General features: G+C 31.1%; 50 protein-coding genes, 2 tRNA genes and 4 other annotated features (2 of these 56 cut by a window edge). Of the genes, 45 read left to right on the plus strand and 7 right to left on the minus strand.

What is annotated here, in order from left to right:
- The 3 genes in view from E4100_RS05300 to sdaAB are tightly spaced (at most 4 nt apart) and all read right to left on the minus strand, a layout consistent with a single transcriptional unit that may run on beyond the window.
- Positions 1–4,118 carry the 5' portion of a cytidyltransferase gene (locus E4100_RS05300; protein WP_135271003.1) on the minus strand. Its footprint begins 589 nt before the window's first position, so 4,118 of the gene's 4,707 nt are visible here — the first part of the coding sequence; it begins with the start codon at positions 4,116–4,118; its stop codon lies off the left edge, out of view.
- Positions 4,102–4,983 carry an L-serine ammonia-lyase, iron-sulfur-dependent, subunit alpha gene (gene sdaAA, locus E4100_RS05305; protein WP_135271004.1) on the minus strand — a complete coding sequence of 294 codons (882 nt, stop codon included), beginning with the start codon at positions 4,981–4,983 and terminating at the stop codon, positions 4,102–4,104. Before sdaAA ends, E4100_RS05300 begins: the two co-directional genes overlap by 17 nt.
- 4 nt (positions 4,984–4,987) lie before the next feature.
- Complete coding sequence (gene sdaAB, locus E4100_RS05310) at positions 4,988–5,656, minus strand: L-serine ammonia-lyase, iron-sulfur-dependent subunit beta (protein ID WP_135271005.1); 669 nt, start codon at positions 5,654–5,656, stop codon at positions 4,988–4,990.
- Between the two features lie 105 nt (positions 5,657–5,761).
- Between sdaAB and E4100_RS05315 the strand changes: the two genes are divergently transcribed.
- From E4100_RS05315 to pdxS, 10 genes are all read left to right on the plus strand, one after another.
- Positions 5,762–6,694: a 1-phosphofructokinase family hexose kinase gene (locus E4100_RS05315; RefSeq protein WP_135271006.1), complete on the plus strand. Its 933-nt coding sequence runs from the start codon at positions 5,762–5,764 to the stop codon at positions 6,692–6,694.
- Between the two features lies 1 nt (position 6,695).
- Positions 6,696–7,766, plus strand: a complete 1,071-nt coding sequence (locus E4100_RS05320; protein ID WP_135271007.1) for a metallophosphoesterase family protein — start codon at positions 6,696–6,698, stop codon at positions 7,764–7,766.
- A gap of 1 nt (position 7,767) precedes the next feature.
- Positions 7,768–10,128: an ATP-binding protein gene (locus E4100_RS05325; RefSeq protein ID WP_167792084.1), complete on the plus strand. Its 2,361-nt coding sequence runs from the start codon at positions 7,768–7,770 to the stop codon at positions 10,126–10,128.
- Positions 10,129–10,140: 12 nt separating this feature from the next.
- On the plus strand, positions 10,141–10,848 hold the full coding sequence (locus E4100_RS05330; protein WP_135271009.1) for a metallophosphoesterase: 708 nt from the start codon (positions 10,141–10,143) through the stop codon (positions 10,846–10,848).
- Entirely contained in the window at positions 10,832–11,587 is a 756-nt protein-coding gene (gene nagB / locus E4100_RS05335) for a glucosamine-6-phosphate deaminase (RefSeq protein ID WP_135271010.1), read from the plus strand. Before E4100_RS05330 ends, nagB begins: the two co-directional genes overlap by 17 nt.
- Complete coding sequence (locus tag E4100_RS05340) at positions 11,572–12,114, plus strand: class IV adenylate cyclase (protein ID WP_135271011.1); 543 nt, start codon at positions 11,572–11,574, stop codon at positions 12,112–12,114. The genes nagB and E4100_RS05340 overlap by 16 nt, the downstream gene beginning before the upstream one ends.
- Positions 12,115–12,368: 254 nt before the next feature.
- Positions 12,369–12,902: an NADH-quinone oxidoreductase subunit NuoE gene (nuoE, locus tag E4100_RS05345; RefSeq protein ID WP_209315289.1), complete on the plus strand. Its 534-nt coding sequence runs from the start codon at positions 12,369–12,371 to the stop codon at positions 12,900–12,902.
- A complete protein-coding gene (gene nuoF, locus E4100_RS05350; RefSeq protein WP_135271013.1) occupies positions 12,902–14,644 on the plus strand; it encodes an NADH-quinone oxidoreductase subunit NuoF in 1,743 nt (580 codons plus the stop codon). Before nuoE ends, nuoF begins: the two co-directional genes overlap by 1 nt.
- A 17-nt stretch (positions 14,645–14,661) precedes the next feature.
- Positions 14,662–18,225: a molybdopterin-dependent oxidoreductase gene (locus tag E4100_RS05355; RefSeq protein ID WP_135271014.1), complete on the plus strand. Its 3,564-nt coding sequence runs from the start codon at positions 14,662–14,664 to the stop codon at positions 18,223–18,225.
- Positions 18,226–18,416: 191 nt separating this feature from the next.
- Positions 18,417–19,277, plus strand: a complete 861-nt coding sequence (gene pdxS / locus E4100_RS05360) for a pyridoxal 5'-phosphate synthase lyase subunit PdxS (protein WP_135271015.1) — start codon at positions 18,417–18,419, stop codon at positions 19,275–19,277.
- A 45-nt stretch (positions 19,278–19,322) separates the two neighbouring features.
- Here pdxS and rpsD read toward each other — a convergent pair whose 3' ends face one another.
- The gene (rpsD, locus tag E4100_RS05365) at positions 19,323–19,922 is read right to left on the minus strand and encodes a 30S ribosomal protein S4 (protein WP_135271016.1); all 600 of its coding nucleotides are present in this window, start codon (positions 19,920–19,922) and stop codon (positions 19,323–19,325) included.
- Positions 19,923–20,015: 93 nt separating this feature from the next.
- Positions 20,016–20,513, minus strand: coding sequence for an inorganic diphosphatase (locus E4100_RS05370; RefSeq protein WP_135271017.1), 498 nt, complete (start codon positions 20,511–20,513; stop codon positions 20,016–20,018).
- Between the two features lie 132 nt (positions 20,514–20,645).
- On the opposite strand from E4100_RS05370, the gene E4100_RS05375 reads away from it, so the two are divergent.
- The 9 genes from E4100_RS05375 to E4100_RS05415 all read left to right on the plus strand — a co-directional run bounded on the left by E4100_RS05375 (position 20,646) and on the right by E4100_RS05415 (position 29,658).
- Entirely contained in the window at positions 20,646–21,443 is a 798-nt protein-coding gene (locus E4100_RS05375) for a M55 family metallopeptidase (protein WP_135271018.1), read from the plus strand.
- Between the two features lie 10 nt (positions 21,444–21,453).
- Positions 21,454–22,803, plus strand: a complete 1,350-nt coding sequence (locus tag E4100_RS05380) for an MATE family efflux transporter (protein ID WP_135271019.1) — start codon at positions 21,454–21,456, stop codon at positions 22,801–22,803.
- 9 nt (positions 22,804–22,812) lie between these two features.
- A complete protein-coding gene (locus tag E4100_RS05385) occupies positions 22,813–24,111 on the plus strand; it encodes an amidohydrolase (RefSeq protein WP_135271020.1) in 1,299 nt (432 codons plus the stop codon).
- Between the two features lie 49 nt (positions 24,112–24,160).
- Positions 24,161–24,388, plus strand: a binding site (T-box leader).
- Positions 24,389–24,450: 62 nt separating this feature from the next.
- Complete coding sequence (gene cysK / locus E4100_RS05390) at positions 24,451–25,365, plus strand: cysteine synthase A (RefSeq protein ID WP_135271021.1); 915 nt, start codon at positions 24,451–24,453, stop codon at positions 25,363–25,365.
- A 5-nt stretch (positions 25,366–25,370) separates the two neighbouring features.
- Entirely contained in the window at positions 25,371–25,913 is a 543-nt protein-coding gene (gene epsC, locus E4100_RS05395; protein WP_135271022.1) for a serine O-acetyltransferase EpsC, read from the plus strand.
- 95 nt (positions 25,914–26,008) lie between these two features.
- Complete coding sequence (locus E4100_RS05400) at positions 26,009–26,857, plus strand: 2-oxoacid:ferredoxin oxidoreductase subunit beta (RefSeq protein WP_135271023.1); 849 nt, start codon at positions 26,009–26,011, stop codon at positions 26,855–26,857.
- Positions 26,858–26,867: 10 nt separating this feature from the next.
- A complete protein-coding gene (locus E4100_RS05405; RefSeq protein WP_135271024.1) occupies positions 26,868–28,547 on the plus strand; it encodes a 2-oxoacid:acceptor oxidoreductase subunit alpha in 1,680 nt (559 codons plus the stop codon).
- A gap of 14 nt (positions 28,548–28,561) precedes the next feature.
- On the plus strand, positions 28,562–29,185 hold the full coding sequence (locus E4100_RS05410) for a GntR family transcriptional regulator (protein ID WP_135271025.1): 624 nt from the start codon (positions 28,562–28,564) through the stop codon (positions 29,183–29,185).
- Positions 29,186–29,229: 44 nt separating this feature from the next.
- The gene (locus E4100_RS05415; RefSeq protein WP_135271026.1) at positions 29,230–29,658 is read left to right on the plus strand and encodes a universal stress protein; all 429 of its coding nucleotides are present in this window, start codon (positions 29,230–29,232) and stop codon (positions 29,656–29,658) included.
- Positions 29,659–29,677: 19 nt separating this feature from the next.
- Here E4100_RS05415 and E4100_RS05420 read toward each other — a convergent pair whose 3' ends face one another.
- Complete coding sequence (locus E4100_RS05420; protein WP_135271027.1) at positions 29,678–30,868, minus strand: coenzyme F420-0:L-glutamate ligase; 1,191 nt, start codon at positions 30,866–30,868, stop codon at positions 29,678–29,680.
- Positions 30,869–30,974: 106 nt separating this feature from the next.
- Between E4100_RS05420 and E4100_RS05425 the strand changes: the two genes are divergently transcribed.
- The 7 genes from E4100_RS05425 to E4100_RS05455 all read left to right on the plus strand — a co-directional run bounded on the left by E4100_RS05425 (position 30,975) and on the right by E4100_RS05455 (position 40,579).
- Positions 30,975–31,880 (plus strand): LysR family transcriptional regulator, encoded by a 906-nt coding sequence (locus E4100_RS05425; protein ID WP_135271028.1) that lies wholly within the window; start codon positions 30,975–30,977, stop codon positions 31,878–31,880.
- Positions 31,881–31,900: 20 nt separating this feature from the next.
- Entirely contained in the window at positions 31,901–34,384 is a 2,484-nt protein-coding gene (locus E4100_RS05430) for a sensor domain-containing protein (RefSeq protein ID WP_135271029.1), read from the plus strand.
- Complete coding sequence (locus E4100_RS05435) at positions 34,368–34,625, plus strand: putative signal transducing protein (RefSeq protein WP_135271030.1); 258 nt, start codon at positions 34,368–34,370, stop codon at positions 34,623–34,625. The genes E4100_RS05430 and E4100_RS05435 overlap by 17 nt, the downstream gene beginning before the upstream one ends.
- A 120-nt stretch (positions 34,626–34,745) precedes the next feature.
- Positions 34,746–35,741 carry a tryptophan--tRNA ligase gene (trpS, locus tag E4100_RS05440; protein ID WP_135271031.1) on the plus strand — a complete coding sequence of 332 codons (996 nt, stop codon included), beginning with the start codon at positions 34,746–34,748 and terminating at the stop codon, positions 35,739–35,741.
- A gap of 65 nt (positions 35,742–35,806) precedes the next feature.
- The gene (gene pgsA, locus E4100_RS05445; RefSeq protein WP_135271032.1) at positions 35,807–36,334 is read left to right on the plus strand and encodes a CDP-diacylglycerol--glycerol-3-phosphate 3-phosphatidyltransferase; all 528 of its coding nucleotides are present in this window, start codon (positions 35,807–35,809) and stop codon (positions 36,332–36,334) included.
- A gap of 39 nt (positions 36,335–36,373) precedes the next feature.
- Positions 36,374–36,579: a binding site (T-box leader), on the plus strand.
- Between the two features lie 41 nt (positions 36,580–36,620).
- Positions 36,621–39,284: a valine--tRNA ligase gene (locus E4100_RS05450; RefSeq protein WP_135271033.1), complete on the plus strand. Its 2,664-nt coding sequence runs from the start codon at positions 36,621–36,623 to the stop codon at positions 39,282–39,284.
- On the plus strand, positions 39,281–40,579 hold the full coding sequence (locus E4100_RS05455) for a bifunctional folylpolyglutamate synthase/dihydrofolate synthase (RefSeq protein WP_135271034.1): 1,299 nt from the start codon (positions 39,281–39,283) through the stop codon (positions 40,577–40,579). The genes E4100_RS05450 and E4100_RS05455 overlap by 4 nt, the downstream gene beginning before the upstream one ends.
- A 31-nt stretch (positions 40,580–40,610) precedes the next feature.
- Here E4100_RS05455 and E4100_RS05460 read toward each other — a convergent pair whose 3' ends face one another.
- Complete coding sequence (locus E4100_RS05460) at positions 40,611–41,135, minus strand: DUF4364 family protein (RefSeq protein WP_135271035.1); 525 nt, start codon at positions 41,133–41,135, stop codon at positions 40,611–40,613.
- Between the two features lie 82 nt (positions 41,136–41,217).
- On the opposite strand from E4100_RS05460, the gene E4100_RS09305 reads away from it, so the two are divergent.
- The 19 genes from E4100_RS09305 to pheT all read left to right on the plus strand — a co-directional run.
- Positions 41,218–41,376 carry a hypothetical protein gene (locus tag E4100_RS09305; protein WP_167792085.1) on the plus strand — a complete coding sequence of 53 codons (159 nt, stop codon included), beginning with the start codon at positions 41,218–41,220 and terminating at the stop codon, positions 41,374–41,376.
- Positions 41,366–41,887 (plus strand): hypoxanthine phosphoribosyltransferase, encoded by a 522-nt coding sequence (gene hpt / locus E4100_RS05465; protein ID WP_135271061.1) that lies wholly within the window; start codon positions 41,366–41,368, stop codon positions 41,885–41,887. The genes E4100_RS09305 and hpt overlap by 11 nt, the downstream gene beginning before the upstream one ends.
- A gap of 17 nt (positions 41,888–41,904) precedes the next feature.
- Positions 41,905–42,855 (plus strand): CPBP family intramembrane glutamic endopeptidase, encoded by a 951-nt coding sequence (locus E4100_RS05470; protein WP_135271036.1) that lies wholly within the window; start codon positions 41,905–41,907, stop codon positions 42,853–42,855.
- A gap of 19 nt (positions 42,856–42,874) precedes the next feature.
- The gene (locus E4100_RS05475; protein ID WP_167792086.1) at positions 42,875–43,618 is read left to right on the plus strand and encodes a class I SAM-dependent DNA methyltransferase; all 744 of its coding nucleotides are present in this window, start codon (positions 42,875–42,877) and stop codon (positions 43,616–43,618) included.
- A gap of 17 nt (positions 43,619–43,635) precedes the next feature.
- Positions 43,636–44,520, plus strand: a complete 885-nt coding sequence (gene hslO, locus E4100_RS05480) for an Hsp33 family molecular chaperone HslO (RefSeq protein WP_135271038.1) — start codon at positions 43,636–43,638, stop codon at positions 44,518–44,520.
- A gap of 58 nt (positions 44,521–44,578) precedes the next feature.
- Positions 44,579–44,653 (plus strand) — tRNA-Gly (locus E4100_RS05485).
- A gap of 3 nt (positions 44,654–44,656) precedes the next feature.
- Positions 44,657–44,731: transfer RNA gene (locus E4100_RS05490), tRNA-Cys, on the plus strand.
- A gap of 64 nt (positions 44,732–44,795) precedes the next feature.
- A complete protein-coding gene (locus E4100_RS05495) occupies positions 44,796–45,539 on the plus strand; it encodes a DUF6873 family GME fold protein (RefSeq protein WP_135271039.1) in 744 nt (247 codons plus the stop codon).
- Between the two features lie 13 nt (positions 45,540–45,552).
- Complete coding sequence (gene hisS / locus E4100_RS05500) at positions 45,553–46,872, plus strand: histidine--tRNA ligase (RefSeq protein WP_135271040.1); 1,320 nt, start codon at positions 45,553–45,555, stop codon at positions 46,870–46,872.
- Between the two features lie 55 nt (positions 46,873–46,927).
- Positions 46,928–47,113: a binding site (T-box leader), on the plus strand.
- A 41-nt stretch (positions 47,114–47,154) separates the two neighbouring features.
- Positions 47,155–49,059, plus strand: coding sequence for a threonine--tRNA ligase (gene thrS, locus E4100_RS05505; RefSeq protein WP_135271041.1), 1,905 nt, complete (start codon positions 47,155–47,157; stop codon positions 49,057–49,059).
- 18 nt (positions 49,060–49,077) lie between these two features.
- The gene (pepV, locus tag E4100_RS05510) at positions 49,078–50,475 is read left to right on the plus strand and encodes a dipeptidase PepV (RefSeq protein ID WP_135271042.1); all 1,398 of its coding nucleotides are present in this window, start codon (positions 49,078–49,080) and stop codon (positions 50,473–50,475) included.
- 56 nt (positions 50,476–50,531) lie between these two features.
- Positions 50,532–50,666, plus strand: a sequence feature (ribosomal protein L20 leader region).
- A complete protein-coding gene (gene infC / locus E4100_RS05515; protein ID WP_135271043.1) occupies positions 50,643–51,185 on the plus strand; it encodes a translation initiation factor IF-3 in 543 nt (180 codons plus the stop codon). (Overlaps the previous feature by 24 nt.)
- Positions 51,186–51,203: 18 nt before the next feature.
- Entirely contained in the window at positions 51,204–51,398 is a 195-nt protein-coding gene (gene rpmI / locus E4100_RS05520; RefSeq protein WP_135271044.1) for a 50S ribosomal protein L35, read from the plus strand.
- 26 nt (positions 51,399–51,424) lie between these two features.
- Positions 51,425–51,775, plus strand: coding sequence for a 50S ribosomal protein L20 (rplT, locus tag E4100_RS05525; protein WP_135271045.1), 351 nt, complete (start codon positions 51,425–51,427; stop codon positions 51,773–51,775).
- A gap of 61 nt (positions 51,776–51,836) precedes the next feature.
- Positions 51,837–53,183: a TrkH family potassium uptake protein gene (locus E4100_RS05530; RefSeq protein WP_135271046.1), complete on the plus strand. Its 1,347-nt coding sequence runs from the start codon at positions 51,837–51,839 to the stop codon at positions 53,181–53,183.
- 12 nt (positions 53,184–53,195) lie between these two features.
- Positions 53,196–53,852: a potassium channel family protein gene (locus tag E4100_RS05535; RefSeq protein WP_135271047.1), complete on the plus strand. Its 657-nt coding sequence runs from the start codon at positions 53,196–53,198 to the stop codon at positions 53,850–53,852.
- Positions 53,845–54,639, plus strand: coding sequence for a TrmH family RNA methyltransferase (locus tag E4100_RS05540; RefSeq protein ID WP_135271048.1), 795 nt, complete (start codon positions 53,845–53,847; stop codon positions 54,637–54,639). Before E4100_RS05535 ends, E4100_RS05540 begins: the two co-directional genes overlap by 8 nt.
- A gap of 65 nt (positions 54,640–54,704) precedes the next feature.
- A complete protein-coding gene (pheS, locus tag E4100_RS05545; RefSeq protein WP_135271049.1) occupies positions 54,705–55,727 on the plus strand; it encodes a phenylalanine--tRNA ligase subunit alpha in 1,023 nt (340 codons plus the stop codon).
- 19 nt (positions 55,728–55,746) lie between these two features.
- A protein-coding gene (gene pheT / locus E4100_RS05550; protein WP_135271050.1) for a phenylalanine--tRNA ligase subunit beta crosses the window boundary here: on the plus strand, positions 55,747–57,671 show its 5' portion. It continues 469 nt past the right edge of the window; the window shows 1,925 of its 2,394 coding nt (coding positions 1–1,925); it begins with the start codon at positions 55,747–55,749; its stop codon lies off the right edge, out of view.

Here is a 57,671-nt window from a genome sequence, read left to right on the forward strand (position 1 = left end):
ATAACTTTACACTGTTCTTTTAGAGATAAATAGTTAGGGAAATTCCTTATAGTAAAATTTTCTACATCCTTTGAAAACTGTTTTTCGGTGTGAAGAGTTTTAGTTACAGTATTAGGCAGAAGCGTCTTATTTAGTATAATTCCAAAGGGCACACACATTTTTTCGCCAAGTTTAGTTTTATTAGCGTCAATTACTGAAACTCCATTTGTATCACAAACTTTTTGAATTAGTTTTGAGTATATCATATCTTTTGAAAATGCAATCACTAAATTGCCTGGATATAGGTCTGCTATAGCCTTTTTCAATCTATTTCTCGTTAAGTTAATTGTATTTGAAATCCTAGACTCGGTGTTATATGGAGATTTTAGCATATTTTCTAAGTCTAAATTAAGGCTGATAGGGTTATTCATATCTACAAAATACATAGGATTATCATCAATTTTAAAATTGGTTTTTAGAAATCCTTGTAATTCAATATACTTTTGGGCTAAATCATCATTCCCATTTATTATATTATTATAATAGATACAATTATTGTAATCCCTATTAATAGCTATTGACAATGATTCGTTTAAAACCATATCTAAGTAACTTTCGTTATTATCTTTTGAAAAAAGGCAGGAAATCACAGCAGTTCTTCCATTTGAATTTTCTCTGATATATTCTGTTATATTTTGATCTTTAAATTCCTCAAATAATCTCGAATGCCTTACCCAGTAGAATATAGAAAAAGCTAGTGGCAAAGAGGTGTTTGATTCTTTTAAAACGACAATTCTATAGCTAAGCTTATCTCTGATTTTTAGAAGATTTTCCTTATTTATATATGATCCAAAGCTATTAATCAGATATTCTACAAGTTCATCATTTAGATTTCTATAAATACTCACATTAATTTTTTTTGTTTCTATTAATGACTTATACAAAGGTTCTCTTTTGTACAATTTAAAATTTCTTATATATTCTGCTGCTATTGGATCTATAAGTTTTGATATATCTCGATTTTGGTCAATATACTCCCTGATTTTTGTCGAACTAATATCTTCATATTGGGTTGGAAGTGACAATTCAATTACTTTACCTTTTATCTTATTTATAGCATCTGCCAATTCAGCCTCTTCAAAATTAGGCAATGCTGAAGTTCTACGATCGAAAATCAAATGTGAAAAATTCAGTATTTCTTTATTCATTTTATAGGCTGAAGCATTGAGTATTACATCTGTTCCAACAGCTAAATAAATTTCTTTATTAATAAAAACTTCCTTTAATAGTTTTAGATCTCTTTCATTGCTTAGATTTATTGGAATATCTGAAGGAAAGAGGTAAATGCCATCTTCATTAGATACTGTCATGTTAATAATATTTCTCCTGTATTGATGTGCTTCTGTTCTCTTAGACCACGAGAATTCATCTACAGCAAGGAATACTTCAAAACCCAGTTTTCGAATTTCTTTTGCAATTTGTCTATGGCTTAGACTAAAGGGATCAAAAGCACCAGGGAAAAATGCAATTTTATCAAAAGATTCAATCGACAAATCTAATTTTTCATATTCACATTCTAATATATATTTGTAAATTTTATTAAAGGAGGCAGCATTGCTGTAAAAAACATAATTATTTTCTATTTTATCATCCATAAGTGTCAGCAACTTTTTTGAGTATTTAGTAAATAGTAATCTTTTTTCTTGTAACGGCATATTTTTAGAACTGAATATATTATTAGATATGACTGTTAATGATTCTGTTTTTAGTTCGTCTTTATATGAAGATAGTGGAATAAGTAACAGACTGAACAACCGATTTAGTCTTCTACTATTGATTTCAATATCTTCAAAAAACAAATTTTTATAATTATAGTAGTTCTCTATTGCAATACCTATAGTTTTAAATAACAATATACAAGTTTGAGGTTCAGAAGTCTTTACCTTATCTTCCAAATCATCAATTATTTCATCAAGTTCTTTAGGAGGTAAAAACAAAACGAGCCTACCTAAATAGTTTGGAATAAATTTAGTGAATTGATAGTTATCCATTTCCAATGCTCTTAATAGTTCAATAGTTACATCGTTTCTTTGTTCTAATGACAGCATAGGAAAGATTGACAAAAGAGTATGACCACTATAATTTCTGACCTTTTCTATTGCGCTGACTTTCAATAGATTACAAAAATGAATTGCAGCGTGCATACCAGTTTCAACAGGATTTTTTTTGACTTGATCATATAAGATGTCTATATTTATTTTCTTATAAATCCACCCCGTTGCAGTTTTCAAATTTTCCAAAAAAATCTCAGATATATCAGAGTTATCAGTTTCAAAACTATTTTTCAACGATTGTTTAATCTCGGGTGATAACTTCAGCTTTTCTGATAATATAAATTTTAGATAATTTTCAGCATTAGAATTTGATTTGCTAGAATTATTTATTAAATAATGGCGTAGAAACTCATTGTAACTTTCATTATATACAGTATCGATAATTTCTATACATTTATCAAGAGTGCTTATTCTTATCGTTTCATAAGGGGAATTTAAATTCCCATGTAGATATTTTATAAATATATCATATCTATTTTGGTCTAATGAATTGATTGGGATGTAGCTAATTGTCTGAGTCAAATAGAATTGTGAAAGAACAGGAAGATTTTGGCTAGATGAATAGAATCTACTTAAAGAATCAAAATAGATCTGATAATAATCCATTTTACATTCTAAAAAAATCGATTTCACAATAGTTTTTAGATTGTAAAGCCATTCATTTTGAGATTCGACGATTTTATAATCTGGGAATAGCAAATCATCTAATAAAGAGCTGAAAATTTGTTCGCTTTTCTTATAATTAATTTTAATTGCTATATCTTTGGGTAACTCTTTTCTGTATTCCTCATCAAAATTTGCTACAATCTTACCAATTATTTCTGAGGATTCTTTTCTTATATCTTCTTCTTTATGCAATAATAAGTCTTTTAAAAGGCGCAATGATATTTCTTTTTGCCTTTGTGTCAAATAAGTAGAATACTCTCTTAAAATTTGGAGGTATATTCTAAGACGTCTCCAATCTTCTTCACCACGAGCTGTTTCTAGTATTTCAAGAAAATTTTCTTCATTTATGAGATTAGACATCAAATGAATGTTGTTTTCTATTGATTTATATTTGTATGTCTTGGATATTTTATTGCCATCTAAAAGACAAATATACTGATCCTTTTTCTGACCTAATTGTCCTGACAAAGTGGTGTCAACAGCCATGAATTTTAAATAGTCTTCAAAATCTTTTAGTTTTGCAAATACTTTTTCATATCTTTTCTTTTTTTGTTCAGTTAAATCATCTAGTTTATTAAGAACTACTTCAAATGATTCATCCAATGTCAATATTTTCATATTAAAGGCATTGTTCTCTTTGACATTTTTTACTCTAAAATCAGAGTAAATCAATACAAGAGATTCTAAAGGCAGAGTTTCCAACTCTAAATCCCAAGTTGAGTGATTTGAAGCAATATGACCTATTTTTTCCATGCCATTTTTCTCAAACCAATATTGAGTGTAATAATAATGAAGATAAGGCACTCTTTCTTGCTCATGTAGACTCACGCCATATTTTCCTATATCATGGCCTAAAGATGAAGCTAAAACAACGTTTAAATCTATGGGTAGACCCAATTCTTTAAGTTGTAAAGCTATGTGCATTGCAACATTTTTTACTCCCATTACGTGTTCTAAAGTATTTCTTTTGTATAAAAACATATCTAACTGCATTATTTCAAACATATATGAAGACAAAAAAGTTTTTTTAAATTTATCATAATCACTTGATTTTTCATAATCATAGTTGAGAAACTCATTCCCATTTATGTAAGATAAAAATCCAAGTGTTATTTCATAAACTTCAATCATAGTAAAATCTATAGCATTAGATTTTTTGTGTGGAAATGATTTAAATACAGCATAATCAAATAATTCATATGCCCAATCCCTCATCGAATTATCTTTTATTCTTTTAAGGTAAGGAAGAATTTTATTTAAGAATAAAGCAATATTAAATTCGTTATTGTGTTTTAAATCAATAAGTTCTTTTATTATACTGTCTGGGTAAATTGAATTTAAATTATTTGGCAGTTCCATTGTAAAATCTCCTCGCTATTTCTTTTGCAGTAGGCGTTATAGAGATACCTCCTAAAGCAGTTTCTCTTAAGGTATCAGGTAAGGATTTGCCTACTTTATACATAGCCTCCAATACTTCGTCAAAAGGTATTAGGCTTTGAACTCCAGCTAATGCTAAATCAGCTGATATAAATGCATTTACAACACCAGATGCATTTCTTAGGAAACAAGGGTATTCAACTAATCCAGCAACAGGATCACATATCAAACCCATGACGTTTATGAGTGCAAAGCTAGCAGCATTGAAAGAATCTACTGGACTTCCACCAGCCATTTCAACAATTGCAGCTGCAGCCATTGAGGCAGCGACACCACATTCTGCTTGGCAACCACCTTCAGCACCTGATACAGTTGCATTTTTTGTGGCTAATTCTCCAATAACCGCTGCTGTAAAGAGAGCAAAAATAACATCTTCATCACTTGAACCCAATTTCTCTTTAGCATTCAATATGCTTGATGGCAATATTCCAGATGCCCCTGCTGTAGGTGCTGCACATATGACACCCATTGAAGCATTCACTTCAGAAGTAGAAACTGCCATAGCCATTGATCTATTTATAAGATTACCACTTAAAGACTTATTGTTTTTTAGATAATTATTTATTTTTAGAGCATTTCCACCTGTAATCCTTGATTGTGATATTATAGGAGTTTCTAATCCCAATGTAGCTGATTTTTTCATTACCTCAAGTACATTTTTCATCTCGTTGATGACATCTTCTTCTGGTAAATTTCGCATTTTTGCTTCTTTGAGTATGCCAATTTCAGAAATTTTCTTATTTTCTTTTTCACAAAGTTCGATTACATCACAAGCTTTATTATACATTTATTCAACTCCTAACTGGATTGATAAACTTGGCAATATTGATTTCGTTTATCCTTAATATTTCTTCTTTAGCTTTATCTGTTATAATATTATCTGTTTCACAAACGAAAGTAGCTAGATTATTTGATCTTGTAACTTTCATACTTGCAATGTTGATTTCATTGCTTGCAAGAATGGTGCTTATTTGACTGATCATTCCTTTTTTATCTTTATATTTCAACAGTATTGTGGGGTATTGTCCAGTAAATTCAACATCATCTCCATTAATATTTGTTATTACAATATTACCTCCTCCAATCGAAGAACCGATTACATAAAACACTGAACTATTTAAGTAGTGAAATTCAATTTTAGCAGTATTTGGGTGTGCATATTCAAATTCAGTTTCACAAAATTCTATTATTAAGTTGTTTGATTTTGCAATTTCTAGAGAATATTTAACTCTATCATCAGAAGGTTCAAAACCTAAAATCCCTGCGACTAAAGCTTTATCAGTTCCATGGCCTTTGTAAGTTTTTGCGAAAGAACCATGAAGATAAAATATAACTTTATAAAAATTTTTTTCAGCAAGTTCCATAGCTGTTTTCCCAAGTTTTACAGCGCCTGCTGTATGTGAACTAGATGGGCCAACCATAATAGGACCTATAACATCAAATATACTATAATCTTTCAATTGTTATTCACCTCTAAGCTAATTATATTATTTATATGAAGTTCTTTCAATCTAAGAATGCCATGTTTAGCATAATTATGGGTAATAATATCAAGAGGTGATTGTATGATATTGTCAATAGAATGTGTTCCTTTAATTCAGAAAAAAATAACGTTAGAAAAAACTGGTATTAAAGAATATCGTGTTGTTAAGAGAATTGAAAGTGCAGTAGGGCTTGGAATAGATTTTTGTTATATGTCTAAGATATTAGGGCAAGACTGTAATTTGCTATCTTTTATTGGACAAGGAAACTCTAGCAAGCTTTATCAAAGTATATTAAATAAAGATGGAATTTACAATATACCAGTTGAAATTAAAGATAAAATTGGTGAACATTTAATAATAGAATACTCAGATAGAGTAGAATTAATAAGAGATAATGATATTAGAATTGTCGGTGAGGAGATTAATAAATTTTTTAAGTCAATATCTGATGTAATTTTAGACTATAATATAGTTTTCATTTCATATGATAACATCAATGTAATAGAAGATGATGCTTTGAAACTAATATTGAATAATGCAGTAAAAAATAACGTCAAATTGCTTCTTCGCATAGATCAAATAAATTATAAATATATATTCGGTGTAGCATTAGATACGTGCTTAGTTGATGTGGACACTCTTGAAGAAATTCTCAACATTAGACTTTTATCTAATACAGAAATAATAAAAGCAGCCAATTACTTATTGGAGCAAAATGTTAAAGAGGCAGTTTTTGTAATTAAGGATGACAATTTCTTTGTAGTTAATAAAGAAAGAGTGTTTGAAATTGAAGTAAATGCATTAGCAAAAGAAGGTATTAATACAGGATATTTCATGGCAGGTGTTGCAAATTCCATTAATAGAGCATATGATATTGAGATGATGATTAGATTGGCGTTTGCTTGTGGACTCATAAATAGAGATGATCTTCATGAGACTAGTCTTGCTACAATTAAAGAAAATATGAAAAAAATCAATATAATAACCTACAATAATATCGAATGGAGGGATTGACATGTTTAAGTTTATACATACTGCTGATATTCATTTAGGTGCAAATTTTAAAAATTCATACTTTGGCGGAGAGATCGGCAATATAAGGAGAAAAGAACTTTGGGAAACATTTGAAAAATTGATTAATCAAGTTAAAGAAGAAAAAATTGAGCTGCTATTAATTGCAGGCGATTTATATGAAAATGATTCATTTTCTTTTAAAGATTTTTTTAGATTAACAGGTATTCTAGGGAGTATTCCTTTAACTAAAGTCATAATAATTAGTGGTAACCATGATAAATTTCACTCGAATTCTTATTATTTTACCGAGGAATGGCCTGAAAATGTGACAATCCTTGGCAAAAATGGATTAGAAAGCGTATACTTTGAAGATTTAAATTTAAATGTAATTGGATATAGTTGGGATAATTATTCAAGAAATCAATCTTCAATCATTAATCAGATTGAGATAAACAATGATTCGTCAAATATATTGATGCTTCATGGAGATGACACTTCTAACTATATGGATTTTGATTTTCAAAAGCTAAAAGATTTAAATTTTGATTATATTGCATGTGGGCATATACATAAACCTAAATTTCTGTATGACAACATAGCATATTGTGGGAGCTTAGAACCTCTGGATATAACTGAGATAGGTGATAGAGGATATATTGAAGGAATCATTGGCGAAAAAAACTCATTTAAATTCAAACCATTTTCAAAAAGAAAAATTTTGAATTACAAGTTATCAATTGATGCTGATATGAGTTATTTAGACATGATAAATCGTATTTCTAAAGATATTAATCATACTAATTTAGATTTTTTGATGCTTGAAATTGATGGGATAAAAGCAAGAGAATTTGACATTGATATACTTAAAGAGTATTTGCAAAGGGAATATTTCTATGTCAATATAGTAGATAATAGCATCGAGGACTTTGATTTAGACAGATTGAGAGAAACGTATAAAGATACATTGATTCAATATTACATTGATAGCTTTCAAAACAATGGAGATATCGATCCAGTAAATAAGAGAGCATTATATCTTGGATTAAGTGCTTTATTACAAGGGGTTGAATGATTTGATATTAAAGAAGATCATATTAACAAATTTCGGAAAATTTGAGAATTATATTTTAGATCTTGACAACGGCTTAAATATAATATATGGCAAAAATGAAGCGGGTAAATCCACAATTCAGGCTTTTATCCATGGCATGTTCTATGGATTTATAAAACCCAATGTTAAAAAGACAATTTATCTTGACGAGCTTAAAAAATACGAACCATTTGATAGACAAGACTATAGGGGCAGCATAGTATTTGAACATGAAAAGGCAACTTATAGGATAGAACGGATCTTTAAGAGAAATTATGAGGATTTAAGAATTTATAATGAAGTGACCGGTGAAGATATTACTAGAAATTTCGCTAATTCAGGAAATACTAGAATCATACAGCCTGGATTTTATTTCTTCGATATGGATTACAGAACTTTTAAGAATACAATATGTATTGGACAGAATGAAATCGTAGTTGATAAAAAAATATCTGAAGATTTAAGGGAAAGATTATCAAATAGTTATCAAACTAATAGTGAAAATATATCTATAAACAATGCATTGAAAATGCTCGAAGAAAGAAGAAAAGAAATTGGAAGTGTAAAAGCTAAAACCAGTGATTATTGGAAAATAATGGATAAATCAGAAAAGAATGAAGTAAGACTTAATGAAATTAAAGCAAAAAAACTGGAGTATGACGAATACTTAAATCAAAGACTAAATGTGTTGAAAGAAATATCAAGATTAAATACATATATAGAAGAACTTAATCAGAAACTTAATATATTTAATATTTATGAAAGATATGAAAAATATTTGAAGGCAAAAAGCCTCATTAAAAACATCGAGTTAACAAAAGCTAAATTAGAATCATCTAAAAATTGGCTGAATGTTTCGGATGAAGATATAAATTCAGTAAAAAATATAAATAAGATTTTAGAAGACTATGAAAATGAGTTAGAAATATTGAATAGACAAAGAATGCAAATATTAGCTGAAATCGAGAATATTGAATATGATGAAAATAGATATGTTGAATTGATTGCTAAAAGAGATTATCTTAATGGATTACTCGAACTCGAGCCTAAAAAAGAGTACGCTGATCAAATTCTTGCAATAAATAATTTTAGTAAAATCAAAAGTAAGGTTATCACAATATTAATTTTTCTGTTGCCAATCATTAACATATCAATATCTTTTTATGCCTACAATAACAGAAATATTGGATTATTAATTTCTGCTCAAATAATCTGGATTATAGTGTTTTTATTATTTAAGAACAAGAAGAAATTATTAGATAAAATCAAAAGTCTAAAACAATATGAAGATGAGAGAGAGCAATATTATAGAATTTTGAAACAAGAAAAATTCAGCAGTGTAAAAGATTTAACAGAAGAAATACAAAAAATTAATACAGCTATAAGTATTTTAGAGTTAGACAAAAAAGACATCAACCGAATGGAAATGAGAATAAAGGACTTAGAAGAAAAAATGATCTCAATTCAAAAATCCTATGACTATACCAAACAACAATTAGAAGAAATTTTCTCGAAGTATGGAACAAATGATGTTTTAGAGATATATAATTCATACGAAAAGCAAAAAGAAAAAGAGGTTTTAGAAAAAGAGCTGCGATTAAATGAAACACTTTTAAAGACCTTATTGGAGTCTGAGAACTTTCAAGAGCTTGAAAATGAATTTTCAAGTGAAAAAGTTGTAAATAAGCCATCAGAATATGAAAACAAAATAAATATAGAGATAGAAATCAGAAATAAAGAAAAAGAACGAATTGAGTTGGAAAAAAAGTTAAGCAATTTAGAGGGAATTTTGAAGTCAACATATAATTTATTTGAGGAAGAGATGTTTTTGAATGAAGAAAATCAAGTGTTAAAAGATAAGTTAAAAAAATATGATTTCGAACTAAAAGCTATTGATATTGCTGAAAGTACAATAAACAGAATATCAGAAGACATTCATTTAAATTTTGCACCTGAATTTAATCGAAAAATTGGGGAAAAGATAAATGCGATTACAGGTGGGAAGTATTCCACTATTAAAATTGACAAAGAGATGTCCATTTCAGTATTAGACCCAAAGACTAACAAACTCATAGACTTAGATAAATTAAGTTTTGGGACTGTCGATCAAATAAACTTTGCATTGAGAATAGCATTGAGTGAGGAAATAGGGGCAGGTAAATTTCCAATTATCTTAGACGAACCTTTTGCACATTTTGATGATGATCGGTTAACAAACACTCTAGATATGCTTAATAAAATAAAAGAAGAAAGACAAGTCATTCTCTTTACCTGTCATAAAACTGAGCAAACATTGCTTGATAAACTGGAATACAATGCTAATTTTTTACAAATATCAAACTAGTTGAGGTGTAATATGATCTACGCAATAGCAGATTTGCACTTGGATGCTACAAAAAATAAACCCATGGATATATTTGGCATAGAGTGGGAAAATCATGAGCAAAAGATATTTCAAAATTGGATAGAAAATGTAAGAAATGATGACCTTATCCTTATACCTGGAGATATATCTTGGGCACTAAAATTAGAAGAAGCTAAAGTGGACTTAATGAAAATAAATGACTTACCGGGTCAAAAGGTATTGATTAAAGGCAACCATGATTATTGGTGGAATAGTGTAGCTAAATTGAATTCGTTGGGTCTTAATACATTGCATTTTTTGAAAAATGATTCATATCTATACCAAGGGATAGCAGTAGCTGGAACAAGAGCTTGGTCATCAAAGGATTCTGAGCTATTTACAGAGGATGATTTAAAAATATATAATAGAGAATTAATGAGATTAGAGAATTCATTGAAAACCATACCTAACTCAGCAAAATTTAAAATAGCTATGTTGCACTATCCTCCTTTCGATTTAAATTTAAAGCCCAATGATTTTTTTTATATATTAAAGAAATATGAGGTGAACATATGTGTTTATGGGCATTTGCATTCTCAGGGACATAAATATGGAGTAGAGGGAGATGTGGACGGAATAATGTGTCACCTTGTGTCAAGTGATTATTTAGATTTTAAATTAAAAAAGATATGGAGTGATGAGATTGAAAGTAATAGTTAGAGAGAATTATGATGAGATCAGTAAATTATGTGCACAAATAATAGCATCAAAAGTCAAAGAAAAGCCTGACCTTATATTGGGGCTTGCCACAGGATCAACCCCTATTGGGACATATAAAGAGTTGGTTAAAATGCATAAAGAGGAGAAGCTTGATTTTAGCCAAATAAAAACATTTAATTTAGATGAGTATGTGGGAATGAATAAAGATAATCCTAATAGCTACTACTATTTTATGATGGAAAATTTATTTAAATGGATCAATATAGATTTAAAAAATGTGAATATCCCAGACGGAAAAGCTTTAGATTTGACTAAAGAAGTAGAAGAGTATGAAAACAAATTAGAAAAATCAGGTGGAGTTGATGTTCAATTACTAGGGATAGGTGGTAATGGACACATTGCTTTTAATGAGCCAGGGCAATATTTAAATGCTAAGACATCAGTTGTTGAATTGACAGAAGATACAATTACAGCTAATTCTAGATTTTTCAATTCACTTGAGGATGTTCCTAGGAAAGCAATTTCTATGGGAATAGGTTCGATACTAAGAAGTAAAGAAATAATACTACTAGCTAGTGGTAAAAGCAAAAGTAAAGCTTTGTTTGAGTTTTTGACGAAAGACAGAGTAACTACTTATTTACCTGTATCTTTTTTGCATTTACATTCAAATGTAACCGTAATATGTGATAAAGATGCTTATTCTTTAGTGGAAGAGGAACGTTTATGCAAAAAGAATTAGAAGTAAAAATACTAAATGTTGATGTAGATGAAGTAGAAAGAAAATTAATTAATGTAGGTGGTAGGCTCATATCAGATGAAGAACAAGAGAATATTTTAATTGATTCTACTAAAAATCCAATAAAGAACTATATCGATGCTTATCTTAGAATAAGAGAGACTAAAGATAGATTAAACTCAACAACTGATCTAACTTTGACACTTAAAAAGAATATTAAAAATAATGATTTGAGAGAAAATATAGAGCTCAATGTAAAAATTGACTCTAAGGAGACAATGTTAGATCTATTAAAAGAATTAGGATTTGATGAAATAAAAATTGGACGTAAGAAAAGAAAAGTATATGAATTTAAGAATGCACAAATATTTTTCGATGTTTGGGATAAAGAAACATACCCTTATCCTTATATTGAAATTGAAGTACAAGAGGAGAGTAAACTTAACGAAGTACTCGAACTGTTAGGCATAGAAAAAGATAAAATTAGCTTGAAGTCTATTGTAGAATTACAAGATGAACTAAAAAAATAAACAAAAAGCCTCTATTATAAAAATTTCGTAGTTTTTTGGTCGAAGGCATAAAGGAATTAAATTAAGGGAGTATCGTACTCCCTTAATTTAATATTGTACTGTTGTATATTTGATGAAGTTTTGTATTTACATATTAGTCAATAATGTTATATAATTAACAAAGTAATATAAGAGGCTTTTATTTATTGTTTATTTGTCAAGTATAATATATAATGCTATTGAAGGATAATATCTTTTGTAAAGGAGTTGGTATTGTGGATTGCTGTGGGGCAAAGGAACTAAAAAAACACTTTAGAGACGAAGAAGTAGATTTAAGATTGATGGATGAAATCTTAGATAAGTACAAAAATGTACCGGGAAGTTTGATAACTATTTTACAGCATGCACAGGAAATTTATGGGTACCTTCCATTATCTGCACTAGAATATATTTCTAGGGAGACTGGAATTCATACCTCACAAATCTATGGAGTTGCAACTTTTTACACACAGTTTAGGCTAAATCCAGTAGGAGATAACTTAATAATGCTCTGCAAAGGGACTGCATGTCATGTTAATGGTGCGGACAGAATTGAAGAAGCAATAGTCGAAGAATTAGGAATTAAAAATGGGGAAACAACAGAAGATAATGTATTTACGCTAAATAATGTAGCATGTTTGGGATGCTGCAGCTTGTCACCTGTAATGATGATCAATGGAATAACATACGGTAGTTTGACACCTGATAAAGCTAAAAGTATATTAAGGGAAATAAAAGAAGCTACATTACAAAAAAGAGGTGAAAAGTAATGAAAGTAGTAGTTGGCTTAGGTAGCTGTGGTATAGCTGCTGGTGCAAAAAAGGTATATGACGAATTAAAAGAACAAGTAGACCAAGGATTAGATATTAAACTTGATATCACAGGCTGTGTTGGGATGTGTCATTTAGAACCTATAGTCGATATATATTATGATGATGGGCAATTTGATAGATTTGTTAAAGTAAAAGATGATGAAATAATTGATTTAGTTAATAAAGCAAAAGAAAAGAATATAATTGAAGACAAAAAGATTTCAAGTGAAGATGAAGAAGCATTAAAAAAACAAGTTAGAATAGCGATAGAAAATTGTGGAGTAATAAACCCAGAGAGAATCGAAGAATACATAGCTAGAGGTGGATATAAAGCTCTTGAGAAATGTCTAACTCAATTGTCACAAGATGAAATAATTGAGGAGATTAAGATATCCGGTCTAAGAGGAAGAGGTGGAGCAGGATTTCCAACATGGTTTAAATGGAATGCTGCCAAAGTTGAGAAAGAAACACCAAAATATATGGTGTGCAATGCAGATGAAGGTGACCCAGGGGCCTTCATGGATAGATCTGTACTAGAAGGAGACCCACATAGGGTATTAGAAGGCATGATCATAGGAGGATATGCAATAGGGGCCCAAGAAGGAATAATCTATGTAAGGGCTGAGTATCCACTTGCGATAAAAAGATTAGAAATAGCAATAGCACAAGCTAAAGAAAAAGGATATTTAGGGAAAAACATTCTTGGTACAGGATTTAATTTTGATATTAGAATAAAAGCAGGAGCTGGAGCATTTGTATGTGGAGAAGAAACTGCTCTAATAGCATCATTAGAAGGCGAGAGAGGAATGCCAAGACTTAAACCACCTTTTCCAGCTCAAAAGGGATATTGGGGTAAACCTACAAATATAAACAATGTAGAAACATTCGCAAATGTACCTTGGATTATTAGAAATGGGGGAAAAGCATTTGCAAGTTATGGCACAGAAAAATCTAAAGGCACAAAAGTATTTGCTTTAACAGGAAAGATCAAAAAAGGCGGATTAGTTGAAGTGCCAATGGGTATGCCTATTAAAGAAATTATTTATGACATCGGTGGAGGAATTTTAAATAACAAGAAATTTAAAGCTGTGCAAATGGGAGGACCATCAGGAGGATGTGTTCCAGCATTTTTGGAAGATGTTACAGTAGACTATGAATCATTAACAAAAGTAGGAGCTATAATGGGCTCTGGTGGTATGGTTGTAATGGATGAGACCACATGTATGGTTGATATGGCGAGATTTTTCTTAGATTTCACTAGAAAAGAATCTTGCGGTAAATGTGTCCAATGTAGACTAGGGACAAAGAGGATGCTTGAAATACTAGAAAGAATTGTCGAAGGGAATGGACGAGAAGGAGATATCGAATTACTTGAAAGATTAGCAGTTGAAGTAAAAGATGGTTCACTCTGCGGACTTGGTCAAACTGCACCAAATCCAGTATTAAGCACAATTAGATATTTTAGAGATGAATATGAAGCACATATAAGAGATAAGAAATGCCCAGCAAAATCGTGTAAACCTCTGATACATTATGAGGTAGCAGACAATTGTATTGGATGCGGCGTTTGCAGAAGAAATTGCCCTGTTGGAGCTATAAGCGGAAAAGTTAAAGAAGTACATGTTATAGATCAAGAAACTTGTATTAAATGTGGTAAATGCTATGAAGTGTGCAAATTTGATGCCATAAATATATTATAAGAAGGTAGGGGTGAAATATGTCTTTAATTCATTTAAACATAGATGGAAAAGAAGTAGTTGGTAGGGCAGGACAGACTATATTGCAAATCGCTAGAGAAAACAATATAGATATCCCTACTCTGTGCTTTGATGAGAAAGTTGAAATATATGGTTCTTGTGGATTATGTGTTGTGGAAGTTGAAGGGAATCCTAAACTTCTAAGATCCTGTGCAACCATGGCAAGTGAAGGTATGGTTGTTACTACGAATTCAGACAGAGTATTGAGTTCAAGAAAGAATACACTTGAGCTACTTTTATCTGATCATACTGGGGATTGTAGACCACCATGCGTACTAGCTTGTCCTGGGAATACAGATTGCCAAGGATATGTTGGTTTAGCTGCAAATATGGAATTCAAGGAAGGATTGAAATTAATTAAGGAACAACTGCCATTGCCTGCTAGTATTGGTAGAGTATGCCCACATCCATGTGAAGATGCTTGCAGAAGACAACTCGTTGAAGAACCGGTATCAATAGCTCATATGAAAGCATTTTTAGCGGATTTGGATTTAAACAGTGATGATGTCTATATTCCTGAAATTCCAGCACCTACAGGAAAGAAAGTAGCTGTAATAGGTGGAGGACCTGGAGGATTGTCATGTGCTTATTTTTTAAGAACTCATGGGCATGAAGTCGATATATACGATCAAATGCCTCAAATGGGTGGGATGCTTAGATATGGAATTCCAGAATATAGATTACCATCTCATGTGATTGATAAAGAAATTGAAATCATTGAAAAAATGGGCGTTAAAATGATAAACAACATTAAAATAGGCAGAGATTTGGACTTAAATTTTGTGAGGAACAATTATGATGCTGTTTATATTTCTATTGGTGCATGGAAGAGTTCTAGTTTGAGAGTACCTGGTGAGGAACTAGAAGGAGTAATGGGTGGAATTGACTTTTTAAGAAAAGTCACTATTAATGAACCTCTTGCAATAGGTAACAGGGTAGCAGTTGTCGGTGGCGGTAATACTGCTATGGATGCCGCTAGAACTGCAGTAAGATTGGGCGCAAAAGAAGTTTATGTTTTATATAGAAGAACAGAAGCTGAAATGCCAGCAGAGGAAATTGAAATCAAAGAGGCTAGAGAAGAAGGGGTAGAATTTAAGTTTTTAGTCGCACCTCTTGAAATAATTGGTGAAAATGGGAAGGCAACTAAGATAAAATTACAAAAGATGATGCTTGGTGAAGAAGATGCTTCAGGCAGAAGAAAGCCAATACCAATAGAAGGAGAGTTTGAGTTTATCGACATAGATTTAGTAATTGGCGCAATTGGTCAGGAATCAAGCCTCGAAGGATTTGAAATAATCGAAAAAACAAGAAAAGGAACTATTGCAGCAGACGAAAATGCTTTTACAACAAATATAGAAGGTGTGTTTGCTGGAGGAGATGTAATTAATCAAGGAGCTAATATAGCTATAAAAGCAATTGGAGATGCTAAGAAAGCTTCAAAGGTGATCAACTCATTCTTAGAAGGCTATCTAGTACCTTATAGAAAACCATATGTCGTAGAGAGAAAAGACTTTTCTAAAGAAGATGTCAAAGACAAAGAAATAAAATACAGATCCAAAATGAGACATTTATCTGCTGAAGAAAGAAAAGATAATTTTAGAGAAGTAAACTTAGGGTTTTCAGTAGAAGAAGCAGTTGAAGATGCTAAGAGATGTTTAGAATGTGGGTGCCATGACTATTTTGAATGTAAACTTTATAAATACGCAAATGAATATGATGTAGAACCAGAAAAATATGATGGTGAAAAACATCATAGAGAAGAAAAAGACAATCATCCGTTCATTGTAAGAAATGCAGATAAATGTATTTTGTGTGGACTGTGTGTGAGAATTTGTGACCAAGTAATGGACAATGGGGCTCTAGGCTTAGTAAATAGAGGTTTTGATACTATAGTAAAACCATCTATGGAATTGGATTTAGCTGAAACTTCATGTATTTCTTGTGGACAGTGTGTCGCAGCTTGCCCAGTAGGAGCATTGCAAGAAAGGCTTCAAATTGAGAAATCTGTACCAGTAGAAACTGAAGAAACCAAAACAATTTGCTCATATTGTTCTGTTGGATGCAATATAAATCTTAATACTAGAGGGAATATGCTCTATAGGGCATTGCCTGAAGAAGATAGTGAAGTTGACAATGGACTACTTTGTGCAAAAGGAAGATTTGGGTACAATATTGCAAAACAAAACAAGAGATTAGTAAATCCACTTTTAAAAGTGAATGGTGAATTTAAGGAAACAACATTTGAAGAAGCTTTATTAGTAACTGCTAAGAAACTTCAATCTACAAGAGCTAAGTATGGGGCAGACTCAATTGCAATAGCAATATCTGATAGATATACAAATGAAGAGATATATTTAGCTAAAAAGCTAGCCAAAGATATATTAAAGACAGATAATGTTACTTCCTTTAATAGAAATTATGGAGGAATAGAAGAAGTTATAGGAGTAGATGCTTCAACTAGTACATTTAGCGAATTAGAAAACGCTGACTTTATTTTAGCAGTAGGAACAAATATGATGAAAAATCATACTATTGCGGCATTAAAAGTTAAAAATGCTGTTGAAAATGGTGCCAAACTAGTAACTATAAATGATTCCTATGATCAAATAAATGATTGGGCGAACATAAATATGACTCCAGAAAATAATTTAAATATACTAAAACAAATATTAAAAGCAATAATTGATCTAGGATATGAACCAAAGAATGCAGTAGGTTTTATTGAACTTAAAGAAAGCCTAAATGGAGTTACTGTTAATGAAGATATTGTTAATTTAGCAAAAGAATATACTTCAAGTAAGAAAGCTATAATAGTATTTGATGAAAACAATATAACATCTGAAGCTGAACGACTAATTGCAAGTATAGCTGTTGTTTCAGGACAAATTGGTAAAGCTAGAAGAGGAATAATTCAGTTAAAACCTAAGAATAACAGTCAAGGTTTAGCTGATCTTAGAATAGATAAACCTAATGCTGAAATAAAAAATATGATTGACAATAATACCATTAAGGCAATGCTCATTTTGGGTGAAGATATTGAGGGATTACCTTTAGAAAAATTAGAATTTTTAGCTGTATGTGATCTTTACATGACTTCAACTGCTCAAAAAGCAGACTGCGTAATACCAGCTGTTAGTTATGCAGAATCAAAGGGCACATTTACTAATAGTGAGAGAAGAATACAAAAATTGTATCAAGCTATACCAGCATTGTCAGGATACCAGAATTGGGAAATTATCTATATTATGATGCAAATATTAGGCTACAGTAAAAAATACAATTCTGTAGATGAAATCACTATTGAAATGGCTAGAGAAGCATATAATTACTATGGATTTAAGGAATTTGAAGAAAGCGTAATATGGCCTTTGAATAGTGATGAAGTATTCTTGCATGACGGATTTATGTTTGAAGATAAAAAAGCTAAGTTGAAAGCTGTTAAAGATGCAAAATTATTTGAACCTAAAGAAACTACTGATTATGTTGAAAAAGAATTTAGAGAAAAATATGCAGCTATATGTTAAAAAAGCCGAGCTTGTCTCGGCTTTTTTTATGCCCGTCATTGGTAATATTCTTGAATATTCAATTCCTAGGATATAATTAAAACAGATGATAAAGACAATAACAGAAATAAAAACTGTATTGACAAAAACGATACACATTTGATAGTATATAGATACGGATTAGAATTGTATCTATATTAAGGAGGTCACATATGAAAAATTTACAAGAATTAAACGAAACATTAAGAGGCGGAGTTATAATGGATGTTGTGAATGCTGAACAGGCTAAAATAGCGCAAGAGAGTGGAGCAGTTGCTGTTATGGCATTAGAAAGAGTTCCATCTGACATAAGAAAAGATGGTGGTGTAGCACGTATGACTGATCCAAAACTAATAGAAGAGATATTGAGTGCTGTATCGATACCAGTGATGGCAAAAGTGAGGATAGGCCATTTTGTCGAAGCACAAATAGTTGAAGCTGTTGGTATTCACTATATAGATGAAAGTGAAGTGCTTACACCTGCTGATGAAAGTTATCATATAGATAAGACAAAATTCAGAACACCTTTTGTATGTGGAGCAAGAGATTTGGGGGAAGCACTTAGAAGAATAGGAGAAGGTGCTTCTATGATTAGAACTAAAGGAGAAGCAGGAACAGGAAATATTGTAGAAGCTGTTAGACATATGCGCACTATGAATTCACAAATAAGAAGAATTAAAAATGCTCCAAAAGATGAATTAATGACAATAGCTAAAGAGATTAGGGCACCATATGATTTAGTAAAATACGTTGCAGAAAATGGGGCATTACCTGTCTTAAATTTTGCTGCTGGCGGTATAGCCACACCAGCAGATGCAGCTTTAATGATGCAATTAGGGTGTGATGGTATATTTGTAGGTTCAGGAATTTTTAAGTCACAAAATCCTGAAAAAAGAGCTAAAGCAATTGTATTAGCTGTAAAGCACTTCAATGACCCAGACATACTTAAAGAGGTTTCAAAAGATTTAGGAGAGGCAATGTCAGGAATAGATATAAATGAGATTTCTGAAAACAATTTGTTTTCAGTTAGATAATTAATTATAGAGAATTTCATAAAAAATGTAGAGCTAATATTAGCTCTACATTGCTTTTGAATAGTATTCTACAACCAATTGATCTTCTATTTCGATTGGGATTTCTTCTCTGTTTGGTATTCTTTCTAGCTTTACTGACATATCTTTATCATCTTTAATCAAATAAGGCAAGGTGTTTTGAAGATTACTTTCAAAATTATTTTTAAAAAGTTCAATTGACTTAGATCTTTCTTTTAAACTAATAATATCTCCTACTTCTATTAGATAAGAAGGAATATCTACTTTTCTGCCATTTACCAATATATGACCATGAACTACCATCTGTCGAGCCTGCCTTATTGAACTTGCAAAACCAGCTCTATATACTATGTTGTCTAATCTAGTTTCCAAAATTTTCACTAGAGCATGTCCAGTTTGATCAGAAGATTTTTTTGCTAAAATGACATATCGTTTAAATTGCTTCTCCATAACACCATAATAAGCTCTTAGCCTTTGCTTTTCTAAAAGCTGTCTTCCATACTCTGATAATTTTTTGTCTGCTCTTGAACTACCCTTGTTTGCTCTTTCCATTGCTTTAGGATGCCCACATACATTTAGTCCCAATCGCCTTGATTGTTTGAATCTAGGTTGTTTCATATTTGCCATTAAATTATCAACTCCTTAAAAATTGCCGCGATAATTTAAGCCAGATTTATTATAGCATATGAAATAAATCCTGTAAATGATAATTGTTATCATTTATTCTTGATTTTTTGATTTTTTATAGGCTTCTCGTGATCTCTCAATTGATTTTATGGCTTCGTCTATTCCAACCCAACCTCCAACAATAACTTCTTTTCCTTCTAATCTTTTGTATTCCTTGAAAAAATGTTCAAACTCTTTCTTTTGATGCGAACCCATATCATCAACTGATTTCATATCTTCAAATCTGGGGTCATTTACGGGGACAGCGATTATCTTTTCATCTTTTCCTTTTTCATCTTCCATAAGAAACATCCCTATGACTCTAGCAGTTATTAGACAACCTGGAAATGTTGGATGAGCTAAAAGAACCATGATATCAATTGGATCTCCATCTTCTGCTAATGTGTCTGGTATATATCCATAATCCGTTGGATAGAACATTGGAGAAAATAATGCTCTGTCAAGTTCAAAAACCTTATATTCTTTATTATATTCATATTTATTGCTACTACCTTTGGGTATTTCAATGAAAGCTTTTACTATGTAATCCATAAGTTACCTCCTAAAAGAATATTGTAGTTACTAATTATATCAGATATATTTTATTTTTACAGTAATAATTATAGCAATTAATTTAAATCTGTTATATTATTTAGAGTATAGAAATTAAGAGGTGATTAAAGAATGAAAGTATATGTAAGTGCAGATATAGAGGGTGTTACAGGAACAACAACTTGGGATGAGACAGAAAGAAAAGAGTCATCTTATAGCAATATGTCATTACAAATGACTAAAGAAGTAAATGCATGTTGTGTTGCACTAAATAAAATTGGAGCCGATGAGATAATTATTAAAGATGCTCATGATAGTGGTAGAAACATTGACCATAATTACTTACCTAAGAATACAAAACTCATAAGATCATGGAGTGGGAGTATTTTTTCTATGGTAGAGGGTCTAGACGAGAGTTTTGATGCAATTCTCTTTATTGGCTATCATTCACCTGCATCTTCATCAAGTAATCCATTATCACATACAATGAGTCTTAAAGTTTCTAAAATTACTATAAATGAACAAATTGCGAGTGAATTTCTCATACATGCATATATTGCTGAGTATTTTAAAGTACCTATTGCTTTTTTATCTGGGGATAAAGGGCTTTGTGATGAAGTAAGTAAATATAATTCTAACATAGCAACTGTTGCTGTTAAAGAAGGTATAGGTAATTCTACTATAAATATTCACCCAGAACTAGCATTGGAACTTATTGAAGAAAATGTAAAAAAAGTTTTTAGAAAACCTCTTATAAATAATAGCAAGGAATTACCAAAATACTTTACAGTTGACGTTGAATATTATAATCATTGCGATGCTTATAGATATTCAATGTATAAAGGAGTTTCTAAAATTAATGAAAAATTGATAAGATTTGAATCCGATGATTATATTGAGGTTTTGAGATTTATAAATTTTTGCTTATAGGAAGGTTTATATGGAAGCTGACAAAACAATAAAATCGAAAATTTTATCAATGATACTTCCAATCACTGCAGAGAATATACTTCAGATGACAGCAGGAGTTGTGTCGATGGCTATGGTTGGAAGAATAAGTGAAATTGCCGTAGGAGCTGTAGGAATTAGCAATATAATTTTCAGAATAATCTGGGCAATTTTCAAGGGAATTTCAACAGGAGCTTCAGTATTTGTCGCCCAAGGATATGGTGCAAATGATAGAGAAAAAATTAGAAAAACAAGTATTAGTGCGTTTATTATATTATTATTTTTATCTATCTTTTTTATGATTATACTGTTAGAATTTAGTTCTAAATTATTGCTGATATTCAATCCAAAAACATCATTATTGGAGTCAGCAGAATTATATTTGACCATTTTAGCATTGAGTTTACCTTTTTCAGCTTTGATATTATTAATTTCTGGTATATTTCAAGGCATGGGAAATGCAAAGACACCGATGTTTATTGTACTGATACTAAATTTTTTCAATATAGTATTAAGTTACATATTGATATTTGGGAAAATAGGGTTTCCTAAATTGGGGCTAAAGGGCGCTGCAATAGCATATGTTTTAAGCTATCTAATCGCATCTATAGTGGGATTTACTTTTTTAATGTATCATAATGATATATTTAGAATAAAAAATTTTAAGATTAATGAGCTAATTAATCTAAATGAAATCAAAAGCTTAGTTAAATTTTCAATACCAACTGCATTTGAGATGAGCTTTTGGCAATTTGCATCAATTATTATAACTAGAGCGATCCTTGAGTATGGTGAAGTTGCATATGCTGCATACCAATTGGGATTACAAGCTGAATCCATGTCATACATGCCGGCGGCTGGTTTTGGGATTGCTGCATCTACATTTGTCGGTCAAGCTGTAGGTTCTAGAGATAACGAATTAGCTAAAAAATATATGAAATATTTGTATAAATATGCAGCAATAATTACTTCAATAGCAGGATTATCTTTAATTCTATTTCCAAACCAAATAATGAGTCTGTTGACAAACAACAAAGAAGTCGTACAGATAGGTTCTCAGTACTTATTTATAATGGGCTTAGTTCAATTACCTCAAAACATAGCTGGGGTATTGAATGGAGCCTTAAGAGGTGCTGGATATTCTAAGATAAGTATGATAAATGTTGGAGTTGGTTTATGGGGAGTTAGAATTCCATTAGTTTTAATATTTACGAATTTATTGAAGACAAAAATTTATTGGATTTGGATAGCTATGGGTATAGATTTAATTGTGAGATTTATTTTTTCAGCAATCACTTTTAAAAAGAAAGACATTTATAATACTAAGGTTTTAACAAATTAGGAGGATAAAATGAAAATATTGATAAAAAATGTTGATATTGTTACGATGAATGAACAGAACCAATTTTATGAGAGATCTAATATTGTAATTGAAGATAATATCATCACACATATTGGAGATATTGGAGATATTAACAAAAACAAAGTAGATTATGAGATAGATGGTTCAAACAAATTAGCTATGCCTGGATTAATAAATTGCCATACCCATTTAGGTATGAGCCTTTTTAGGAATTATGCTGATGACATGATTCTTTCAGAATGGTTAACAAAAAAAATATGGCCAGCTGAAGCAAAATTGATTGCGGAAGATATTTATTGGGCTAGCTTATTGAGTATGTCAGAAATGATAGCATCAGGGACAACTACTTTTTGCGATATGTATTTTTTCATGGATCAAGTAATCAAAGCATTGGATATTTCAGGTATGAGAGCCTCACTGGCTAGAGGCATTGTTGAAGAAGATTCTAATTCAATATATAAAATAGAAGAAAATGAAAAACTTTTTAATGAGTATAACGATTCATTAAATGGTAGAATAAAAATAATGTTTGGACCACATGCCCCATATACCTGTAGCCCTGAATTTTTGTTAAAGATCATGGATTCAGCTTCAAAGTTAAATGCGAGTTTACACATTCACCTATCAGAAACTAGAAATGAAGTAGAAGAAAGCTTTCGCAAGTACAATAAATCCCCTATTAAACATATGTATGATTTAGGTTTATTTGATTTACACACAGTAGCTGCACATTGCGTACATATTGATGAGGAAGATATAAAATTAATTAAAGAAAAAAATGTTCATCCAGTGAATAATCCAAGTAGTAATTTTAAATTGGCTAGTGGTTTTTCACCAGTAAATAGGATGCTAAAAGAAGGAATAAAAGTAGCTTTGGGGACCGATGGAGCAGCATCTAATAATAACTTAAACATGTTTAAGGAAATAAGTATGGCAAGCATTGTAAACAAGGCAGTAGACAATGATCCTATGAGCGTTACTGCGTTAGAAGCACTTAATATGGCTACAATAAATGGTGCATATGCACTAGGTTTAGAAAAAGAAATAGGTTCATTAGAAATAGGTAAGAAAGCTGATATAATAATTTTGGATATGGATAAACCACATCTTTGCCCAAGAAATAATGTATACTCAACATTAGCATACTCTGCGTACGGAAGTGATGTTGATACAGTTATAGTAGATGGGAATATTCTAATGGAAAGAAAAGAATTTAAAACTATAGACATTGAGAAAGTAAAATATATGGTGAAAGTAAATTCAATGGATTTGTTAAATAATCGATAAATTATAGTTGCAAAACAAAAAAATATATGGTATATTATCCAATAGATACTAAAATGCTAGGAATTGGTAGAGTACCATAATGATTACATCAAAGAGAGAACTTCGCATGGTGGGAGAAGTTTATGTATAGTTATAGGGAAGTGCGCCAAGGAGCGAAAAGTTGAATTAACAGTAGACTTTTACGGTTGTCACCGTTATATGACTAAGGTATGAATGTACCTAAGAGATGGGATTTCCTAAACAGAGTGGGACCGCGAAGTTAACCTTTGCCTCTGTATATAAAACATATACATGGGCGGAGGTTTTTTATATTTAAAAAATAAAAACAGGAGGGTTTATATGATATACAATAATATAATTGAGTTAATTGGAAATACTCCAATAATAAAAACCAAGAATATAGTAAAAAATCAAGCAGATATTTATGTGAAGATAGAAAGTTTTAATCCTGGAGGAAGTGTCAAAGATAGACCAGCTTTATACATGATTAATGATGCAATTAAAGAAGGTAAATTGAAGAAAAATCAACCAATTATAGAAGCAACTAGTGGAAATATGGGCATTGCACTAGCTATGATAGGAGCAGTTTTAGGAAATCCAGTGATTATAGTAATGCCTGATACTATGAGTATTGAACGAAGAAAAATTTTAAAAGCTTATGGAGCAAACTTAATTTTAACTCAAGGTGCAAATGGGATGAGAGGTGCAGTAGAAAAAGTTGATGAATTAGTCAAAGAAAATGATTATTTTTGGCCAAGACAGTTTGAAAACAAAGCAAATGTATTAGCACATTATGAAACTACGGCAAGGGAATTAGTAAAAGATTTTAATGGGGAGTTTGATGCATTTGTTGCAGGAGTAGGAACTGGAGGAACAGTATCTGGTGTTGGAAAATATTTAAAAGAAATTAATTCCAATATAATAATAGCCGCAGTACAACCTGAAAAGTCTCAAGTACTAACTGGGGGTTCTCCATCAAGTCATGGGATTCAAGGGATAGGAGCAAATTTCATACCAGATATATTTGATAGGGATGTTATTGATGAAATTATAAATGTAAGAGATGAAGATGCTTTCAAGTGGGCAAGATATTTAACAGAAAAAGAAGGATTATTGGTTGGAATAAGCTCAGGAGCGAATTTCTACGCTAGTTTAGAATTAGCTAAGAAATTAGGGACAGGGAAAAAAGTTGTTACAGTTTTACCGGACACTGGTGAAAGGTATTTAACTACATCATTATTTGATATGGAGTGATTAATATGATTAAAACAATAATAGAAGAAGGGAAAAACGTTCTAGAAAAAGACCCTGCTACGAGGAGCTTGTTTGAAGCTATATTTTTTTCTCCTGGATTAAGAGCAATTATAGCCCATAAAATAGCACATTCTCTATATGAAAAAGAGCATTTTACTATGGCTAGATGGGTTTCTTATAGATCAAGAAAAAAAACAGGGATTGAAATCCATCCAGGGGCAAAAATAGGCAAGAGAGTTTTTATAGATCATGGAATGGGTGTTGTAATAGGTGAAACTGCAGTAGTAGGAGATGATGTAACAATTTACCATGGAGTGACTTTAGGTGGAGTAGGTACCCAAAAGGGGGTAAAAAGGCATCCTACAATTGGGAATAACGTAATGATAGGAGCAGGAGCTAAAGTATTAGGACCTATCAATGTAGGAGATAATTCCAAAATAGGTGCAAATTCAGTAGTGCTAGAAGATGTTCCCGAAAATTCAACTGCAGTTGGAGCACCTGCTAGAATTATTAAAAAGCATGGACAAAATTTCATATATGCTATTTAAAGACAGTTAATACTGTCTTTTTTTAGTTGAATTTTTGTATTATTATAAAAATACAGTATAATAGAATTAATAGATAAATTTTTGGAGGAGAAAATATGAACTGTGAATATGAACTATATAAACCATCATGGTGTCCGGGCTGTGGAAACTATATGATAAGAGATGCTCTAAAAAAAGCATTAGAAGATTTAGATATAGAACCGTCTAAAGTTGTTTTAGTTTCTGGCATAGGACAGGCTGCAAAAATGCCTCATTATATAGGATTGAATGGTTTTAATGGATTGCATGGAAGAGCACTACCACCTGCAATAGGAATAAAAATGTCAAATAAAGACCTTACGGTGATTGTTGAATCTGGAGATGGCGATACATATGGAGAAGGAGGAAATCACTTTATTCATACAATTAGAAGGAATGTAGATATAGCACATTTTGTTCATAATAATCAAATTTATGGACTTACTAAGGGACAAGCTTCTCCAACAACTGCATTAGGGCAAAAAACAACTTTACAATTCGATGGAGTCAAATTAAATCCAATAAATCCTTTGGCACTAAGCTTGACTATGGGTGCAGGATTTGTAGCTAGAGGCTTTTCTGGAGATGTAAAACATTTATCAAATTTAATGAAAGAAGCAATATTGTATAAAGGATATGCACATATTGATATATTGCAACCATGTGTAGTTTGGAATAAAGTAAATACATTTAAGTGGTATAAAGATAGAGTTTATAAATTGAATGAGGATTATGATTATACAGATTTTGAAGCAGCTTATAAAAAGGCATTAGAATTTGGAGATAGGATACCAATTGGTATTTTGTACAAAGTAGAAAAAGAAACTTATGATCAAAAATTTTCGTTTATTGAAAAAGGGAAACCTCTAGTAAAAGCTGAGCTAAACCCAATAAATGCGCAAAATTTATTAGAAGAATTTTATTAGGAGGCTTAAAATGGATTACTCGATATTAATTGGTGGGGCTGCAGGGCAAGGGATTGAAACTGTTGTTGAATTACTAGAAAAGATAATTAAACGATCAGGTTTTAACATATTCACCTATAAAGACTATATGTCTATGGTAAGAGGTGGACATAATTTTATGCAAATTCGTTTTTCGGAAAATGAAATATTTACTTATAATAATGAAATAGATCTTTTGTTTGCAATGACAGCTGAAACGATTACTATACATAAGGATAAAGTAAAAACAGATGGCATAATTATTTGTGATGAAAATTTTGAGGATAATGATGTAATAAAATTACCATTTGATAAATTAGTTAAAGAGCTTGGGGACAATAGAGCAATAGGAACAATAGGAGTAGGATTTATTGTAAAATATTTTGGAATAGAATATGACATAGCAGTAAATACTATTAAAACAGTTCTGAAAGATAAAAATGTTGAACTGAATTTGGCAGCATTTAAAGCTGGATATGAAATCGGTGAGAGCAAATTCAAGTTAGAGAGTTTAGAAGATAATAAAATTTTGATAAATGGAAATCAAGCATTAGCATTAGGAGCAATTGCAGCAGGAGTTAAATTTTACTGTGGGTATCCGATGACTCCTTCAACTAGTGTAATGAGTTATATTTCAAAACATGCTAATGAGATGAATATTGTTGTTGATCAGGTAGAAGATGAAGTAGCTGCCTTAAATATGGCTTTAGGAGCATCCTATGCCGGGGTGAGGGCAATGACAGGCTCGTCTGGTGGTGGATTTGCACTCATGGTAGAAGCTCTAAGTTTAGCGGGTATAATGGAGATTCCTATTGTTCTATTTAATGCTCAAAGACCTGGACCTGCTACTGGGCTATCGACAAGAAGTGAGCAAGCTGATTTGAGATTTGTAATACATGCTGGACATGGAGAATTTCCTAAGATGGTAATAGCATTAAGAAACCCTGAAGATGCATTTTATCAAACTGCGAGAGCATTTAACCTAGCAGATAAATATCAGATACCAGTTATATTATTGACAGATGAATATCTGGCTGATTATGAAATGACGGTGAAGCCATTTGACTTTTCTAGAATTACAATAGAAAGATATATTACTAACGAAAGTGAAATAGAGGATGAAAGATATAAAAGATACAAATACACTGACAGTGGTATTTCTCCTCGATTAATTCCGGGGATAGCAAAAGAAAAATTAGTTTTAGTTGATAGCCATGAACACAATGAATATGGGAATATAGATGAGTCTATTGAAACAAGAGTCAATATGATGAAAAAAAGGATGAAGAAGTTAGAATTATTAAAAGAAGAAATAAAAGAACCAGAATATATCGGAACTGAAAACCCTGAGGTTCTATTAGTGGGCTTTGGCTCTACCTATGGTGCTATAAAAGAGTCTATATTAAGATTAAATTCTCAAGATGATAAATTTGGAGCACTTATCTTTGGAGATATTTATCCTTTTCCTATAGAAAAGTTAAATTCGTATGCAAAAAAGGCTAAAAAAATAATAGTCATAGAGCAAAATTACCTTTCTCAATTAAAGAGCCTGATTGATGAGTATACTGATATAAAAGTAGACAAGAGTATACTTAAATATGATGGTAGAGCTATCAATTCTGATGATATAATTCTAGAAATCAATAAGTTTTTATCAAATGATACAATATGATTGGAGTGTGAACTATGGAAGACAATAAATCTACCCCAAGATATGAAAAGATAGCATTAGATATAGCAAATGCTATCTATAAAGGACAATATGAAGAAGGGGATAAACTTTATGGCAGATCTACATTAGCTGGTACGTATAATGTTTCTCCAGAAACGATTCGTAGAGCAATAAAAATACTAGAAGATGTAGGAGTAGTCGAATCATCAAAAGGTAGTGGGATAACGATAATATCAAAAGAAAAAGCATATAAATACATAAATAGATTTAAGAACATAGAAAGTGTGGCATCTTATAGAATTAAGTTAGAAGAGTTATTTGATAAGAAGCGTGAAATAGAAGATGAAATATTGGAGATAGTTGACAGGATAATTGAGAGAAGCAGTGTACTAAGCAATATAACTGCATTAACACCATTTGAATTAGAAATCACTGATAGGTGCCATTTTATTGGTAAGTCAATTGGAGAACTTAATTTTTGGCAAAATACTGGAGCTACAATAGTTGGAATAAGAAGGAAAAATGAAACCATACTTTCACCTGGACCATATGCTACTTTGGAAAAAGGGGATATAATTTTGATTATTGGGGAAGATGTAGTAATGGAAAGCGTAAAAAGATTTCTAGAAGAAGATTGATATTTAGAAAATTATGGGTAATAATAACTAAAGGGGGTAGGGATATGAAGAAAATCTTGGTACCTATAGATGGGTCTGAAAATTCTAAAAAAGCATTATTAAAAGCAAAAGAGTTTGGTATTAATAACAAGTCAGATATTATCATTTTATGTGTAGTCAATAGCTTAAAAGACAATCCTTATATAATTGATCAAGATTTTACTACTGAGTTAAGCAAGAGAAATATTGAAATTGGGAAATCAATACTTAATGAGGCATTAGAGTTATTTAAAGATTATCCTTATAAAGTTGAAACGAGATTGAGAAATGCAGAAGATATTGCAGAAACTATAATTGATACTGCTGAAGATGAGGAAATTGATTTAATAGTGATGGGAAGAAGAGGTATTAATGTATCATCAAGATCACTTTTAGGCAGTGTATCTAATAAAGTTTTAAATTATGCTAATAAATCAGTATTAGTAGTAAAATAGGTAGCTTAAGCTACCTATTTTACTTTGTGAAATTATCAAAATAACCTTGAATGTATACTATTGGAGTGCCTTTATCTCCGCTACCAGACGTTAAATCGGCTAATGAGCCAATCAGATCCGTGAGCCTTCTAGGAGTAGTTCCTTGAGATATCATTTCTCCAACAAGTGAATCATCTTTATTAGCAATATAATCAGAAATTGCCCTTTTGAGTTCTTCTCCCGATAAATCTTTAAACAAATCGTCAGCTAAATACTTAAGTTTTACTTCATTTGGTGTTCCTTCCAATCCTCTTGTATAAGCAGGCGAAACAACAGGATCTGCGAGTTCCCATATCTTCCCAACAGGATCTTTAAATGCTCCATCTCCATATATCATGACTTCTATTGTCTTACCAGTCATATTTTTAACTTCATTTTGTATAGCTTCAACAATTGGCTGACCATCTCTAGGGAAAAGTTTTATTTTCTCTTCGCTAGATTTATTAGAACCTAATAAACCATACTCAGGATTGTAACCACTACCATTTATTGGAGTATTTAATATATCATCTAGACCATATATTTTTCTTCCACCATATTTTTTTAATAAACTCTTAGTTCTCTCACGAGTATGAATATCACAGGCCAAAACATTTTTTGTATACTCAAGAATAGTAAGAGGATTATTTGAAAATATTATTTGGTAATCCACGTTATATTCTTCTAATATGGATTTATAATACTCAATATAATCAACTCCAGTGAATCTATGTTTTCTATAACCGAAGTATTCTCTGAATTGTTTTTCTGTTAATACATCTGTCCAAGGATTTATACCTTTTATGTCTAACACATCCATATCAACTAGATGATTTCCTACTTCATCTGATGGATAGCTTAACATTAGAGTGATTTTCTTTGCGCCTTTAGCTATCCCTTTCAAAATAATACCAAATCTATTTCTGCTAAGAATTGGGAATATAATGCCAAAATGTTCATTATCATATTTATTTTTAATATCTTGTGCTATTTCATCAATAGTTGCATAATTTCCTTGTGCTCTTGCTACTACAGATTCAGTTATGCAGAGACAGTCTTTATCTTGAATCTCAAAGCCTGCTTCTTTTGTAGCGTTAAGAATAGTGTCTATGGATATTTTTATTATGTCATCACCTTCTCTTATAATAGGTGTCCTAAGACTTCTTACAGTTGTTCCAATTGTTCTTTCCATGGTAACCTCCTAAAAAAATAATGGTTTACTTCATGAAATCAGTATATAATATAATTTGTTATAAGTAAAATAAATATATTTAATGATAAACATAAGGAGAAATTATATGATTGAAAAACTAGATTTATTTAAAATTTTTAATGAAGTAGCCGAACAAAGAAGTATAACTAAAGCAGCTAAAAATTTGTTCGTGAGTCAACCTGCAGTTTCTCAAGCAATAGCTCAATTAGAAGAAGAGCTTGGAATTACTTTATTTATTAGGAGTTCAAAAGGGGTAAGTCTAACAAATGAGGGAAAAGTTCTGTTTTCACACGTAAATAAAGGAATCAACCAAATAAAGATAGGAGAACAGAAAATATTAGAAGCAAAAAAATTAAAATCTGGTACATTGACAATAGGAGTCGGTGATACGATTTTAAGATATATGTTAATGGATACTTTAATATCGTTCAAAAAATTATATCCCAATATACAATTAAGGATTATCAATCGCACATCCCAAGATTTAGTAAATCTTGTAGAACTTGGAGATATTGAAATTGCAATATGTAATTTGCCAATAAGCAATAGTAATTTGAAAATTAGAAAAGTAAGGGAAGTGCAAGATATTCTTGTAACTGGTGGAAAATATGTTAATATGATTTCAGAACCTATTTCATTAATAGATATATTAGAATATCCTTTAATTATGTTAGATAAGAGGTCCAATACAAGAAGATATGTTGAAAATTTCTTGTTCTCAAAGGAGATAATAATAGAACCTCAAATAGAACTAGGATCACACGATTTAGTGCTTGAATTTGTTAAAAATGGATTTGGATTAGCATTTGTGGTTAAGCAATTTTCTAATGAATACTTAATGAAAAGGGAAATTATTGAACTTAAAACAGATGTTGTAATTCCAAATAGAAGCATAGGAGCTTGTTATATTGATGAAAATATTATTTCTTCAGCTGCAAATAAATTTTTAGAAGTGTTGGTAAGTAAAAACCAATTGAATGGGTATAAATAGAAAAAATAACGGAGGAATGTATGCCAAACTTCAACTTTGATGAAAATAATATAAACTTAATAGAAAAATTAGATCCCAAGAAAAAGAGCTTAAAGTTAGCTATGATTTATCTTACAATTGGAATAACTTGGATTTTTTCATCAGATAAGATTGCATCGTTGTTAACTAATAATCCTAAAACCTTGTATCTTATCTCACTATACAAGGGCTGGGTTTATATGTTAGTTACAGCTATTATATTTTATTTTATTTTGAAAAGGCAATTTGATATGTACAAAGATGCAATAGTAAAAGTGAAAGGTGCTCATGATGATATCTCAAATTTAAAGCAAAAATTAGAAATGGTAAAAAGTGAATATAAAATATATGAAGAGAAATTAAAAGAGGTTGAACAGAAATTTGAGTTATCAATCAAAGGGTCAAATTATGGTATATGGAATTGGGATATCGATAAAAATTTTTATTTTACATCTCTACTAATAAAACCACAATTTGGATATTCAGAAGACTACCAAAGTACAGTAAATACTATTGAAAAATGGAGAGAGCATATTCATAAAGATGATTTGCCTTATGCTTTAAATAAATTAGATGAGGCTCTTCTTGATTCTAATGGAATATATGAAAATGCCTTAAGAATAAGAACTGTTAAAGGGAATTATCGATGGGTTGTGACGACTGGAAAAATTAAATATAATGAATATGGAAAGCCAATAGCAATAGCTGGTTCACATATCGATATAACAGAAAAATTGCAATTAGAAGAAGAGCTAAAAATGGAAAGAAAATTATTAGATGTAATTCTTAATGATATTCCAATTATTATTATTAGGTGTGATTCACAAGGGAAAATAATAATGGTAAATAAATTTTTCAAAGAAGTATTCAAATTTGAAGAAAATGAATTTATTGGGGAAAGTATTTTAAATTTAATTGCAGATGATTTAAATAGAGTAAAAGCAAATAGAGTAATCTCAGACATTGTTTCAGGGAAAAAAGTAAAAGACATGGAAATTGAGTTATTAACAAAAGATAATCAAAAAAAGACTATAATCTGGAGTAATTCATTTATTTACAATGAAGAAAATAGAGTTAAAGATATATTATTTATTGGTATGGATATAACTCAAAGAAAAGAGATGGAAAACCAGTTATATAATCTTGCATATTTCGATCAATTAACAGGACTTCCTAATAAATACAAACTTGAAAAAGACATGGTGGAATTTGAGAAAAAAGCAGATGATGAAAATGGTGAGTTAGTGTTTGTTTATGCTGACATTGATGACTTTAACTTAGTTAATGAAATTTATGGCCATAGTAAAGGTGATGATTTATTAATAAATATAACTCAAAAAATATCGGGTTATTTTCCGTTTGAGCATTTTATTTACAGGTTTGGTGGAGACGAGTATGTGATAGTTTTGGTATTAAAAGCTGAAGAAAAGAAAGATTCAATTGAGGATAAAATAATAGAGATAACAAGATATTCAGATACAATCCAAAGATTATTGCATAATGAATTTAATGTAAGTTTTAGTGCAGGAGTAAGTATTTATCCATTTCAAGCTGAAAATTATGAAGAATTACTAAAAAAAGCTGACTTAGCCTTAAATCATGCTAAAAAATTCGGTAAAAAAAGGACAGTGGTATATTTTGATGAGTTAGATAAAGGTGTAAAAGAGTTGGTAGAGCTTGAAGAAGATTTGAAAGTAGCTGTTAAAAACAATGAATTCTTTCTATTATATCAGCCACAAATTGATTTAAAAACAATGGAAATAATTGGTGGCGAAGCATTGATCAGATGGAACAGACCAAGACACGGAATAGAAACTCCACTGTCTTTTATACCATATGCAGAGGAAACTGGGGAGATTCTTAAAATCGATAGTTGGGTAATAAAACAAGCTTTGATGGAGATAGATAAGTTATCTTCACTTGGACTAGATGATTTTAAGATATCAATGAATATTTCTGGAAATACATTAAATAATTTGGATTATCTAAGAAAACTAATCTCTGAATTATCAATTATTTATGATTTTAGCAAAGCGTATTTTGAAATTACTGAAACAAACTTAATAGAAGATCTTGAAAATAGTCGTGAAGCTTTGGAAACCATAAAAAAAGCAAAGGGTAGAATTGCTCTAGATGATTTTGGAGTTGGCTATTCTTCACTGTCTTATTTAAAAGGTTTAGACATCGATATGATAAAGATAGATAAATCTTTTATTGATTCAATTGACTTAAATATGCAGAACAAGAAAATCTTAAGCATGATTGTAAATCTGTCTCATGAATTGGGAATGAAAGTTTTAGCCGAAGGAGTTGAAACTAAAGAACAACTTAATCACATAATAGAGGTAGGTTGTGACTATGCTCAAGGATATTATTTTTACAAGCCATTGAGTGTAGAAGAGTTTGAAAAAATACTTTGGGAACAACTTAAAAACAATCAAATTGCTGATAGTGAAAGGAGTAATATCAATGAAAAGAGAAGATAAAGAAGACGTTAATCTAAAGCTACTAATAAAAACATCAGATAGAACTATGTTATCCTTGATTGAATCAACTCTAAAAGAAAATAATATACCATATATTACAAAAGATAAAGGTACCGGAGGGTATTTAAAAATAATTGCTGGAGCTTCTATTTATGATACTGAAATATATGTCTCAGATAATGATCTTGCAAAAGCAAGAGAGGTAGTTGATCTATTAACTCAGAGTGATACTAAATTTTAAACCTTATTTTTATATTCTTTACAATCAACACAGGATTTTGTATAATCAAAAGTAGCATTTTATTAAAATCCCTTTACTTTATGTGGTAAGGGGATTTATAATATCAGTAAGGGTGATAAAATGGATAAAAAAACGGTATTAAGTGGTATACAACCTTCTGGTTCACTGACTTTAGGGAATTATATTGGGGCATTAAAAAATTTTCCAAAACTACAGGATGATTATGATTGCTATTACTGTATAGTTGACTTACATGCGATAACGGTTCCTCAAGAACCTAAACTTTTGAGGAAAAACACTTTGGAAGTATTGGCACTATATTTAGCTTGTGGAATAGATCCTGATAAATCTACTATTTTCATTCAGTCACATGTTCATGAGCATGCAGAACTTGCTTGGGTATTGAACACTATAACATATATGGGTCAATTGAACAGAATGACTCAATATAAGGATAAGTCAAAGAAATACAACGAAAGTATAAATGCAGGACTATTTACATATCCTGTGTTGATGGCAGCGGATATTTTACTTTATCAAGCTGATTTAGTACCCGTTGGAGAAGATCAAAGGCAACATTTAGAGCTTGCAAGAGATATAGCTGTCAGATTTAACAACAAATACAGCGAAACATTCAATGTTCCAGAGCCTTTTATCGGAGATTTAGGTTCTAAAATTATGAGTTTACAAGATCCTACAGTTAAGATGAGCAAATCCGATCAAGATGAAAATGCTTTTATCTCACTTTTGGATGACAAAGACACAATCAGGAGAAAAATAAAAAGAGCAGTAACCGATTCTGAAAATAATATTGCCTATAATGATTCTCAACTTGGGCTTAAAAATTTGATTAATATTTATTCATGTTTAACAGACAAGAAGGTAGACGAAATTGTAGGTATGTACCAAAACAGAGGATATGGAAAATTCAAAGAAGATTTAGCTGAGATCGTGATAGAGAGTTTATTGCCTATTCAAAAAAAATATAATGAATACATGTCTGATAAAACATATTTAGAAGATATTTACTCATTAGGCGCTAGTAAAGCAGAGAGAAAGGCTTCAAAGACTTTGAAAAAAGTATATAAGAAAATAGGTTTTGTTGCGAAAAAATGATTATGGTATATTACTGAATGTTTTTTATTAATTAAAAATATTTATTTTAATAGGAGAGATAAATTTTGACTTTACCCAATATTATAACTGTATTCAGATTATTATTAGTGCCTATTTATTTACTTATATACTATTCAAGTCTAGAAAATCGAATTTTTGCCGCAGGATCTATTTTTTTCTTAGCTGGTATTTCCGATGTTTTAGATGGATACATTGCGAGAAAATACAACAAATCAAGTAAACTCGGGACAGTGCTAGATCCTTTTGCAGATAAATTGATGGCTTTTGCAGTACTGATATCTTTTTACTCCGATGGGCTCATTCCACTGTGGATTTTACTCCCAATATTTATTAAAGAGATTGTGATGATTTTAGGAGGCACAAAACTTTTAGTGAAAAATGAAAACACGGTAATACCGTCTAATATATATGGCAAAGCAGCAACATTTTTCTTGTATTTATCTATATTATTAATAATTATACAAAGCCCACACAATATAGTAATTATCTCTTTAATAATGACTTTAGTTTTAAATATATTAGCATTTTATAATTATTTGAAGATATACAAGAAAGTAACAAATAAGAAGTAATTGACAAATTCATAAACTTAAATTATAATTAAACCAATTATAATTGCGATGATAAAGAGGAGTACCCTTTTTCCATTTATAGAGAGTGAGCTCTTGGCTGGAAAGCTCATAATGCGAAATTGGCGAAGGTAGCTTTTGAGCTTCTAGGCTGAAACAATAGTAAGCTTAGACGGAACAAACCGTTAAAATATTAAGAGCCATAATATTATGGAATTAAGGTGGTACCGCGACCCTTCGTCCTTTTCTTTTAAAGGATGAAGGGTTTATTAGTTTAGGAGGGATTTGAATGCGAGAAAACTTACCAAAGAATTACAATCCAAAAGAATTTGAGGAAAAACTATATGAATATTGGAATGAAAACGGATATTTTACACCAAAAGTGGACAATTCAAAGAAACCATATACCATTATGATGCCGCCACCAAATGTAACTGGGACATTGCATATGGGACATGCTCTAAACAACACTATACAAGATATTTTGATTAGGTACAAAAGAATGCAAGGCTTTGAAGCTTTGTGGTTGCCCGGTACTGATCACGCAAGTATATCTACAGAGGCAAAAGTCGTCGAAAAGTTAAAAAGCGAAGGGAAATCAAAAGAGGAGTTAGGTAGAGAGAAATTTTTAGAAGAGTCATGGGAATGGACAAAAGTTTATGGTGGAAGAATTAAGAATCAATTAAAAAAACTTGGGGTTTCATGTGATTGGTCGCGTGAAAGATTCACATTAGATGAACACATGAACAAAGCTGTGACTGAGATGTTTGTTCGATTATATGAAAAAGGTTTGATATATAGAGGCGATAGAATTATCAATTGGTGTCCAAATTGCCATACTGCAATTTCAGATGCAGAAGTTGAGCATGAAGATACTCATAGATATATGTATTATATAAGATACCCACTTAAAGATGAAAATGATGGAATTATTATAGCAACTACAAGACCAGAAACCATGTTTGGTGATCTAGCAATAGCAGTCAATCCAAACGATGAAAGATATAAAGAGTATATAGGAAAGACAGCAATATTGCCACTTTCAAATAGAGAAATACCTATAATTGCAGATGAATATGTAGAAATGGATTTTGGAACAGGGGCCTTAAAGATTACGCCATCTCACGATCCTAATGATTTTGAAGTTGGAGAAAGACATAATTTAGGACATTTAATTGTCTTAGATGAAGATGCTAGAATAAATGAAAACGGTGGTATATACAAAGGACTTGATAGATTTGATGCAAGAAAGAAAGTAGCAGAAGATTTAAAAGAGCAAGGTTATTTGATTGACATTAAAGAATACGAGAATGCTGTAGGCCACTGTGAACGATGTAAAACTGTAATAGAGCCAATCATATCTAAGCAATGGTTTGTCAAAATGGAGCCTTTGGCGAAACCTGCAATTGATGCTTACAACAATGGTGAGTTGAAGTTTATTCCAGATAGATTTGGTAAAGTATATCTTCATTGGTTAGAAAACATTAGAGATTGGTGCATTTCAAGACAACTTTGGTGGGGTCATAGACTTCCAGTTTATTATTGCGAAAGTTGTGGTGAAGTGATTGTTAGTAGAGATGAAGTAGAAAAATGTAATGTATGCGGTAGCTACAATATAAAGCAAGATACTGATACACTAGATACATGGTTTTCATCAGGTTTATGGCCTTTTTCAACATTGGGATGGCCTGACAAAACCCCAGATTTAGAATACTTTTTTCCAACAGATACTTTGGTAACAGGATATGACATAATATTTTTCTGGGTTATTAGAATGGTTGTAACTAGTTTAAGTGAGATGGGGGAAGTTCCATTTAAAGATGTATTTTTAACTGGACTTGTAAGAGATTCTCAAGGGAGGAAAATGAGTAAATCCTTGGGAAATGGCATAGACCCTTTAGAGATAATCGATGAGTATGGTGCTGATGCTTTGAGATTTACTTTAGTAACTGGAAATTCACCTGGAAATGACATGAGATTTTATATAGAAAGAGTAGAGGCTAATAGAAACTTTGCAAATAAGTTATGGAATGCTTCACGATTTCTATTAATGAACTTAGAGGAAAACTTCTCTAGCTTAAGTGACGAGGAAATGGAGTTAGTAGATGAAGACAAATGGATACTTACTAAATTAAATGAAATTATTCCTCAGATAAATGATAATTTAGATAAATATGAATTGGGCCTTGCTGCTGAAAAAATATATAATTTTTTATGGGAAGATTATTGTGATTGGTATATAGAGATGGTAAAAACGAGATTGTATGGAGAAGATGGGCTAAATAAGAAAACTGCGCAAACAGTGCTTTTAAGAGTTTTGAAAGAAATACTGAAATTACTACATCCATTTATGCCATTTATAACAGAAGAAATTTGGCAACATTTACCAGAGACAGAAAAACCATTGATCATAGAGAATTGGCCAATAAAAAATGATAACATGGTATTTGAGAGAGAAAAAGAAGAAATTGACTACATTAAAACTGCTATAAAAGCGATTAGAAACATTAGGTCAGAAATGAATGTGCCAATGAGCAAAAAATCAAAACTCATATTTGTACCAGACAATGAAGAAATTAAAGAGACCATATTAAAGAATTCAAGGAAATTCATCACTCTTGCTAGTGCAGAAGACTTAGAAATTGAAAATAAGAATATAAAGTTTGGGACTGATTATGTCTCTATAGTATTAGAAAAATGTGAAGTATATATGCCACTAAAAGATTTGATTGACATTACTAAAGAAATAGAAAGGTTAGATAAAGAAAGATTAAGACTAGAAGATGAGATCAATAGAGTTGACAAAAAACTCGCAAATGAAGGTTTTGTATCAAAAGCACCGAAGAACATAATCGATGAAGAAAAGCAAAAGAAAATAAAATACACTCAAATGCTCGAATCAGTAAAAGACAGGTTAAAGATTTTGCAAAACATAGTGGAGGAAGACAAATGAATTATCAAGAAGCCTTAAGTTTCATAGATGATAAAAACAAGTATGGATCTAGATTAGGGCTGGATTCAATTAAAAAGCTCTTATCACTTCTTAATAATCCACATCATCATTTGAAGTACATTCATGTTGCAGGGACAAATGGGAAAGGCTCAACTAGTGCATATTTATCGAGCTGCTTAATGGAAGCAGGATATAAAACAGGATTGTATACATCTCCTCACCTAGAAAGGTTTACTGAGAGAATTCAAGTAAACGGAAATGAAATATCAGAAAAAGATGTGGCAATGCTTACTGAAGAAGTTAAAAAAGCATGCGATGAAATGGTAAAGTTAGGATTTGAACATCCAACCACTTTTGAAATAATAACAGCAATAGGATTTTTGTATTTTTATAGAAACAATGTAGAGATAGTCGTGTTAGAAGTTGGATTAGGAGGAAAAGGCGATGCAACAAATGCAATTGAGTCATCGCTTGCATCAGTTATAACAACTATATCATACGATCATATGGAAGTTTTAGGTAATACATTAGAAGAAATAGCAATACAAAAGGCAGGGATTATTAAAGATAATGGAATAGTAATATCTTATCCAAAATCTAATGAAGCTCAGGAAGCTATAAAAAAGATTGCCTATGAAAAAAATGCTACCTTTGTTGAAGTCCCAATTAAGAATGCAGACATAAAATATTTATCAGAAGATTACAGTATATTTGATTTTCATTATAAAAATCATATTATAGAAAATATCAGGACAAATTTAATAGGTAAACATCAAATTTACAATGCAACGACGGCTATCACTACTTTGTTAGTATTAAGTGACTGTGGGCTTATAAAAATATCTTATGACAATATAAAAAGTGGAATAGAGAAAACGGTATGGCATGGCAGGATTGAACTTTTAAGACATAAACCCAAATTCATAATAGATGGGGCCCATAACCTTGAAGGAGTAGAGAATCTTGTTAAAGCTTTGAACAACTTCAAATTTGACAGACTAATACTGGGTATTGCAATACTAAAGGATAAAGACTTTGATCACATGTTAAGGTTACTGGTGCCTATGGCAGATGTTATAATTGCAACAGAAGCTAACACTGATAGAAGACTAAATGCAGAGATAATGAAAGAACAGATAGAAAAAATATGGACTAAAGACGATGTAATTGTTGAGAAAGATATTAAAAAGGCTGTAGAAAGGGCATTATTAATTGCCAATGAAAATGATTTGATATTGTTTACAGGGTCTCTTTATATGATTGGAGAAGTAAGAGAAGCAGCTAAAATCAAATGATTTTAGCTGCATCTAGCTTAAGGTTAATGAATCATATAAATAAATCTAAAATTGACTTGTGGTAAAATACAGGATTTTCTTTCCACTTTTTACACAATAATTTAGCTTGACTTTCAGTAGGGACACTAACATATAAACTGAATAAAATTTCATCTTTCTCAATGAGTTTAAGATTGACATTGTATTCTCCACTTTCTTTAAGATAGTAATCAGCAATAACATCTTCTTTTTGTTGTTTAGGATTTCTTGAATTATTAAATAAATTTAACAATATGCTTTTTTCTTTGTCTCCTAGAATATCTTTTAAATAATCTAGAGCTTGAGTGCCTTTATCTGTTATTAAATACTTGACTTCATTATCATCCTTTAATTCTGCAACATACTGATTTTCAAGTAACTCTATTAGATATTCTTGAATGAGAAAATAATTCAAATCGAATCTATCAATGAGAAGTTCGGTCAATTTAATATTATCAATAAGAGTGGGAGATTCCTTTATAGTATATAGTATAATAAGCTTAAACCTAGCTATTTCTTGTGAGTTAATATTGTACATAGCATCACCTTTATATTAATTTATATTAATTATATCACATAAAGCTAAATTTCAAATACTTATACTTTTCAAGGAGGGAAAAATGAACACAAAGTTAGTAATTGGTGTTATAATATTTGTAATATTATTCAGCATGCAATACACAATGAATTTGATTTTAAGAGAATTGAGAGAAATAAAATTAGATCATAAGAAACTACTGTTAGAAATAGAAAGGAGAGAAAAGAGTGATTCAGAATAAAAAAGAGAGAGTGCTTTTTGCAAGAGAGGATATTGCATACAGAATTAGGGAAATGGGGATAGAGATAAGTGAATATTATAAAGGAAACGAAATAGTTGTAATATCATTACTAAGAGGTAGCTTTATATTTACGTCTGATTTAGTGAGAGAGATAAAGTCGCCTGTTGAAGTTGATTTTATGACGACAGCAAGTTATGGAGATGAGGAAGTATCTTCGGGGATGGTTAATATCCTTCAAGATATAAGAACGGATATAAAAAATAGAGATGTTCTAATTGTAGATGATATTATAGATACTGGAAATACCTTATCAAAAGTTATTGAACACTTAAGCAAAAAACAACCTAAATCGATAAAAATATGCGTTATGCTTGACAAACCTAGCCGTAGAAAAGTTGATTTACAGCCTGATTTTTCAGGATTTGTCATACCCGATGTATTTATTGTAGGTTATGGTCTAAACTATGGTAATTATTATAGGAATATTCCTTATATTTTCACTTTTGAATAATTAAAAGGAGCGTGAAGATGGAAAATAGAAGAGTACCTACAATAAATGAATCTAATTTGATATATTTAGTACTTGGGATATTATTGCTAACTTTAGGTAGCGTAGTCCAACAAATTAATTTAAATATAGGTTTAATTATCACTGAATATTTATTGGTTCTCTTACCAGTAATATTATTTTTAAGGTATAAGAATTACTCAATTAGAGAAGTTTTGAGGTTAAATTTTATTAATTTTAATCAAGCAGTATTTGTTTTTTTTATTATACTATTTTCATATCCAATTGCTGTATTTTTAAATTTTATTGTAAGTACAATACTAAGTAATTTTACTAATGCTACAAACACAGGAGTACCAATTCCATTAAGTTTAAATGAATTTTTAATTAGCTTATTTGTTATAGGAGTAACTCCTGGGATATGTGAAGAAGTGTTATTCAGAGGTATGATGCTAAATTCCTATGAAAAGTTAGGGAAAAATAAGGCTATAATTATAACAGCAATATTATTCGGATTATTTCATTTTAATTTATTCAATCTCATTGGTCCTATGTTCCTTGGAATTATTTTAGGAATTGTCTATTTTAAAACAAATAGTATAATAGCATCAATGTGGGGACACTTTATTAATAATTCTTTAGCTTTGACAATAGGTTATTTTGCAATGCAAAGGGTCGGAGAACTAGAAGATATTGTCGTAAACAATCCTGAAATAAATCAATACCAAGAAATAAAAGTGACGATTATAGTATTATTCATAATCTCTACAATATCAGCATTGATGTTGAGGACCTTAATAGTTCATTTCCCAGAGAAAAAAGATAAAATAGATAACATTGACATAGATGAACAAATTGAATATGAGATTGAAGAAAGCACTGAAGTAATTGAAAAGATAAATTGGGCTCCAGTGGGAATTGTGATATTGATATTCATATTTGTTAATGCGATGTTTTTTATAACACTATAATGAAAGGCATGATTAAATCTTGAATATTTATGAAAAATTTGCATTGATTTATGATGAGCTAATTGATGATATTGACTATAAGACATGGGGAGATTTTATCAATAAAATTTTAGAATTAAAGGATTTAACCCCCCAAAACACATTAGAAATGGCTTGTGGAACTGGGAAATTAACAGTCGAACTATCAAAATTTATATCTAATATCGATGCTTTTGATCTTTCATCGGATATGCTTTCTATAGCTTACAATAAATTTAAAGACAACAGGAATGTGAGATTGTATAATTTAGACATGAAAAATTTTAAATTCAATAAGAAATATGATTTAGTTATTTGTGGATGTGATAGTTTAAATTATATTACTAATCCAGATGATCTTAATAAAATTTTTTTCAATGTTAAAGAACATTTAAATCAAAATGGATTATTTATTTTTGATATCAACTCTTATTATAAAATTTCAAAAATAATTGGTAACAATATATTTTTAAATGACAAAGATGGCATATTTTACACTTGGGACAGTTCATATGATGAAAAATCAGAAATATGTGATTATTTTCTTACTTTTTTTGTTTTAAAAAGCCATAACTTATATGAGAGATTTGATGAACATCATAGGCAAAAAGCATATAAAACTGAATATATTGAAAGAAAGCTAATTGAAAATGGATTTAGAAGTGTATATAAGTACAGTGATTATTCATTTGAACAAATAAACGATACAACGCAACGAATATGCTTTGTAGCGAGTATAAATTAAAGAAAGAGAGGGTAAGTATGAAGGACTACTTAGTGAGAGCCATAGATAAAGATAAAAAGGTTAGAATTTATGCAGCAACAACTACTAATTTAGTAGATCATGCTAGAAAGATTCATGCTACTTCTCCGACAGCAACGGCTGCTTTAGGAAGAGCATTGACTGCAGGAGTTATTATGGGTGCAATGATGAAAAATGACAAAGATTTACTGACACTAAAGATATCTGGAGGAGGACCACTAGGAGATATAGTAATAGTTTCAAGAAACAATGGGAAAGTAAAAGGGTTAGTTGGGAATCCATTAGCAGATGCACCAAGCACAAAAGAAGGCAAATTGAATGTAGGGGCAGTTGTTGGAAATGACGGGTTGGTCACTGTGATCATGGATTTAGGATTAAAGGAACCTTATGTTGGACAAGCAAATATTATATCAGGTGAAATAGCAGAAGATATTGCAAACTACTATATGAACTCTGAGCAAGTTCCAACAGCAGTTGCTTTAGGTGTGCTTGTAGATAAAGATACTTCAGTTAAAGCATCTGGTGGATATATATTACAACTATTGCCAGGTATAAAGGATGATGAAATAGAACAAATTGAAAACATTTTAAAGAATATAAAACCAATTTCTACACTGATAAATGAAGGAAACACACCTGAAGAAATTATAAGAAAAATATTACCTGAATTTGTTATGGAGTTTATTGATAAGATCGATTTAGAATACAAATGTGATTGCAATAGAGAAAAGATTGAATCTATGTTGATAAGTTTAGGTAAGAAGGAAATAGAAGATATTATCAATGAAGATGGTAAAGCTGAGGTTGTATGCCATTTTTGCAATACAAAATATAATTTTGATAAGTCAGAATTAGAGAAAATACTATTGACAATTGATAAATAATCCTGTATACTTTCATTTGTGATTAGCTTGAGACAATTATTTGCCATTAAGCTAATATGCGGGAGTGGCTCAGTGGTAGAGCATCGCCTTGCCAAGGCGAGGGTCGCGAGTTCGAATCTCGTCTTCCGCTCCACAAGGCGGCATAGCCAAGCGGTAAGGCACAGGTCTGCAAAACCTCGATTCCCCGGTTCAAATCCGGGTGCCGCCTCCAAAGATAGTTATTTAAGACCTTCTGATTAATCAGAAGGTTTTTTTAATAAAAAAGGAGAATTAAATTGGAACCCTCTTTGATACCGAATGGGAAAGCAAATTTAGTAATAATCAATAGTAAAATAAGTGATGAGATTCGAAACAATTTAAAGAAATATTTCAAATACATTGTATATACATGCCCCAATTTTGATATCAATACATACTTGTCTTATCATGTTGATATGTCAATTCATCCTGTGGAGAAAAACACATTAGTAGTAGCTCCAAACGTGTATACATATTATAAAAAGCTGGAGAGCTATGGGATAAAAGTCATCGAGGGTATAAATAGGTTAAGGGATAAATATCCATATGATATTAGTTACAATTGTTTGGATATTGGAGAGTATTATCTTCATAATTCAAATTACACAGATAAAAATATATATGAATATTATTTAAAAAAAGGTGTAAACTGTATACACATAAAACAAGGATATTCAAAATGTTCAGTATTAATAGTTGACGCTAATCATTTTATTACTTCTGATAAAAACATGGCTAATCAACTTAATAAAATAGGGAAAAAGGTGTTGCTAATAAATCAAGGATTTATTGAATTGAGAGGAATGAACTATGGATTGATAGGTGGTTGCGGTGGGAATTATTCCCCTAATGAAATTTTACTTACAGGCAGCCTTTCAAATCATCCTGATTGTCAGAGAATCATTAAATTTATTACAGATGCAAAAGTTAATATTCACTATTTATCTCAAAACCCAATATCAGATATTGGAAGTATATATTGCTTTAAAGTTCATGAATAATAGGAGGAGAAAAATGCCAGAAAAAATAGTTAATCCAAGTATATTGCCAGGGTTTATGGAATTGCTTCCGAATGAGCAGATTTTGTTTAATAAGATGTTAGATAAAATTAAAAATAGTTATGAAAAATACGCTTTTCTTCCAATCGATACACCAGTGATTGAAAAATCAGAAATATTGTTAGCTAAAGGTGGTGGAGAAACCGAAAAACAAATATACAAAGTAGTAAAAGGAGATACTGATATGTCTCTTAGATTTGACCTTACGGTACCTTTAGCCAGATATGTAGCAATGCATTTTCATGAATTATCATTTCCTTTTAGGAGATATCATATTGGCAAAGTATATAGAGGAGAAAAAAATCAAAAAGGTAGATTTCGAGAGTTTTACCAAGCAGATATTGACATAATCGGAAACGGAGAATTGAGCATAATTAACGATGCTGAAATACCTTCTGTTATTTATACTACTTTCAAAGATTTAGGTTTTGACAATTTTACAATTAAGATAAACAATAGAAAATTATTGCAAGGATTCTTTGAATATCTAGGCATCAATAACTTTCATGAGGTTTTGAGAATTGTAGATAAATTAGATAAAATAGGGATCGATAAGGTTGAAAGAGAATTATTAGATATCGGTGTAGGTAAAGAAAAATTTGAACAAATTAAAAATTTCATTATGTTTGATGGGAATAATGCTTCAACACTTACGTTTCTGAAAGAATTAGAAATTGACAATATCCATTTTCAAACTGGCCTTGATGAACTTAAGACAATTACTCATTATATTGAAGTGTTTGGCGTGCCAAAGGATAACTTTAAGATAGATTTAACCATAGCTAGGGGCTTGGATTATTATACTGGAACAGTTTATGAAACATTTTTAAATGACTATCCTAAAATAGGTAGTATTTGCTCTGGAGGAAGGTATGACAATTTAAGCGAATTCTATACAAATCAAAAATTGCCAGGGGTGGGTATTTCAATAGGGCTTACAAGATTATTCTATCAGCTTAAAGAAGCTGGAATTATATCAGCTGACGATGAAGAACTAATAAAAGCCCTTATTATTCCAATGGAAAATTTTCTAGAACCAAGTATTGAGATTTCTAACAAGTTGAGAAATAACGGGATATCATGTCAAATTTATTTAGAAGATGCAAAGATGAGTAAGAAGTTAAATTATGCAAATAAGATAAAAGTTCCTTTTGTCATAATCATTGGTGAAGAAGAGGTTAAAAATGATGTATACACACTAAAAAACATGAAAACAGGAGAACAAACTACCAATAGTATAGAGGAAATCATAAACACACTTTTAGCATTTAAATAAAATATTGTTATTGACTATATAGTAAGATTTTGATATCATTTAGTAAACATAAATATGAAAAGCTATGACGGGAAGAGTAAATTGATTTAAATAAGCAAAGAGAGAGAAACAATAGCTGAAAGTTTCTTCTTATTTAGCAATTGAAAACCACCCCTGAGCTAACCTTTAAAAGGGATTCGCAAATAAGCGTTAATTAAAATGAGTATTAATTAGGGTGGAACCACGGTCTTTCGTCCCTACAGCAATGTAGGAGCGAAAGACTATTTTTTTAGGAGGGATAAAATGATAAAAGTAACATTGCCTGACGGCAGCATTAGAGAATACAACGAGGGAGTAGAAATATTAGGTGTAGTGGAAGACATATCAAAATCACTAGCAAGAGAAGCACTAGGTGTAGTAGTGAATGGTAAGATAATGGGATTACAAGAAAAATTAAATGAAGACTGCGACTTTCGAGTAGTAAAATTCGAAGATCCAGAAGGGAAAAAAATTTTTTGGCATACAACTTCTCACATAATGGCATTTGCAGTCCAAAGACTTTTCCCTGATGTAAAATTTGCTATTGGACCAGCAGTTGAAAGTGGTTTTTATTATGATTTAGATACTGAACACAGATTTACACCTGAAGATCTAGAGGAAATAGAATCTGAAATGAAAAAAATCATTTCAGAAGGGCATAAGCTTGAAAGGTATGAAATGCCAAGAGATGAAGCATTAAAGTACTTTAAGGAAAAGAATGAAGTATATAAAGTTGATCTTATTGAAAATTTACCTGAAGATGCAATAATATCATTTTACAAACTAGGTGATTTTATTGATTTATGTGCAGGGCCACATTTATATGATGTAAAAAAAGTCAAAGCAGTAAAATTACTAAGCATTGCTGGAGCTTATTGGCGTGGTGATGAGAACAATAAAATGCTTCAAAGAATTTATGGAATAAGTTTTGAAAAGAAAAAAGATCTTGATGAATATTTGGAAAGAATTGAGGAAGCAAAGAAGAGAGATCATAGGAAACTCGGCAAAGAACTAGATCTATTTAGTATGCATGATGAAGGACCTGGATTTCCTTTTTTCCATCCCTATGGTATGGTAATAAGAAACGAACTCGAGTCATTCTGGAGAAAAGAGCACATTAAGAGTGGCTACGGAGAAATAAAAACACCTTTGATATTAAATGAACAATTGTGGCATCAATCTGGGCATTGGGATCACTATAAAGAAAATATGTATTTTACAAAGATTGATGATGAAAATTTTGCTATCAAGCCAATGAACTGTCCAGGATCAATATTAATATATAAATCGAATATGTACAGTTACAGAGATTTTCCATTAAGATTGGCTGAGATGGGCTTAGTGCATAGGCATGAGCTCTCGGGAGCATTACATGGTTTAATGAGAGTAAGAAGTTTCACTCAAGATGATGCACATATATATGCGTTGCCTTCGCAAGTTAAGGATGAATTAAAGGGAATAATTGATTTAGCAGATTATATTTACAATATATTTGGTTTTAATTATAAAATAGAGCTTTCAACAAGGCCAGAGAATTCCATGGGAACTGATGAACAATGGGAATTAGCAACAAATAGCTTAATTGAGGCTTTAGATGAGAAAGGTATAGAATATAGGGTTAATGAAGGCGATGGAGCATTCTATGGACCAAAGATAGATTTTCATTTAGAGGACGCTATAGGTAGAACTTGGCAATGTGGGACAATACAATTGGATTTTCAAATGCCTGAAAGATTTGATTTGACTTATATTGACAGTGACAATGATAAAAAAAGACCTGTAATGATTCATAGGACAATATTAGGAAGCATGGAAAGGTTTATGGGAATATTGATCGAACACTATGCAGGTAAATTCCCTGTCTGGCTAGCTCCTGTACAAATTAAAATATTGCCAATATCAGATAAATTTAATGAATATGGAAATAATTTAAAGAAACGACTTGAAGAAATGGGCTTTAGGGTTGAAATAGATGATAGAGCTGAAAAAATCGGGTATAAGATAAGAGAAGCACAAGTTATGAAAATACCATATATGTTGGTCATTGGGGAAAAAGAGATAGAAAACGAAATGGTCTCTGTAAGAAAAAGAGATATAGGAGATATTGGTCAAATGAGTTTAGAAGAGTTTATAAATGTCGTTGATGAAGAAATAAAAAATAAAAAATAATTCTTAAGGAGGCACAAAATGGATTTTGACAAAGCAATAGAAGCATTAAAAGATGAGCTTATTTCATCGACGCAAGAGGTAATAAGAATAAAATCTGTAGAAGATGATCCACAAAAGGGCATGCCTTTTGGGAAAGGGCCATATGATGCTCTTTGTTATGTTTTAGACCTGGGTGAAAAATTAGGATTTAAAGCTAAAAATTTAGATGGATATGCTGGACATCTTGATTTTGGTGAAGGGGAAGAAGTTGTAGGTGTACTTGGACATTTGGATGTGGTGCCTGAAGGAGATGGATGGACTTTTCCACCTTATGGAGCAGAAATTCATGATAATAAGATTTACGGACGGGGGAGCATGGATGATAAAGGGCCTGTAATGGCTGCTTTATATAGTATGAAAGCTCTTAAAGACAGCGGAGTAAAATTAAATAAAAAGATAAGATTGATACTTGGAACAAATGAAGAAACTGGATGGGGTTGTATGCATCATTATTTTGCAAATGAAACACCTCCAAGCATGGCCTTTACACCAGATGCCGATTTTCCTGTAATCCATGGAGAAAAAGGAATTATTGTATTTGACTTAAAATATAAGATTGATTCATTAGAAGACGAAAGCTTTTCCCTATTGAGTTTAAAAGGCGGAAATGCTGCTAATATGGTTCCAGACTATGCTGAAGTTGTTATAAAGGTTGATTCAATTGATAAATCGATAGATGCATTGAGAAGATATGCAAATGAAAAAGGATATCAAGCTGACATTAAAGAAGATAATGGAAACTTGAAAGTGTCAGTAAATGGTAAATCAGCTCACGGAAGTACACCAGAAAAAGGAGAAAATGCAATTACCTATTTGTTAAATCTATTATATTCACATTTTAATGGGGAATCTAGTATTTATAATTTTCTAGACTGGTATGAGAAATCCTTAGCATTTAAATATAATGGTGAAAATTTTGGATGCGAATTTGAAGATGAATTATCCGGAAAATTGAATTTAAATGTGGGCGTTATTAAATTAGTTGGTGAAGAGATAATTCTTTCTATTAATATAAGATACCCGATATCTTATAAGAGGGAAGACATTTATAGTAGTATAAGAGCTCATTTAAAAGGGTTGCCAATTGAAATAATAGAAGGCAACTCGGATAAAGATCCATTGTATGTGCCAAAAGACGATGTTTTAGTTCAAACTTTAATGAAGGTATATCAAGAACAAACTGGGGATTATGGAACTGAACCACTAGTAATAGGCGGTGGAACATATGCTAGAGCTATGAAAAATGCTGTCGCATTTGGACCTGTTTTTCCAGGGCAAGAAGAATTAGCTCATCAGAAAGATGAATTTATTTCAATTGATAATTTAGTTAAGCTTACGCAGATATACACGCATGCATTATATGAGTTAGCAAAATAAATTTGACAAAAATAAATATTTAACTTATAATTAGTTGGTAATTTAATATAATTTAATTTTTCAAGAAGAAGTTTCCGCTTCTCACCTTATAGTATCGTGCTCATAAGGTTATGTAAGATGATTGATTGTACAATACACTATTTTTGAGTGTATTTAAGCGGACACTTTTGTGTCCGCTAATTTTTTTGTGGAGGTGTAGGATTATAAAAGAACTTCAAATCAATGAAGAGATTAGAGAAAAAGAGGTTAGATTAATTGATGTCGACGGGACTCAACTTGGGATTGTACCAATAAAAAAAGCACTTGAGATTGCTAATGAGAGAAGACTTGATTTAGTGAATGTTGCTCCAACTGCAAATCCACCAGTTTGTAGAATTCTCGATTATGGCAAATACAAATATGAATTGACTAAGAAAGAGAAAGAGGCTAGGAAAAATCAAAAGATAATTAATGTTAAGGAGATAAGATTGACTCCTAACATTGAAGAACATGATTTACAAGTGAAAGCAAATCGAGCTATAGAGTTCTTAAAAGATGGTGATAAAGTAAAAGTATCAGTTCGTTTTAAAGGCAGAGAGATGGGGCATACTGAAATGGGAGAAGAAGTTTTAAAAGACTTTTTAAACCTTCTTGATGAATATGGAAAAGTTGAAAAAGAAGCTAAAATGGAAGGCAGAAACTTAGTGGTAATATTAGTACCAAAAGCATAACAAAGGGAGGAAAATCAATTGAGAAAGATGAAAACACATAGAGCTTCAGCTAAGAGATTTAAAAGAACAGCGACAGGCGAATTAAAGAGGTACAAAGCATATAAAAGCCATAAAACAGGAAAAAAATCGGCAAAGAGAGTTAGAAATTTAAGAAAAGGCACTTTGGTAAGTGCTAGTGACAAGAGAAGAATAAATTCAATGTTACCAAATTAATTATATCGTGTTAGGAGGAGAACATAATGGCAAGAGTAAAAAGAGGAGTAAATGCAAAGAAAAGACATAAAAAAGTATTAAAACAAGCAAAAGGATATTATGGTGCTAAAAGTAAATTGTTTAGACCTGCTAATCAAGCAGTAATGAAATCGCTAAATTATTCATATATTGGTAGAAAACAAAGGAAAAGAGAATTCCGAAAGCTTTGGATTGCAAGAATAAATGCAGCATCAAGACAAAATGGGTTGAGCTATAGCAAATTTATAAATGGCTTGAAAAAAGCTAATATAGAAGTAAATAGAAAGATGCTTTCTGAAATGGCAATCAATGATGCTGAAGGTTTTGCAAAATTAGTTGAGATAGCTAAAAACGCTTAATGCATAACATAAGTTCCAAAATTGGAACTTTTTTGCATTTTAGTTCAATTTGGAGGACATTATGGAATTAATCAAAAGTCATTTGTTTATTAGGTTTAAGTTAAATCCACCCCGAATACTAGCTTTAGGGTTTATGTTACTTATTATCATTGGTGCGCTATTACTAAATTTACCTATCGCTTCTCAAAATGGAGAGAGTATAGGTTTTATAAATGCACTCTTTACCTCAGCATCTGCAGTTTGCGTCACTGGACTTGTAGTAGTAAATACAGCTACTCACTGGACATTATTTGGCCAGACAGTTATTATACTTTTAATCCAAATGGGTGGACTCGGTATTATGACCATGGCGACAATTGTTGCAATGATTTCAGGCAGAAAAATTTCTTTAAAAGAGAGGCTTGTAATTAAAGAACAATTAAATCAAGAAACTCTATCTGGCCTTGTAAAATTGACAAAATACGTTATTTATTTAACCCTTTTTATCGAAGGTATTGGAGCTTTATTTTTGTCAATCAAATTCATACCTCAATTTGGTTTAATTAAGGGAATTTGGTTTTCAGTATTCCATGCAGTCTCTGCTTTTTGTAATGCTGGCTTTGATATAACGGGAAATAGTTTAATGGATTATAACAATTCTGTATTAGTCATGCTTACAGTAGCATCTTTAATAGTATTGGGAGGAATAGGATTTGGTGTAATATTAGACGTTGTGCGAAATAGAAAATGGAGAAAACTATCACTTCATTCAAAACTAGCAATTTCTTTTACAGTTTTTTTAATATTTTTTGGTACAATAATCTTTTATATTTTAGAATCAAATAACCCATTGACAATGCAAGAATTTACATTTAAAGAAAAGACTTTAGCATCGTTATTTGCATCAATTACACCGCGTACAGCAGGTTTTAATTCGATTGATGTCGCTGGAATGAATCAAAGTAGTACTTTATTGACAATTATATTGATGTTTATTGGGGGTTCACCAGGATCAACCGCAGGCGGAGTTAAAACTGTAACTATGCTAGTATTGATTATTTCTACTATAAGCATAATCAAAGGAGAAAGAGATGTAGAAGTTTTTAAGAGAAGAATTCCTTATGAAACAATTTTTAAATCAATTGCAATTATAATGATAGGAATAGCTTTGGTGTTTTTTGTAACTTTTATATTAACTTTGACTGAAGATCAAGAATTTTTAAATATATTATTTGAGACAACATCTGCATTTGGTACTGTAGGACTATCAAGAGGTATTACTCCAGAATTGAGTAACGCAGGTAAGTTGATTTTGACTTTAACTATGTATTCTGGGAGAGTAGGTCCGCTAACATTAGCATTTGCAGTTGGTTATAAAGAAGAACATAAGAGATTTAGATATGCAGAAGGAAATATTACGGTAGGTTAATGGGGGTCTATGATGAAATCATTTGTTGTTGTTGGATGTGGCAGGTTTGGATCAGCAGTTGCTGAGACATTGTATAATTTAGGAAATGAAGTTTTAGCTATTGACGGAGATGAAGAAGTTATAGAAGCAATTTCGGGCCATGTTACACATGCGGTTCAGGCAGACGTAATGGATGAAAACGTCATGAGAGAACTCGGAATAAGAAATTTTGATGTAGCTGTCATAAGTATTGCATCAAATTTAGAAGCTTCTATTTTAGCAACTTTAATAGTGAAGGAATTGGGTGTAAAAAAAGTTGTTGCGAAAGCACAATCAGATTTACACGGAAAAGTTTTAAGAAAGATTGGTGCTGATAAAGTTATATTTCCTGAAAGAGATATGGGAGTTAGAGTTGCACACAACTTATCATCGAAAGGGATTATTGATTTTATTGAATTATCACCAGAATACAGTATTATGGAGATACAGTCTGTAAAACAATGGACAGGCAAAAGTTTAGCACAGCTTAGGCTTAGAAATAAATATGGGATTAATGTAATGGCTATTAAAAGAGGCTCAGACATAAACGTTTCACCTGGGCCAGATGATGTTATATGTGAAGGAGATATTTTGCTAGCTTTGGGCAGTATATCTGATATGGCTAGAATAGAGGAAAAAACAAGTGAATGATATAAGAAGAATTTCATCTAGAGAAAATAAATTTATAAAATTAGTAAGAAGCTTAGAAAATAGAAATTCTAGATGGAACAAAAACTTATTCATAATAGAAGGCGAAAAAATATTATTAGAAGCTTTAGAATACAATCAAAGAATAGAGTGCATAATGATTTCGGAAAAAGCTAATTTAAGCGAAACTATAACTCAGAGTTTATCACGAAAAATGGATAAAACTGATGTATTTGTATTAGACCATAAATTGTTCGAATCCATAAGTAAATTAGAAAATTCGCAAGGGATTTTGGCAGTTGTTAATTTTAGATTGTCTAATATAAAAGATATTCAGTCAAATAGCATTCTGCTTTATTCTGATGGAATTCAAGATCCTGGGAATTTAGGCACTATTATTAGAACAATTGATGCATTTGGATTAGATGGTTTGATTCTTGGGGCAAATACTGTTGATCCATACAATCCAAAAGTAATAAGAGCAACCATGGGATCCATTTTTAGGGTCCCAATTTTTTTAAACAGTATAGGAAGAGAAGGGATATTAGAGCTCAAAAATAGAGGTTTTAGATTCTTAGCAACTATACCTAAAGATGGGATTCCAGTTAATGAATTTGACTTTAAAAGTGGAGATATCATTGTGATTGGAAATGAAGGCAGAGGTGTTTCAGATATTGTTAAAGAATTAGCTTCTGATTTTTTAATGATTAATATGAAAGGGAATGCAGAATCTCTGAATGCTAGCATTGCAGCATCAATTATCATGTATGAAATATCGACTAAGATTTAAAAAATATGGTATAATAAAGTAATGCATTTATCTATTTTACAATTTTATATTGAAAGGAGCATATGATGGAAAATAAGCTCAATGAATTGCTAAAATCGGCAATAGAAGAAATAAAAAAATCCAATGACTTAAACGATATTGAAAAAATTAGAATTAAATATCTGGGCAAAAAAGGTCAATTGACTTTAATATTAAGAGAGATGGGGAATCTATCTAAAGAATTAAGACCTATAATAGGCCAAAAAGCAAATGAAGTTCGCTTTGAGATAGAAAGAATACTAGATGAGACTAAAACAAAGCTTGAACAACAGGAGAAATTTGAAAAAATTAGAATTGAAACAATAGATATTACTGAAAGAAGGAAGGTTAACTATTTAGGTCATAAACATCCACTACTCCAAACCATAAAGGAATTAGAAGATTTATTTATTAGTATGGGATTTAATGTTGTCACAGGTCCTGAGATAGAAACGGTAGAAAATAATTTTGACATGTTAAATTCACCCGAAAACCATCCTTCTAGAGATCTATCTGACACTTTTTATATAAATGACAAACTATTGTTAAGAACACATACTTCACCAGTTCAAATTAGGGCAATGATGAAATACAATGCACCACTAAAAATAATTTCTGCTGGTCGAACTTTTAGATTTGATGATGTTGATGACACCCATTCTCCTATGTTTCACCAATTAGAAGGGCTAGTTGTAGATGAGAATATTTCAATGGCAAATTTAAAATATACTCTAGATATATTTATCAAAGAATTGTTTGGGAAAGACATGAAAACTAGATACAGGCCACATTATTTTCCATTTACTGAACCAAGTGCTGAAGTTGATGTAACTTGTGTAGAATGTAGAGGAGAGGGGTGCCCTCATTGCAATTATACTGGTTGGTCAATGGAATTATTAGGATGTGGAATGGTTCATCCAAAAGTCTTAGAAAATTGCGGAATAGATTCAGAAAAATACACTGGTTTTGCATTTGGAATGGGTGTTGATAGGATTACAATGGTTAAATATGGCATCAAAGATATAAGACTATTGTTTGACAATGACAATAGATTTTTAGAACAGTTTTAGCAAAGGGTGTGATTATAATATGCTTTTACCGATTAAATGGCTTAAAAAATATGTTGATATTGAATTATCATCTAAAGAAATTGCAGATGGGCTTACATACTCTGGATCTCATGTAGAATCGATAATAAAACCAAATAAAGGAATTTCTGGAGTAGTAGTTGGGAAAATTGAAAAAATAGATGAACACCCAAATGCTGATAAATTAAGAATTTGCAAAGTGAATCTAGGAAAAGAAGTTTTGACAATTGTTACTGGTGCACAAAATGTATCTGTGGAAGATTTAGTGCCTGTGGCAAAAGTAGGAGCACGTCTACCAAATGGAAAAGAGATCAGTGAAGCTGATTTTAGAGGGGTTGTTTCGCAAGGGATGTTATGTTCTTTAAGAGAATTAGGCTATGAAGATAATGTCATACCTAAGGAAGCTAAAGATGGTATATTTATAATAAATGATGATGTAGAGCTCGGGTTAGATATAGTAAAGGCTTTATCCTTGGATGATGAAGTAATCGAATTTGAAATAACACCAAATAGACCGGATTGTCTTAGCATATATGGCATGGCAAGAGAGTCCGCTGCAACATTTAATGTAGATTTAAAAGATATAGATATTCAAATCAATAATCAAGTTGATGACATTAAAGACTTGATCAATGGTATCGATGTAGCTACACAAAAATGTCATAGATATTATGCAAAAGCTATAAAAGATGTAGAAATCAAACCATCTCCATTATGGCTCAAGACATCATTGATGAATTCTGGAGTAAGGCCAATAAACAACATTGTAGATGTTACTAATTATGTTATGCTTGAATTAGGACAGCCACTACATGCATTTGATATCGATAAAATTGATGGTAGAAAGATAGTAATAAGGCAAGCTACAGATCATGAAAAACTGACTACATTAGATGGTGTAGAGAGGGTATTAACACGAGAAGATATTGTGATCGCAGATGAATATAAAGCGATTGGGATAGCTGGAGTTATGGGGGGATCTAACACTGAAATAACTCAGTCAACTAAGTTGGTAGTTCTCGAAGGCGCAAATTTTGAACCAAAAAATGTAAGACTTACTGCAAAAAGGTTAGGTTTGAGAACAGAAGCTTCGACAAGATTTGAAAAAGGGATTGACGAAAATTTATGTAAATTTGCGGTAGATAGAGCATGTCAACTCATTGAATTAATTGGTGCCGGTAAAATATTAAATGGCAATTATGATATTATGAAGTTTATCCCAGAGAAGACTAATATCAAACTAAGAATGAGCAGAATAGAAAAATTATTAGGAGCAAAAATCGAAAAAGCTGAAGTGATAAATTATTTAAATAGGCTAAAATTCGAAACGAGTTTTTTAGATGAAGATATTTTAAACGTAGTAGTACCTACATTTAGAAGAGATGTAAAAGTAGAAGCTGATTTGATAGAAGAAGTAGGAAGGCTTTATGGGTTTCATAATATTGAAGCAAAACCATTATTTGGGAAACTTACAAGAGGGGGCAGACCTGAAGACAAAGAATTGCAAAATTATATAAAAGACATATTATGGGGCCTTGGATTTAATGAAGCAATGACATATTCTTTTATTAGCCCAAGAGCATTTGATAAGTTGAACCTTCCTTCCAATCATGAGTTTAGAAACTATATCCGCTTAATGAATCCTCTTGGCGAAGATTATAGTGTTATGAGAACTACACTGACACCTAATATGCTTGACTTGTTAAATAAAAATAATAATAGAGGCATAGAGAGCATGCGAGTGTATGAAATTGGGAATGTATTCTTGCCAAATTCTAGTAGAGATTCCTTGCCAGAAGAGAAAGCTATGATATGCATAGGAATGTATGGAGATAAAGATTTTTATTTTCTAAAAGACGTGATTGAAATTCTATTAGAAAGGCTTGGGATAAAAGATATTGAGTATATCAGAGAATCAAATAATCC

The sequence above is a fragment of the Soehngenia longivitae genome (assembly GCF_004684055.1).
Lineage (GTDB): Bacteria > Bacillota > Clostridia > Tissierellales > Tissierellaceae > Soehngenia > Soehngenia longivitae.

Excerpts from the sequence above, each read along its gene's own strand:
- E4100_RS05355 (WP_135271014.1), top strand. The coding sequence starts at position 14,662 with ATGTCTTTAATTCATTTAAACATAGATGGAAAAGAAGTAGTTGGTAGG.
- epsC (WP_135271022.1), top strand. The coding sequence starts at position 25,371 with ATGATTAAAACAATAATAGAAGAAGGGAAAAACGTTCTAGAAAAAGAC.
- E4100_RS05420 (WP_135271027.1), bottom strand. The coding sequence starts at position 30,868 with ATGGAAAGAACAATTGGAACAACTGTAAGAAGTCTTAGGACACCTATT.
- thrS (WP_135271041.1), top strand. The coding sequence starts at position 47,155 with ATGATAAAAGTAACATTGCCTGACGGCAGCATTAGAGAATACAACGAG.
- E4100_RS05410 (WP_135271025.1), top strand. The coding sequence starts at position 28,562 with ATGGAAGACAATAAATCTACCCCAAGATATGAAAAGATAGCATTAGAT.
- E4100_RS05340 (WP_135271011.1), top strand. The coding sequence starts at position 11,572 with ATGCAAAAAGAATTAGAAGTAAAAATACTAAATGTTGATGTAGATGAA.
- E4100_RS05460 (WP_135271035.1), bottom strand. The coding sequence starts at position 41,135 with ATGTACAATATTAACTCACAAGAAATAGCTAGGTTTAAGCTTATTATA.
- E4100_RS05370 (WP_135271017.1), bottom strand. The coding sequence starts at position 20,513 with ATGGATTACATAGTAAAAGCTTTCATTGAAATACCCAAAGGTAGTAGC.
- pepV (WP_135271042.1), top strand. The coding sequence starts at position 49,078 with ATGGATTTTGACAAAGCAATAGAAGCATTAAAAGATGAGCTTATTTCA.
- hisS (WP_135271040.1), top strand. The coding sequence starts at position 45,553 with ATGCCAGAAAAAATAGTTAATCCAAGTATATTGCCAGGGTTTATGGAA.
- pheS (WP_135271049.1), top strand. The coding sequence starts at position 54,705 with ATGGAAAATAAGCTCAATGAATTGCTAAAATCGGCAATAGAAGAAATA.
- E4100_RS05375 (WP_135271018.1), top strand. The coding sequence starts at position 20,646 with ATGAAAGTATATGTAAGTGCAGATATAGAGGGTGTTACAGGAACAACA.
- E4100_RS05400 (WP_135271023.1), top strand. The coding sequence starts at position 26,009 with ATGAACTGTGAATATGAACTATATAAACCATCATGGTGTCCGGGCTGT.
- E4100_RS05530 (WP_135271046.1), top strand. The coding sequence starts at position 51,837 with ATGGAATTAATCAAAAGTCATTTGTTTATTAGGTTTAAGTTAAATCCA.
- nuoF (WP_135271013.1), top strand. The coding sequence starts at position 12,902 with ATGAAAGTAGTAGTTGGCTTAGGTAGCTGTGGTATAGCTGCTGGTGCA.
- E4100_RS05315 (WP_135271006.1), top strand. The coding sequence starts at position 5,762 with ATGATATTGTCAATAGAATGTGTTCCTTTAATTCAGAAAAAAATAACG.
- E4100_RS05330 (WP_135271009.1), top strand. The coding sequence starts at position 10,141 with ATGATCTACGCAATAGCAGATTTGCACTTGGATGCTACAAAAAATAAA.
- E4100_RS05415 (WP_135271026.1), top strand. The coding sequence starts at position 29,230 with ATGAAGAAAATCTTGGTACCTATAGATGGGTCTGAAAATTCTAAAAAA.
- E4100_RS05450 (WP_135271033.1), top strand. The coding sequence starts at position 36,621 with ATGCGAGAAAACTTACCAAAGAATTACAATCCAAAAGAATTTGAGGAA.
- pdxS (WP_135271015.1), top strand. The coding sequence starts at position 18,417 with ATGAAAAATTTACAAGAATTAAACGAAACATTAAGAGGCGGAGTTATA.
- E4100_RS05535 (WP_135271047.1), top strand. The coding sequence starts at position 53,196 with ATGAAATCATTTGTTGTTGTTGGATGTGGCAGGTTTGGATCAGCAGTT.
- E4100_RS05455 (WP_135271034.1), top strand. The coding sequence starts at position 39,281 with ATGAATTATCAAGAAGCCTTAAGTTTCATAGATGATAAAAACAAGTAT.
- E4100_RS05470 (WP_135271036.1), top strand. The coding sequence starts at position 41,905 with ATGGAAAATAGAAGAGTACCTACAATAAATGAATCTAATTTGATATAT.
- trpS (WP_135271031.1), top strand. The coding sequence starts at position 34,746 with ATGGATAAAAAAACGGTATTAAGTGGTATACAACCTTCTGGTTCACTG.
- E4100_RS05380 (WP_135271019.1), top strand. The coding sequence starts at position 21,454 with ATGGAAGCTGACAAAACAATAAAATCGAAAATTTTATCAATGATACTT.
- E4100_RS05430 (WP_135271029.1), top strand. The coding sequence starts at position 31,901 with ATGCCAAACTTCAACTTTGATGAAAATAATATAAACTTAATAGAAAAA.
- E4100_RS05405 (WP_135271024.1), top strand. The coding sequence starts at position 26,868 with ATGGATTACTCGATATTAATTGGTGGGGCTGCAGGGCAAGGGATTGAA.
- E4100_RS05320 (WP_135271007.1), top strand. The coding sequence starts at position 6,696 with ATGTTTAAGTTTATACATACTGCTGATATTCATTTAGGTGCAAATTTT.
- E4100_RS05385 (WP_135271020.1), top strand. The coding sequence starts at position 22,813 with ATGAAAATATTGATAAAAAATGTTGATATTGTTACGATGAATGAACAG.
- rplT (WP_135271045.1), top strand. The coding sequence starts at position 51,425 with ATGGCAAGAGTAAAAAGAGGAGTAAATGCAAAGAAAAGACATAAAAAA.
- rpsD (WP_135271016.1), bottom strand. The coding sequence starts at position 19,922 with ATGGCAAATATGAAACAACCTAGATTCAAACAATCAAGGCGATTGGGA.
- cysK (WP_135271021.1), top strand. The coding sequence starts at position 24,451 with ATGATATACAATAATATAATTGAGTTAATTGGAAATACTCCAATAATA.
- E4100_RS05435 (WP_135271030.1), top strand. The coding sequence starts at position 34,368 with ATGAAAAGAGAAGATAAAGAAGACGTTAATCTAAAGCTACTAATAAAA.
- hslO (WP_135271038.1), top strand. The coding sequence starts at position 43,636 with ATGAAGGACTACTTAGTGAGAGCCATAGATAAAGATAAAAAGGTTAGA.
- E4100_RS09305 (WP_167792085.1), top strand. The coding sequence starts at position 41,218 with ATGAACACAAAGTTAGTAATTGGTGTTATAATATTTGTAATATTATTC.
- sdaAA (WP_135271004.1), bottom strand. The coding sequence starts at position 4,983 with ATGTATAATAAAGCTTGTGATGTAATCGAACTTTGTGAAAAAGAAAAT.
- E4100_RS05425 (WP_135271028.1), top strand. The coding sequence starts at position 30,975 with ATGATTGAAAAACTAGATTTATTTAAAATTTTTAATGAAGTAGCCGAA.